Below are 44,254 nucleotides of genomic sequence, written 5' to 3' on the forward strand. Positions count from 1 at the left end.
CCCCCCCCCCCCCCCCCCCCCCCCCCCCCCCCCCCCGCCCCCGTACGGGTGGCTGTGCGTCAGTCCTGGTGGACGATGTTCGTGCCCGGGCCGCCGGACAGGAAGTCCGTGTCGGGGCCGCCGTAGAGCTGGTCGTCGCCGCTGTTCCCGTACAGGGTGTCGGCGCCGCTGTTGCCGTAGAGGACGTCGTCGCCCTTGCCGCCGTACAGGTAGTCGTCGCCCTTCCCGCCGTAGAGGTGGTCGTTGTCGTCGCCCCCGTACAGGTCCTGGCGGCCGTCGCCGCCGTACAGGTAGTCGTTGCCCGCGCCGCCGTCGGCGGAGGTGCCGCTGCCGTCGGCGTAGATCGTGTCGTTGCCGTTGTTGCCCTGCGCGATGGCGCCCGCGGAGGTGTGGATGACGTCGTTGCCGTCGTCGCCGCGCACCACCGAGTACCTGCCGGCGGTGAGCTGGTCGTCGCCGGTGCCGCCGTTGATGTCGTTGCCCTGCACCGAGCCGGTCTCGGTGTAGGTGTCCTTGCCCGCGCCCAGGTCGATCCCGGCGAAGTAGTACGTCTGGCCGGTGGTGTTGTCGTACGCGGCGGTGTCGTCCTCGTCGCCGAGGTCGACGTTCAGGGCCGCGTACGGGTCCTGGCTGTCCAGGGTGGTGACGGTGCAGGAGACCTTGGTGTGGTCGGTGCCGCTGGGATACGTGCAGCCGTCGCCCGCGGTGATCGTGACGTCGTCGTCGATCACGTAGGTGATCTCGGTGGAGCCCGCGGCCTGGGTGGCGGTGATCGTCACCTTGTTGACCTGGCCCGCGGCGGCCGTGTAGTCGATCGCGTGGTCGGACGGGCTGAAGGCGGCGGTGGCCGGCGCCGCCGCGCTCGCCGGCCCGGCGGCGAGGAACGTGGCGGCCAGGCCGCTACCGAGTGTGAGCGTCAGCGCCGACGCGGTACGCAGCGCCCGGCGGCCGGAGAAAGGGGAGGACATCGCACAACCTCACTGGTGGGTATCGGTGGCTTACGGGTGCTTGTGACTCACCGAGTTCGCGGTTGGTTGTATGCGGCCTGCTCGTGAATGCGGCGCCGGGTGCGGTGCGCGGGGCTGCGGAGACCCGGTGAACTGGGGTGTTGTGCGGGGCATTTACCGGTCGGCGCATTGTGTTAAGGCGTAATTGGGCGGGAATTCATCGGCGGCGGCGGGCTGTGCGGATGAATTCGGGTGTGGACATGGGCGATCGGCGGACGTGTTCGGCGGGGGCGGGGTGCGGGAAAAGGCGCGCGCGGGCAACTCGGCTCATCCGGCGGCGTGGTGACTTTCGGTCACTGTTACGCGTCGTCGCGGGGAGCCGTGGTGGCCGTCAGGGACGTCGTGTTGGCGGTGTTCGCGGCGTTCGCGACCTCCGCCGCCTGGCGGCGCCGGCCCTCGGCGACCGCGGCGGCGACGAACGACGCGACCAGCGGCCGCTGGTCGAGCTGCGACCAGGCGACGACGAGCCGGCTCGGGGGCGCGTCGACCACCGGCACGCACACCAGCCCCGGGTAGACCGGGCCGACGAGCGAGCGCGGCAGCACCGCGATGGTCCGGCCGAGCAGGATCATCTGGACCAGCTGCGGCACATCCGCGATCTCCGGCCCGGCGGCGGAGCGGTCGGGCTCGCCGGGCACCGCCGGCCACGGCACCCCCTTCCAGCGCGGCAGCGGCTCGCCCGCGAGGTCGGCCCCCCGCACCTCGGCGCGCCCGGCCAGCCGGTGGCCGCGGGGCAGCAGCGCGACCCGCCCCTCCACGTACAGCGTCTCGCTGGCGAGCCCGGTCAGGTCGTCGAACGGCGCGTACAGCAGGGCCAGGTCCGCCCGGCCGTCGCGTACGTGGTCGGCGCGGTCGGTGGCGCCGCCGAACACGACCTCCACCCGGCGCGCGTCGGGCTGCTCGGCGTACCCGGCGAGGATGCCGGAGAGCAGGTTGGCGTCGCCGCCGGGCTTGATCACCAGCCGCAGCCGGGTGCGGGCGTCGCCCGCGCGGCGGGCGGCCTCGGCCGCGGCGCCGACCGCGGTGAGCGCGTGGCGGCCGTGCCGCAGCAGCGCCTCGCCCGCCGGGGTCAGCGCCACGTGGCGGCTGGAGCGGACCAGCAACTGCACGCCGAGCCGCGCCTCGACCCGCCGGACCGCCTTCGACAGCGCCGGCTGCGCGATGGACAGGCGGGCCGCGGCCCGGCCGAAGTGCAGTTCCTCGGCGACCGCGACGACGTACTCGAGTTCTCGTGTCTCCAGCTCGACCATGCCTCCAGGTTATCGCCGAAGAACCGATCGATCTTGGACTTCCGCCGCCGGCCGGAGTTCGATGGACCACATGATCCAGCACACGATGATCGTCTCGTTCAACGACCCCGTACCCGACGCCGACCTGGACCAGTTCCTGGCGGACATGGAAGAGCTGATGCGTGCCTCCGGGCAGCTGAAGGGTTTCGCGGCCCGGCACAACATCCGCGTACCCGCCGACGACCACAGTCCGGTCTTCGCGGCCACCGCGATCGTGCGGTTCGAGCTCGCCGACGTCGAAGCGCTCAACGCCGCCTTCCAGGCGCCGGGGCTGGAGGACCTGATCGGGCGCTGGCAGGCGCGCTACCCGTACCGGGTCGTCTGGGCCAACCACGAGCCGCTGGACTGACGGCGGGCGGCCGTCCTCGGCAGGCGGGGACGGCAGGCCGCGGGGGCCGTGGCGCGATCGGCGTCGCGGCCCCCGCGGTGTCCGCCCGGGCCGGGGTCCTGCCGGTCCGGGAGCATCGCGGGGCGCGGGGTTCGTACGGGCGGGGAGCCGTACGGCCCGGCGTCCTACGGCCCGGCGTCGTACGGGTCCGGGCCGGGACGCGGGGAGGCGCGGTGCGGCCCGGGCCCGTACGGGCGCCGGTTCCTACCGGGTCGGGACCCCGGCGAGCACTTCGGCCGCCGCCACGCCGGACGCCGCGGTGGCGCCGTGGGTGAAGACCCGGACCGCGCCCGCGCCGGAGTCGTCCGGCAGCCCCATCTCGACGACGACGGCGTCCGGGCGCGCGGCGGTGAGGTCCGCCAGCGCCCGGCCCATCCACTTGTTGCGCGCGGCGTCCCGGACGACGACGACCAGCGGGCGGCCGACGGCGGGGGCGAGGGCGTGCTCGTCGAGGACCTCGGGCCGGTCGGCGAGCTGCTGCGGGTGGACCCGGACGAAGGTGGTTCCGGGCAGCCGTTCGCGCAGCGGCACGGCGACGCCCCAGGGGGTCTCCTTGCCGATCGCGAGGTTGGTGGCCGGCACCAGCTCCACCACGTGCGGCGCGGCGGGCAGCGGCAGCGCGCCCTGCGCCGGGCCGGCGACCCGGACGGCGCGGCGGGCGGCGGCGTAGCCGATGTCGCGGCTGACCGGGTCGACCGGCACGGACCGGGACAGCCCGCTCGACCAGCCGGCGAACTCCCGTACCCGGCCGGAGGCTTCGGCGAGCCGGTCGGCGGCCAGGGCGCCGGTGCGGACCGCGTCGGCGAGCGCGCCGGCGAGCAGCTCGAAGGTGTCCTCGCCGGCGTGCTCGCCGCCCACGCAGATGGCGTCGGCCCCGGCGGCGATCGCGCGTACGGTCGCGCCGTCGATGCCGTACCGGTCGGTGACCGCGCCCATCTCGATCGCGTCGGTGACGATCAGGCCGTCGAAGCCGAGCTCCTTGCGCAGCAGGTCTTCCAGGATGCGCCGGCTGAGGGTCGCCGGGACGTGCGGATCGTACGCGGGCACCAGCAGGTGGCCGCTCATGACCGCGCGCACGCCCGCGTCGATCGCGGCGCGGAAGGGCGGCAGCGCCTGGGCGGCGATGGTGTCCGGGTCCGCTTCGTAGCTCGGCAGGCCGTGGTGGGAGTCGACGGCGACGTCGCCGTGGCCGGGGAAGTGCTTGGCACACGCGGCCACCCCGCCGGACTGGAGGCCGCGCACCCAGGCGGCGGCGTGCCGGGCCACCCGGTCGGGCTCGACGCCGAAGGACCGGACGCCGATGATCGGGTTGTCCGGGTTGGAGTTGACGTCCACGCTGGGCGCGTAGTCCAAGGTCACCCCGGCGGCGTGCAGTTCGCGGGCGAGGTCCCGGGAGACGGCCTCGGTCAGCTCCGTGTCGTCGACGGCGCCGAGGGCGAAGCTGCCCGGCCGGGTGGAGCCGGTGGCGGACTCGATCCGGGTGACGTCGCCGGCCTCCTCGTCGATCGCGATGATCAACGACGGGTTCGCGGCGCGCAGTTGGGCGGTCAGCCGGGCGACCTGCTCGGGCGAGGCGATGTTGCGGGAGAAGAGCACGACCGACGACAGGCCGTCAGCGATGGCCCGCAGCACCCAGTCGGGCGCCTCCGTGCCGACGAACCCCGGCTGGAGGACGGAGAGCGCGAGCGCTCGCAACTCGTTGCTCTGCTTGCTGGTGGACACCAACTTGCTGGCGGGCATCAACGGGGCCTTTCGCGTGGGGCCGACGCACCGACCGCATCCGGCGGGTGATTGGTACAGACCAACGGATACTGGCTCAGCCGTTCGGGGGTGTCAAGGAGATGGCCGTGCGCCGCCCGTCCTCACTTCGGGTGCGGGGGTGATCGCGGAACGCGACCAAAGTGCGAGGTGGGGCGCGGATATTCACCAAGCGGCCGGTTGACAGCTCCAGTTGGTCTAGTCCAACTTAGGAGGGCGCGAGTTCAGCGAGCGGCACCCGTTGCACAAGTGACGACGGATGCGCGGGTCGACTGGCGAAGCACCGGCCCACCCCGGCATCCGTGCTGCCCTGTCCCGCTGGACCCGCACAGTCGAAAGGCCCACGTGTGCACCCCCCATCGCGCGGCGGACCGCTCAGGAACTTCCACCCTTGGAGCGACTGTTTTGATGGCGCCTCAGAGCCCGTTCCGGGCATCATCGGAGAACCCGTACTACAGCTCGGACGGCGAGATCTACAGCGCCGCCGTGCCGCTGCGCGACATCCGCAAGACGCAGAAGCTGCGCGTGCTGTCCGACGAGGACTTCGCCTTCTGGCAGAAGTACGGCTACGTGGTGGTCGAGCAGGCGATCCCCGCGGCCGCCGCGCAGGAACTGCTCGACTTCGCCTGGGACTTCCAGGGCCTGGACCCGAAGCGGCCCGAGACCTGGTACGAGGAGCGGGAGTTCCGCTCCGACCTCGACCGTGAGCTGCACATCTACGGCTTCGTCGAGGCCTACCAGCACCAGCTGATCTGGAACAGCCGCCAGGCGCAGCGGGTCTACGACGCGTTCGTGGACGTCTGGGACTGCGAGGAGCTGTGGGTCACCCTGGACCGGCTCAACCTCAACCCGCCGAACATCAAGAACCGCGACCGCGCGCTCATCGCGCCCACCGAGCGCGGCTTCGACATCCGACTGCACTGGGACATCGACAGCACCCTCGAGGTGCTGCCGCAGCGCGTGCAGGGCATCATCGCGCTCGCCGACACCGGGCCCGACCAGGGCGGCTTCCAGTGCTGCCCGGAGCTCTTCCACAGGTTCGACCAATGGAAGACGACGCAGCCGGAGGACCGCGACCCGATCCGGCCCGACATCGACACCGACCAGTACCCGGTCATCCGGCCGGAGCTGCGCGCCGGCGACCTGCTGATCTGGAACGGCGCGCTGGCGCACGGCGTGGCGCCCAACACCTCGGCCGACGGCGTCCGCGCCGCGCAGTACCTGTCGATGATGCCCGCGCTGGAGAGCCACGAGGAGCTGCGCCGCTCCCGGATCGAGTCCTGGCGCACCCTCAGCACGCCGGAGTGGAACGCGACGCTCGTCGGCGACGCCGACAAGCACGAGTCGCTGCGCTACGGCCCGGCCGAACTCACCGAGCTGGGCGAGAAGCTGCTCGGGCTGCGGTCCTGGCACCCGAAGGGCACCGCGGCTGGTGACGTGGCCGGTGCCGTGGCCGGTGCCGCGACCAATGGTGCGACCGGTGGCGCCGAGGACCGGGCCGACCACGCCGCCGCGGTGGCGGCCGGGGAGTCCGGAGAGTAGCGATGCGCCGAATCTGCCTTGCGCTGCCCACCAACAGATCCTGCCTGCCGGCGATCTCCGCACTGCACGACGAAGCGGTGTACGCCGTCACCCACTTCGACGTCGAAGTGCATGTGCTGGTCCTCGACTCCTGCGGGCCGCTGGAGTTCGGGCAGCACGCGGCAGCCGTCCGCGCGCTGCCCGCGACAGCCGGTGTCGTCACCCACCACCTCGGGGAGGCGGAGCAGCGGGAGTTCCTGCGGCAGGTGATCGCCGCCTCGGACGCGGACAAGCCCGAGGTGCTGCTCGACCTGATGCTCCCGGCGGCGCTGTCCTACGGCGCCTGCACCAACCGCGCGTTCCTCGTCGCGGCGGCGCTCGGCTGCACCTCGGTGCACCGGCGGGACTCCGACAGCAGGTACCAGGTCGTCGCCGGAACGGCCGGGCCGCACGGGGCGATCACCGAGCCCGGCGCGGACGGCGGGCGGTCGCTGACGGCGTACCCGATCCACCACGAACTGCTCACCCTCGGCCGGAGCGCCGCCGACGCGGCCGGCTCCGTCACCACCGTGGACCTCGACCCGCGGCACGCCGGCAAGCCGGTGTCGATGGTGGGTGCCTCCTTCGTCGGCGAGATGTCCGTGGACATCGCGGAGATGCGCGCGATCGACGCCGACGCCTACCGCGAAGTCGTCGGCCTGTGGGCGCCCTTCGACTGGAGCGCGGAGCAGAAGGCGGAGTTCGCCGACGACTCCTTCCGGGGCGCGGGCACCGAGCAGTTCACCGCCGACCACTCGCTGCTCACCCATGTCGATCCCATGCGCGTGGACATGTGCAACATCGCCTTCCACGGCGTGCAGGAGGCGGTGCCGCTGCTCCCGGCGACCGACACCATCGGCAGCGACTACTTCCTCATCCACCTGGTGCACGACGCGACGCTGCCCGGTGTGCTGCACAACCGGAACATCGTCAACTTCTACACCCCCGAGCGCCGGACCGGCCCCGGGTTCACCGCCTACCAGACCCGGTTCGCGAAGTTCTTCCTGTCGATGCTCTACCTGAACTTCGTCTACGACCGGATGGAGCGGGCCGGCGAGGCACTCCTCGACGACCGGCACCAGGTCAGGACCGAGGCGGTCGTCGAACTGCTGTGGGAGAGCAGCCGGCTGGACCAGACCGAGAACGTCCGGCGGCTCGAGGTGCTGGACCGCGCCTACCGCCGGCTCGGCGGCAGGTACGCGGAGTTCGCGGACGTGCTGGCCGCCGGCCGGGCCCGGCTGCTCGACGAGGCCAGGCGCGACATCGAGGAGTTCGCGGTGCTCACCGAGGTCTGGCCGGCGCTGGTGCGCGGCGCGAGAACCACCGGACCGGCCCTGCTCCAGCGGCAGCCGGACTGACGTCGGTGATCTACGACGAGACGCTGCTCGCCGCACTGGCGGCGGCCGACGAGGACCGGATCGTCTTCGACCTGAGCGGCATCGAGGACCGCTACGCGTCCCTGCTGGCCGAACTGCCCGGCGTCGCCGTGCGGTTCGCCCTCAAGGCGTGCCCGGTGGACGAGGTGCTGGACTGCCTGGCCCGCAAGGGCAGCGGGGTGGACGCCGCGAGCGTGCCGGAGATCGAGCAGGCGCTGCGCGCGGGCGTGCCCCCGGAACGCATCCACTACGGCAACACGATCAAGTCCGACCCGGACATCGCGCGGGCCCACCGGCTCGGCATCCGGGACTTCGCGACCGACAGCCCGCAGGACGTCGCCGCGCTCGCCCGGCATGCGCCGGGCGCCCGGGTCTTCTGCCGGCTGGCGACCGACGGCGGCGGCGCGCTGTGGGGGCTGAGCCGGAAGTTCGGCTGCTCGGCGCGCGACGCGGTGGCCGTGCTGGAGCAGGCCCGCGCCGCGGGCCTGGTGCCGGCCGGGCTGTCCGTGCACGTCGGGTCCCAGCAGATGACCGCCGGGGCGTGGCGCCGGGCGTTCGACCAACTCACCGAGGTCATCGCCGAGCTGGCCGGGAACGGGATACGGCTGCGGTACATCGACATCGGCGGCGGCCTGCCCGCGCTGGGCTATCTCGACGAGCGCGGCGAGGTGCTCGACCCGCCGCTGGACAAGATGTTCGCGGTGATCCGGGAGGGCATGCAGCGCTGCCGGGACGTGGGCGGCCCGCTGGAGTTCGTGGTCGAGCCCGGCCGCTACCTCGTGGCCGACCACGGCGCGGTCCGGGCGCACGTGGTGCGGATGTCGCTGCGGCACACCGCGGCGGGCGAGCCGCACCACTGGCTCTACCTGAGCTGCGGGAAGTTCAACGGCCTGTACGAGATGGACGCGCTGCAGTACCGGCTGGTCTTCCCCGGCCGGCGAGGCGGCCCGTACGTCCAGGCGACCGTCGCGGGCCCCACCTGCGACAGCGACGACGCGTACCCGGGCGGCCACCGGCCGGTCCAGGTACCCGCGGGGATCGCGTCGGGCGACCCGGTGTGGGTGCTGTCCAGCGGCGCCTACGCGGTCAGCTACATGACGCAGGGCTTCAACGGCTTCGGCCCGCTGCCGTGGACGTGCGTACGGCGGGCGGAGGACGGGCGCCCGGCGGAAGGCGCGGTGCGGGGTGCGGGTGTGGAGCCGGCGGCAGGGCCGGGTGCGGGGGCAGGGGCGGAGCCGGGTGCAGGGACGGGCGGCGGATGAGCGGCGACGCGGCCGGCGTGCGGGTCCGGCGGATCGCCGCGGGGGACTGGGACGCGATCGTGGACCTGGAGGCCGGCACGTACGCGGCCGCGGGCCTGTCCGAGGGGCGGGCGGCGCTGGAGTCCAAGGCGCGGGTCTCCCCGGACACGTGCTTCGCCCTGGAGTGGGCGGCGGGCGGGCCGGGGCAGCGGGGCCCGTCGGGCGGGCCGCGGCAGCCGGGCGGGCCGGGGCCGCGGCTGGCCGGCTACCTGCTGGCGCTGCCCTACCCGGAGGGCGCCTACCCGGGCCTCGCCGACCGCGAGAGCGCCGCGCACGCCTCGCGCCACCTGCACTTGCACGACATGGTGATCGCCGAGCACGCCCGCGGCCGCGGCCTCGGCCGGCGGCTGCTCGGCCGGCTCACCGCGGCCGCCCCCGCCCAGGGCTACGACCGGATCTCGCTGATCGCGGTCGCCGGCAGCCACACCTTCTGGTCCGCCAACGGCTTCGCCGCCCGCCCCGGCGCGGTGGACGTCCACGGCTACGGCCCGGACGCCGTGTACATGACGATGCCGCTGCCGCACCGGACACCGGCCCGAGACGAAGTGGGATGAGCCCGATGCTGCGCGTTCACGATCCGTTCCGCCGCGGCCAGACGGCCACGGCCGCACTGTTCTTCTCGCTGGGCTTCCAGTACGCGACCTGGGCGGCGCGGCTGCCCGCGATCAAGTCGCACCTGGACCTGACCGCCGCCGAGGTGGGCCTGCTGCTGATGGCCACCGGCATCGGCGCGGTGGCGACCTTCCCGGTGGTGGCCGTGCTGATGCGGCGGCTGGGCTCGCGCACCCTCGCGCTCGGCTCCGCCGCGTGCCTGGCACTGCTGCTCCTGGCGATGTCGGCGCTGCCGGACTACCCGGTGGCGCTGCTGGTCATGCTCTGCGACGGCGCCCTGGTCGGCGCGCTGAACGTGTCGATGAACGCGCAGGGCGCGGCGCTCGAGGCCGTCCACGAGCGCAACGCGATGGCGCGGTTGCACGCCGTCTTCAGCGGCGGCTCGCTCGTCGCGGCGCTGCTGGCGTCGGCGATGAACTCCCTGACGTCCACGCTGGTCGTCCACTTCGCGGTCGCCGCCGCGCTGATCCTGCTGCTGCTCGGCCTCGCCCGGGAGGGCCTGCTCACCCGGGACCAGCAGCCGGCGGAGAAGACGGAGCCGGGCGAGCAGGGGGAGCCGGGGGAGAACGGGGAACCGGGGGCGCGCCCGCGCGGACGGCGGTGGACCCTGCCCTCGCGCGTGACGCTGTGGCTGGGCGCCGCGATGGTGTTCGGCACGGTGACCGAGGGCGCCATGAACGACTGGTCCGCCCTGTACATGAAGGACGTCGCCAAGGCGTCGGCCGAACTGGCGCCCATGGGGATCGCGGTCGTGTCGGTGATGATGGTGCTCGCCCGGGTCTTCGCCGACTCCTGGCGCAGCCGCTGGGGCGACGGCCCCATCGTCCGAGGCGGTAGCGCGCTCGCGGCCGTCGGCCTCGCGCTGGCGCTGCTCAGCGGGGGAGTGGCGCCCGCGCTGATCGGCTTCGCGTGCGTGGGCCTTGGCATCGCGTCGGTCACCCCCTGCGTGTACGTGGCCGCCGCGAAGAACGGCTCGGACGCGCTCACCGTGGTGGCCACCATGGGGACCACCGGGCTGCTCGCCGGGCCGCCGCTGATCGGCTTCATCGCCAACGCCAGCGGGCTGGTCTGGGCGCTCGGCGTGGTCGCGGCGACCGCGATGCTGGTGTCCGTGTGCGCCACCCGCATCCGCTGGACCCCGGCCGCGGCCGAGCCGGAGACCATCGCCGAGGCGGGCGTACCGGCCGGCTCCGCCTGAGCGGCGGCCACCGTACGGGCACGGCGGTTCGCCGCCGTACGCCCGTTCCCGCCCGCCCCGGCGGCCCGACCTTTCACGGCGGTGCGGCTCGTCGCGCTAGCCTGATCGCGCTGCCGGCGGTCCGGTACGCGGGCGGGGAAGCGAGAGAGGGCAGGGGGCGAGCGCGGTGCAGGGTCCGGGTCGACGGGTGCCGCTGCCGCTGGCCGACGACCACGAGAGCTGGCGGACCGTGCGCGCCGAGCGCACCGTCCTCGCCGTCGCGCACAACGTCACCTCGGCGACCCGCCTGCTCGACCTGCTCGCCCTCTTCGACGGTGACCGGCGGGTCGAGACCGTCTTCACCTGCCCCGGCTCCTCGGCGCTGGACGGCGGCACCCTCGAACTGCTCCAGGACCGCGGTGCGCTCCTGGTGGGCTGGGAGGAGGCCAAGCGGCGGAAGTTCGACCTGGCCATCGCCACCAGCCGCGGCGGCGACCTCTACCACCTCCACGCCCCCCTGATCGGCACCCCGCACGGCGCCGGCTACAACAAACTCCTCGGCGGCGGCAGCGAGGCGTTCGGCCTCACCCGGGAGTGGCTGATGCACGACGGCCGCGTGGTGCCGTCCGCGATCGTGCTGTCCCACGACGAGCAGCGCGCCCGGCTCGCCGCGGGCTGCCCCGAGGCGCTGCCGCTCAGCCGGGTGGCCGGCGACCCCTGCTTCGACGAACTGGCCGCGAGCGCCCCCTTCAGGCCCGACTACCGGCACGCGCTGGGCGTCCGGCCCGGCCAGAAGCTCCTCGTGGTCTCCTCCACCTGGGGCAGGGACGCGCTGCTGGACGCCGACGACCCGGAACACGACACGCTGCGCCGGGCCCTGGCGGAGCTGCCGGCCGACGAGTACCGCGTGCTCGCCGCGATCCACCCCAACGCCTACTACGGCCACGGCGCGTGGCAACTGCACTCCTGGCTCGCCCCGCTGCTCACCTGCGGGCTGCTGCTGCCGCGCCCCGACACGCAGACGTGGAAGGCCGCGCTGGTCGCCGCGGACGCGCTGTGCGGCGACGGCGGATCGGTCACGCAGTACGGCGTGTCCCTCGGCCTGCCCACCGTCCTGGGCGCCTTCGCCGACAGCCGCAGCGCGCCCGGCTCGCCCATGGCGCGGCTCGCCCGGGCGGTGCCCAGGCTCTCCCCGCACCGCCCGCTGCCGGCCCAACTGGAGGACGCCGCCCGCCGCCAGGCCGCCGACCGCGAACTGCCCTACCTGCGCTCCCTGGTCACCTCCCGCCCGGGGCAGGCCGCCGCCCTGCTGCGCGCCCTGTTCTACGAGCGGCTCGGGCTGCCCGAACCGGCCGCACCGGCCACCACCCGCGCCGTGCCCGTCCCCACCGGCGAAGGGGCGGCCGGACACCTCGCACCACGCCACTCACCCGTCCTGCCGCCCATGTACGTCACCGTGCCCCCCGACGGCACCCCCGCCGTCGTCCGCCGCTACCACGCCGCCCTCCAACGCCCCAGCCAGGAAGCCCACCTCGCGGACGCCCACCTCGTGGCCGACATCGACGACCCCGACACGCGCTGGCCCCGCGCCGCCGACGTCCTGGTCGTGCCCGCGCGCCGCGCGGCCGCCGCGGCGCAGGCCGCCGCCCGTTTCCCGGGGTGCGCGCTGGTCGCCACGGAAGAACCCGACGGGGGATGCGTGGCGCTGCTGACCCGCAGCGGCGCCCGGGTGCGCGCGACCTGGTCCGGGCCGCGCCCCTGGTGGGCCTGCGCGGCCCTGGCGGCCTCGGTCGTCTTCGACCGGGCGCTGTGCGGCACCCGCCCACCCGCGCAGGTGCCCGTCACCATCGGCGCGGACGCGCCACCCGCGCTCCTCACCCTCACCGTGCTCTGAACCGCGCCGCGCGTCCCGGCCGTACGCCCCGCGAGGCTCCCGGCCCGCGGCACCCGTGATGCGTCAGACGCCGTCCGGCCCCTCGCCCTCTCCCCGGCTCCGCCCCGGGTCCGGGTGGTCGGCCAGGCGCTGTTCCGCCTCGGCGGCCCGGGCGCTGTTGGCCGCGCGGAACAGCTCCGCCGCCTCCGCCCAGTCCCCGCGGGCCCGCCCCGCCTCGCCCCGGGCGTGCAGCAGATCGCCCCGGGAGAGCAGCACACCCGCGCGCTGGTAGCCGTGCCGGGGACCGCCCAGGCCCCCCACCGCCGTGGCGAACGCCGCCAGCGCCTCGTCGGTCCGCCCCGCCGCCACCAGCACCTCGGCCATCCGCGCGCTCGCCTTGGCCGCGTTGAACCGGTCCGGCCGCGGCGGCGCCAGGAACTCCTGACGGGCCGTCACCAGCACCGCCTCCGCGTCGGCATACCGACCCAGCCGCCCCAGCACCGGCCCGCGGTGCAGCGCGATGAGCGCCCGGCCGCGCGGGTGGTCCACGCCCTCCAGCGCCGCCAGCGCCGCGTCGAACCGCGCGAGCGCCTGCTCCGGGCGGCCGAGCCCGTCCTCCAGCTTTCCCAGTCCCTCCAGCACGCTGGACCAGGTGCGCCGCCATCCCTCGGCCTCCCGCGCCGGCGTTTCCGGGCGCGCCAGCGCCGGGCCGACCAGCTCCAGCGCCTGCTCGAACGCGCCGCGGGCCGCCTCCGGATCACCGGGACCCGACCGGTCGAGGTGCGCGAACCCCAGGCCGTACTGCATCCGGGCCAGCATCAGCAGGTCGCCGCGCTCCAGCGACTCCAGCGCCGCCCGGCACCCCAGGTCGTACACCTCGATCCAGTCCGAGTGGAACCCGCAGCGCAGATAGAACGTCCACAGGCCCTGCGCCAGCCGGCACGTCGCGTCATAGAACCACGGGTCGCGCGCCCCGGCCTCGTAGGCGGCCCGCACCGCGGCCCGCAGGACCTCCCGGCGCCGGGTCAGCGCCTCCACCAGGACGTCCTGCGCCTCCGCCGCCAGCGGCTCGTACCGGGCGTAGGCGCCCGGCGGGTCGTGCCGGTAGCGCGGCGACAGCCCGGCGTCGGTCCGCTCCGCCAGGTCCACGTAGTACCCGACGCAGCGCCGCCGTGCCGCCTCCCGCTCGGCCGCCGGCAGGTCCGCCCGCGCCCGCTCGGCCGCGTGCGCGTGCACCAGCCCGCTGATCACCCGGTACATCCCGCCGTCGACCCGCTCGACCAGGCTGGAGTCCCGCAGGGTGCGCAGCGCCTTCGCCCGGGTACGGCCACCGAGGTCCGGCGCCATCGCCGCCACCACGTCCTCGTCGAACTCCGCCGTCGGGTGCAGCCCCAGATACCGGTACACCTCCGCCGCCTCCGGGTGCCGGCGGCACAGCTCCCGGTACCCGGCGTCGAAGATCTCCGCGCCGCTGCGCTCGTCCACGTCGAAGGCTCCCAACCTGATCCCCGGGCGGCGGTCCGACAGCGCCGTGGCGAACTCGCCGATGCCGTACGGCTGGTCGAAGCGCATCTGCGCCCCGGCGATCCGCACCAGCAGCGGGTTGCCCTCGCAGACGCTGACCGCCTTGTCGATCTCCGCCTCGTGCGACGTCGCGTACGGGGCGAGCCGGCCGGAGCTGATCAGCAGCCGCCGGCTGTACTCGGGCAGCAGCGGCCCGACCTTGAACGCCGCCGCGTGCAGGTCCGACACGAGGCTGCGCATCAGCTCCCTGCCGGTCACCACCACCACGCCCAGCGGCGAACCGGGCAGCAGGTGGCGGGCCAGCGACGCCAGCGCGACATCCTCCAGCAGCACGAACACCGGGCCTTCGGCGGTGAGCTGCTGGAACTTCGCCACCTTCGCCGCCAGTTCCGACGGCACCTCCTCCACCGGCACGTGCAGCAGCCGGAACCACGTGTCGAGCACCGCGGCCGGGTCCGGCGGCGCCCCGTCGGCGTCCCGGGCCAGCACCGCGGACAGCTGCGGACCCGTGCCGAAGGTGTCCCGGTGCCGGAGCAGCCACTGCCGGGCCAGCGTGGTGAGCCCGATGCCGCGCGGCCCGTACAGGAACAGCAGCGTCGGCCCCGCCGCATCGCGGCCCGCCTCCCACGCGGCGTCCATGCCCCGCAGTTCCGCCTCGTGGTTCTCGAAGTCCGACACGGCGGACACCGGAATCCGGGGGAGCCGGCGGGCCCGGGCGTCGCGCGTGGCCGCGAGCAACTCTCGCACCTCGGCGGCCAGCGACGTCTGCTCGGCGGCGAGCGTGCCGAGCGTCTCGCGCAGGGCCTCCTCCACCCGGTCCCGCGCCTCGGCCGGCGAACCGGCCGCGCTCGCCGCCCGGGCGTCCTCCAGGTCGCCGAGCACCCGCGCGTCACCGTCGCCGCCCCGCAGCCGGAGCAACGCGGCCAGTCGCGGCTTCACCGCGGACCAGGCGTCGCTGAGCACCTCCCCGGCGAGATTCGTCAGCAACGACGCGATCTCCGGCTCCAACACGCCCAGCCCCCTCGGCTCGCCCAGTCGTGACCGACTGCCCGTACCCCGTCACCGTACGGTGTCGGCGCCGCCCACCTCCAGACGGCCGAGCCGGCGAGATCGAGCGCCGCGCAGGACGCGCCACGCACGCGGGCGGGACAAGGCCCCGGGCCGAGCGCCCTTTCCCGGCTTACCGGTTGCGGCCCGCGACCGCCCAGGAGGCCGCGGCTATACCGCCGGCCACCGCGAACACCGCCGGCCAGGCGCCGACCTTCTTCGCCAGCGGGTGCGACCCCGCGAACGCCACCACATAGGCCCCCGTGAGGACCGCCGCCTGCGTGGCCCCGCTGCTGCGCCGCCACTCGCGCGCCGCCACCACACCGGCTGCGGCCAGCGCCGCGCCGCCCAGCTCGCGCCGCCTGGTCCAGCGGGCCACTCCATAGCCCCCGATCAGTCCGGCTGCCGCCACGGCACCCGCGTTCACCCCGGCCATCACGTCCTCCTTCGCCCCGCGCCACGCCCGCGACCCGCGCCGCGGACCCCCCTTGATCTCGACTCCCCGAGACTAACCCTCGGCCCCTCCACCCCGTCGGCGGCCCGGTGGAAACCTGTGGACAACCCGTATCCGCCCTGGTCACACACCTGGCCACCCGCCTGCCACGTGCCTGCGACCCACCCGGCCACGGACCGCGCCGCCCACTGTGCGCACCGTGCGCGAAGCGGCCGCCGCCCCCCCGCGGCAGCGCCGCCGAGGGAATGGATTTGGCGAGCGGGCGTCCACCCCGTAAAGTGGTGTTCACCGACGCGGGGTGGAGCAGCTCGGTAGCTCGCTGGGCTCATAACCCAGAGGTCGCAGGTTCAAATCCTGTCCCCGCTACGAAACGAAGGGCCCGGCACAGTGTGCCGGGCCCTTCGCGCATGCCGACATGGCCGACGCGGCCTGCGCGGCCTACCCGTCCCCGTCTCCCGTGCGCCGCCGGGTCCCGACCGGCGGGCCGGGCGGCACGTCGCGGCCCGGCTGGTAGCGGGACCCCTGCCGTATCCGGTGCACGACGACGAGGACGTCCGCCACCGCGATCAGCGCGACGAACGCGCACACCCCCGCCCAGCCCGGCTGGCCCGCGAACGCGAACCCCACCGCGGCCCCGACGCCCCAGACCAGGCCGAGCAGGGCCAGCGCCAGCCGCAGCCGCAGCGCGCTGCGCGCCTTCGTCGGCTCGTATCCGGTCCTGGTGTTCCCGAACAACCCCGGGCGCACGGAGTTTCGCGGGCCCCCGGTCGTTCCCGGCCTCCCGGTCGTCCCCGGGCCGCCGGACGCCCCCGGGGTCCCGGAGTTCCGTGAAGCGGAGGTTCTGGACATGTGCCCGCCTCCTTGAAGAGCGCTCCACCCCTTCCCTTCCAGGGTCCACCCATCGGGCCCCCGCCGGAAAACCCGCACCGGCCGGCCGGGTCTGCGCGTAAGGTGCGGCAGCATGGTGGCGACGAGGGACCGCGGAGCCGTGACCGTCAGGGCGTACGAACCCGCGGACGCCGAGGCGGTGTGCGCGCTGTTGCGCGCCGAGGAGCCCCAGCAGGTCGCCACCCCGCGCAGCGTGCACGCGCAGGCGGTGGCCATGCCCGCACGGCAGCACTGCCGGCTGCTGGTGGCGCTGCTGGACGGGCGGATCGCCGGCTGCGCGCGGACCGGGCTGTTCGCCGACGCCAAGGACGCGGGCGCGGCCTTCGTGAACATCAACGTCGCGGCCGCCGACCGCGGGCGCGGCGCCGGCCGGGCGCTGCTGGCCGCCGCCGAGACGCACCTCGACGCGGTCGGCGCGACCACCTGCTACGCGTGGGCGCACCCCGAGCCCGGGTCCGAGAACTTCGCGACCGCGCACGGCTACCGGCCCGGCCGCGAGGCGCGCTTCATGCGGCTCGACCTGGGCCCGCGCAGCCCGCTGCCGGCCCGCCCGCGGCTGCCGCGCGGCGTGCTGCTGCTGCCCGCGGTCGCCTGGGAGCGCGACCCGCGGCCGCTGTGGCGCACGGACGTGGAGTGCTTCCGCGACGAGCCGGGCGACGTGGCCGCCGACCACCTCAGCTACACCGACTGGCGCACCCTGAACTGGGACCGCCCCGACTTCGACGCCGACCTGACCACGGTCGCCGTGGTGGACGGCGAGGTCGCCGGGCTGGTCATCGCGCAGACCGACGGCGAGCGGCACTACGCCTCCGGCGGCACCGGAATCCGGCGTGCCTTCCGCGGCCGCGGCCTGGCCAAGGCCGCCAAGGCGCACTCCCTGCACCTGGCCCGCGCGAAGGGCTACCGCGAGGCCAGCACCACCAACGACGACGGCAACGCGCCCATGCTCGCGGTCAACATCTGGCTCGGGTACCAACTCATCGGATCGGAACGGCGGTACATACGTGACCTCTCCCCAGGCCGCCCCGCGTGACCTGCCCTGGTCGCAGGCGCAGTGGCTCAACCCGCCGCAGGACACGGCCACCGACGGCACCGACCTGCTGGTCACCGCCCGCGCGGGCAGCGACTTCTGGCGCACCACGAGCTACGGCTTCGTCCGCGACGACGGCCACGCCCTGCTCACCGGACTCCCGCCCGGCACCGCCGTCGAGGTCGGCTTCCGGGCCGACTTCACCGAGTTGTACGACCAGGCCGGCGCCCTGGTGCGGGTGGACGCCTCGACCTGGATCAAGGCGGGCGTCGAGGTGTCCGACGGCCACCCCCAACTCGGCGCGGTCGTCACCCACGGCACCTCCGACTGGTCGCTCGCGCCGGTGCCCGAGTGGGCGGGCCACGAGGTGACGATCCGGGTCAGCCGCTCCGGCGACGCGGTCACCGTACGGGCCCGCCGTGCGGCCGAACCCTGGCGCATGGTGCGGCTGTCCTACCTCGACCCGGCGGCCGAGGCGAGCGCCGGCCTGTTCTGCTGCAGCCCCGAACGGGACGGGCTGACCGTACGGTTCACCCGGCTGGCCACCGGCCCGGCGGACACGTCCCTGCACTGACGCGAGGCGCGCGGGCGAGGTACGTGCGTGCGGGATCGCCGCCGTACGCGGCCTCAAGGCGCGGGCCGCAGCACCGTGTCCAGGGTGCGCGACCACTGCCGGACGATCCCGGCCCGGCGCGCCGAGTCGTCGCTGAGCAGGTTCGCCAGGCCCAGGCCGCGCGCCATGTCCAAGGTGCCCTGCACGGTCTCGCGTACGCCAGGCACCGACTCGTCGGCCGCCAGGAACTCCACCGCCAGCCGGTGCGCCTCCCGCCCGATGCGGGCCTCCAGCGCGGCGACCCGGGGCCGCAGCGCCGGCTCGTCGGTGGCGGCCACCCACAGGTGCAGGGCGGCGCGGAACAGCGGCCCGGTGTGCACGTCGACGAGCATGTCCACCACCGCGTACGTACGGTCCTGGCCGTGCCCGGGCAGGGCGCGGGCGCGTTCGCGGACGGCGGCGAGCCACTCCTCGGCCATGTGCGCGATGGCCGCGGTGAACAGCTCCTCGCGGGTGCGGAAGTGGTGCTGGGCGGCGCCGCGGGTCACCCCGGCCCGCGCGCACACCACGGCCACGGTGCTGCCGGACCAGCCGCGTTCGGCCAGGCACGCGACGGCGGCGGCCAGGATGCGCTGCCGGGTGGCGCGCGCCCGGCCCTGCTTGGGTTCGCGGTCGGCGGCTGCCGGGTCGGTCACAACGCCCATGGCGGGTCCCGTCGTTCGAGGAAGGCGCGCATGCCCTCGGCGGCGTCGGCGGACGCGAAGAGCCGGCCGCTGAGGTCGGCCATCGCGTCGGTGCCGGCGGCGAGCGCCGCCAGCAGCGCCGCCGCGGTCAACTCCTTGGTCGCGGAGAGGCCCTGCGGAGCGGCGGCCCGCAACCCGGCGAGGATACCCTCCAGTTCCTCGTCCCGCGCGGTGACCAGCCCGGTCCTGATCGCCTCCGCGGTGCCGAAGCGCTCGCCGGTCAGGAAGTAGCGGGCCATGGCGCGCCGGTCGGCCGCGGCCAGCACCGGGATCGAGGCGACCGCGGGAGCCAGGCCGAGCCGGGACTCGGTGAAGGCGAAGTCGGCGGAGCCGGTCGCCACGGAGATGTCGCAGGCGGCCAGCAGCCCCAGCCCGCCGGCCCGCACATGCCCGCGCACCCGCGCCACCACCGGCTTGGGCAGGGCCGCCATCTGCCGCATCAGCGCGGCCAGTCGGGCCGGTCCCTGCCGGGCCCGGCGGTCGGCGAGGTCGGCGCCGGAGCAGAAGGTGGTGCCGGTGTGGGTGAGCAGCACCGCGCGGACCGCGCCGTCCGCACCGGCCTGCTCGAACTCCGCCGCCAGCCCGTCGAGCAGGTCGGCGGACAGGGCGTTGCGGTTGTGCGGCGAGTCGAGGGTGACGACGGCGATGCCCCGGTCGAGGTGCCGGTGGACCAGCGGCGCGGTTGCGGCCACGTGCGGACTCCTGTCGGTCGGGAGGGGGTACGGGTACGGTTCCGGCGGGTACGGCTACGGTTCCGGCGGCGACGACTGCGGGTACGACCGCGGATACGCCTGCGGTTCCGGCGCCACGGGTCCGATCACGGCGCTACGGGCCCGGGGTCAGTACGACTTGGGCAGGCCGAGCGTGTGGTGCGAGACGAAGTTCAGGATCATCTCGCGGCTGACCGGCGCGATGCGGCCCACCCGGGAGGCGGTGAGCAGCGTCGCGAGCCCGTACTCGGCCGTCAGACCGTTCCCGCCGAGGGTGTGCACGGCCTGGTCGACGGCCTTCGCCCCGGCCTCCGCGGCGGCGTACTTCGCCATGTTGGCGGCCTCGCCGGCGCCCATGTCGTCGCCGGCGTCGTACAGGTGCGCGGCCTTCTGCATCATCAACCGGGCGAGTTCCAGCTCGATGTGGGCCTGCGCGAGGGGGTGCGCGATCGCCTGGTGCGCGCCGATCGGGGCCTGCCAGACCTGCCGGGTGCGGGCGTACTCCACCGCCTGGGACAGGGCGTAGCGGCCCATCCCGATGGAGAAGGCGGCGGTCATCACGCGTTCGGGGTTGAGCCCGGCGAAGAGCTGGAGCAGCCCGGCGTCCTCGTCGCCAACCAGGGCGTCGGCGGGCAGCGCCACGTCGTCCAGGAAGAGCTGGAACTGCTTCTCGGGAGCGGCGACCTCCATGTCGATCTGCCGGAACTCGAAGCCGGGGGTGCCGCGTTCGACGATGAACAGGCAGGGCTTGAGCTTCCCGGTGCGGGCGTCCGCGGTGCGGCCGACGACCAGCGTCGCGTCGGCGATGTCCACCCCGGAGATGAACACCTTGCGGCCGGACAGCAGCCATCCGCCGGTGTCCGGGTCGCGGCGCGCGGTGGTGGAGATGCGGTGGGAGTTGGAGCCGGCGTCCGGCTCGGTGATGGCGAACGCCATCCGCCGCGAGCCGTCGGCCAGGCCGGGCAGCCAGCGCTCCTTCTGCGCCCGGGTGCCGAACCGGGCGATCACGGTGCCGCAGATCGCGGGCGAGACCACGAGCAGCAGCAGCGGGCTTCCGGCGGCGCCCAACTCCTCCAGCACGATCGCGAGTTCAGCCAGTCCCTGGCCGCCGCCGCCGTACTCCTCGGGCAGGTTCACCCCGAGGTAGCCGAGCGCGCCGGCCTCCTGCCACAGCTCCTCCGGCTGCCGGCCGGCGCGGACGGTGTCGGTGAAGTAGGTCCGTCCGTAGCGGCGGCCGAGCGCGCCGACGGCGGTGCGCAGCGCGCGCCGTTCCTCGCTCTCCAGCAGTGCCCGGTCGAAGGTGGTCGCTTCGGTGTCGCCCATGTCGCTCTTCCTCCCGTTGCGTTGGCGGTGCGTCCGGTGTGCGCGGTGCGGGGGTCCGGCGGACCTGGGGGTCACGTCTCCTGGGACGGGGTGTCGGCGTCCGCCGTGACGACGGCCAGTACGGCGCCCGGTTCGACCTGGCGGCCCACCACGGCGGTGAGTTCGGTGAGGGTGCCCGCCGCGGGCGCGGTGACCACGTGCTCCATCTTCATCGCCTCCAGCCACAGCAGCGGTTCGCCGCGGGCCACCCGGTCGCCCGGCGCGAACCGGCCCAGCCGGACCACGGTGCCGGGCATCGGCGCCCGCAGCGAGCCGGGCGCGACCTGCTCGGCCGGGTCGGGGAAGCGCGGCAGCGCGACCAGCGAGGTGCCGCCGTCCGGCCCGTCGACGAACACCTGCTCGCCGTAGCGGGCCACCTCCGACGTCCGCCGCACGCCGTCGACTTCGAGCACCACCCGGTCCGGTGCGGCGGACACCACCACGACGCCGTCGTGGCCCTCGGCCCGCAGGCCGTCGCGGGTCAGGAGGTAGCGGACCTCGTACTCGGTGCCGGAGGGCACGGCGCGGTAGCGCTTGAGCTGGGGCTGCGACGGGAGGTTGCGCCAGCTGCCGAGCCGGGCGGCGACCGGTGCCGCGCGGGCCGGGGGAGCAGGGGCGGCGGTGCGTGCGGCCGCGTCGGCGAGCGCGGCGGCCAGCGCGGCCGTCCGCTCCACCTCACCCTCCTTGCCGCCGTCGCTGTCCGCGGCTGCGGTCAGTGCGGTCAACTCCCGCTCCAGCCAGCCGGTGTCGAACCGTACGGCGGCGAAGTCGGGATGGCGCAGGACCGCCACCAGGAGCCGCCGGTTGGTGGGCGGGCCGTGGAGGCGGGCCTCGTGCAGGGCGCGGGCGAGGCGGCGGACCGCCTCGGCGCGGGTCGGCGCCCAGGCGACGGCCTTCGCGAGCATCGGGTCGTAGTGCACCCCGACGGTGTCGCCCGCGGTCACCCCCGAGTCCAGCCGCAGACCCGTCTCCCGGCCCGGCGGGAGCGCGAACCGCGCGTCCACGCCCGGCAGTTCGAGCCGGTGGACCGCGCCGGTCTGCGGCTGCCAGCCGCGCGCCGGGTCCTCCGCGTACAGCCGCGCCTCGACCGCGTGGCCGCGCGGCGCCGGCGGCTCGGGCGGCAGCGCGGCGCCCTCGGCGATCCTGATCTGCCACGCCACCAGGTCCACGCCGAAGACGCACTCGGTGACCGGGTGCTCCACCTGGAGGCGGGTGTTCATCTCCAGGAAGTACGGCCGGCCGTCCGCGCCGACCAGGAACTCCACGGTGCCCGCGCCCTCGTAGCCGATCGCGCGGGCCGCCCGGGCGGCGGCGTCGTGCAGGGCGGTGCGTACGGTCGCGGGCAGGCCGGGCGCCGGGGTCTCCTCGACCACCTTCTGATGCCGCCGCTGCACCGAGCAGTCCCGCTCACCCAGCACCCACACGGTGCCGTGCGCGTCGGCCAGCACCTGCGCCTCGATGTGCCGCGCGCCTTCCGCGTACGGCTCGACGAACACCTCGCCGTCGCCGAAGGCCGCCGCGGCCTCCGCCCGGGCCGCCGCCAACTCGTCTTCGAGAGCGGCGAGTTCACGGACGACCCGCATACCGCGGCCGCCTCCGCCCGCGGCGGCCTTCACCAGCACCGGCAGGTCGGCCGGGCCGACCCGGGCCGGGTCGAGCGCGGCGAACAGCGGCACCCCGGCCGCCGCCATCAGCTCCTTCGCCCGCGTCTTGGAGCCCATCGCGGCCACGGCCCGCGGCGCCGGGCCGATCCAGGTCAGCCCCGCCTCCTGCACGGCCGCCGCGAACGGCGCGCTCTCGGACAGGAATCCGTACCCCGGGTGCACCGCGTCCGCGCCCGCCGCCAGCGCCGCGGCGACCACCGCCTCCCCGCGCAGGTAGGTGTCCGCGGCCGCGTCGCCCGGCAGCCGCACCGCGCGGTCCGCCTCCCGTACGTGGGCGGCGCCCGCGTCCGGGTCGGAGTGCACCGCCACGGTGCCGATGCCCAGGGTGCGGCAGGTGCGCAGCACCCGGCGGGCGATCTCCCCGCGGTTGGCCACCAGGACGGTGCGGACGGGCGCCCGCTCGGCCGGGTGGACGGGTCCGCCTCCGGCCGGGTGGACGGGCTCGGGTTCGGCCGGGTGGACGTGCCTGCCTTCGGCCGGGTGTGCGGCCTGTTCGGTCACCGGGTCCAACTCCCCACGATCCTGGCGCCGTTGAGCACCTTCGACATCGCTCACCTCTCACATCCGGAAGACGCCGAAGCCGCCCCGCGCGCCCTCGACCGGGGCGTTGTGGATGGCGGACAGGCACAGGGCCAGCACGGTGCGGGTGTCCCGCGGGTCGATCACGCCGTCGTCGTACAGCCGCCCGGACAGGAACATCGGCAGCGACTCGGCCTCGATCTGCTGCTCGACCATGGCCCGCAGCGCCGCGTCGGCCTCCTCGTCGTACGGCCGGCCCTTCGCGGCGGCGGACTGGCGGGCGACGATCGACAGCACCCCGGCGAGCTGCGCGGGCCCCATCACCGCGGACTTCGCGCTGGGCCAGGAGAAGAGGAAGCGCGGGTCGTAGGCGCGGCCGCACATGCCGTAGTGGCCGGCGCCGTAACTCGCGCCCATCAGCACCGAGATGTGCGGCACCCGGGAGTTCGAGACGGCGTTGATCATCATCGCGCCGTGCTTGATGATGCCGCCCTCCTCGTACGCGCGGCCGACCATGTAGCCGGTGGTGTTGTGCAGGAACAGCAGCGGGATGTCCCGCTGGTTGGCCAACTGGATGAACTGCGCGGCCTTCTGGGACTCCGCGCTGAACAGCACGCCCTGGGCGTTGGCGAGGATGCCGACCGGGTAGCCGTGCACCCGCGCCCAACCGGTCGCCAGGCTCGGCCCGTACAGCGGCTTGAACTCGTCGAAGTCCGAGCCGTCCACCACCCGGGCGATCACCTCGCGCGGGTCGAACGGGGTGCGCAGGTCGCCCGGCACGATGCCGAGCAGCTCCTCCTCGTCGAACAGCGGCGGGCGCGGGTCCGGTTGCGGATCGGGGCCCTGCTTGCGCCAGTTGAGGCGGGCGACCACCCGGCGGGCGGTGCGCAGCGCGTCCGGCTCGTCCAACGCGAAGTAGTCGGCGAGGCCGGAGACCCGCGCGTGCATGTCGGCGCCGCCCAGCGACTCGTCGTCGCTCTCCTCGCCGGTCGCCATCTTCACCAGCGGCGGCCCGCCGAGGAACACCTTCGCGCGCTCCTTGACCATGATCACGTGGTCGGACATGCCCGGGACGTATGCCCCGCCGGCCGTGGAGTTGCCGAACACCACCGCGACGGTGGGGATGCCGGCCGCCGACAGCCGGGTCAGGTCGCGGAAGAGGGCGCCGCCGGGGATGAAGATCTCCTTCTGGCTGGGCAGGTCCGCGCCGCCGGACTCCACCAGGCTGATCAGCGGGAGCCGGTTGGCGAGCGCGATCTCGTCGGCCCGCAGCGCCTTGCGCAGCGTCCACGGGTTGCTCGAACCGCCGCGTACGGTCGGGTCGTTGGCGCTCACCAGGCACTCCACGCCCTCGACCACGCCGATCCCGGTCACCAGCGACGCGCCGGTGGTGTAGTCGCTGCCCCAGCCGGCCAGCGGCGACAGCTCCAGGAACGGCGTGTCCGGGTCGAGCAGCAGCTCGATCCGCTCGCGCGCGGTCAACTTGCCACGGCGCCGGTGCCGTTCGACGTACTTCGGGCCGCCCCCGGCCAGCGCCTCCTGGTGGGCGGCCTCGACCTCCGCCAGCCGCTCCAGCATCGCCGCGCGCCGCTCGTCGTACTCCGCGCCCTGCACGGCGCCCCGTACCGCGTTCATGCCGCACCGCCGTCCGCCGCCGGCGCCCGCCCCGCGCCGGGCGGCCCCGCGAACGCCTGCGCCACCGACAGCCACCGGTCCGCGTCCGGGCCCTGCGCCCGCACCGCCGTGTCGTCGCGGTGCCGCCGCCGGACCGCCAGCAGGCAGAAGTCCAGGGCGGGGCCGGTCACCCGCTGCGCCGCGTCCGGCGGCCCGTACGTCCACAACCCGCCGTCCGGCGCGGCCAGTTCGACCCGGAACTCCTCCGCCGGCGGCGCCATCCCGCGCACCGCGAAGGCGTAGTCCCGCGCGCGCACCGCGATCCGCGCCACATGCCGCAGCCGCGCGGTCGGCGCCCGCCGCACCCCGAACGTGTCGGCGACGTCCTCGCCGTGCGCCCAGGTCTCCATCAGCCGGCCCGTCGCCACCGACGCGGTGCTCATCGGCGGCCCGTACCAGGGAAAGCGCGCTCCCGGCGGCGCCGCGCCCAGCGCCTCCAGCAGCGCGTCCCGGCCCGCCCGCCAGCGCGCCAGCAACCGCGCGTACGGCTCGGCCGCGCCCGCCGCCGCGCCCTTGTCCACCGACGCGGCCAACTCCGCGAGGTCGCCGCCGAGTTCCGCGGTGAACCCGTCCGGGTCCCGCACCGCAAGCAGCGCCCGCCCGTCCGTCCACGCCAGGTGCGCGACCTGGTGCGCCACCGTCCACCCGGCAGCAGGCGTCCCCGCCGCCCACCCCTCCGCCCCGAGCGGCGCGACCAGCGCGTCCAGCGCCTCGCCCTCCGCCCGCAGGTCCTCCAACACGGCCTGTACCGCCCGCACTTCGACCACGGCCACCCCTCGCAGACCCCGCCCCGGACCGGACATGTGACAGCTCCCCCGAGCGTGCCAGCCCCCCATAAAACATTCAAGCACGCATGCATGTTTTTCGACCCGGACCGCGGGATGCCGCGCGCACCCCGTGCAAGTTCGCGCAAGGCTGTGTGGCGGCCGGGCGAACGGGAGCAGGACAGCGGTGCAGCTGTGCGCGGAGGCCTTCGCCGCGGCTTGGCAGCGCGCGGTTCCGCATGCCGACTACAAGATCGGCTGAGGCGGGCACAGTCGCAGTGGTGTCCCCGTCTTCCAGCGCCCCGTCCTCCAGCGTCCAGGGCGCACGCCACGCGCTTGGCCGGCGTCTGCGGGAGATCCGGAAGGAGCCATGACACCCTCAGCGGCAGGCGCCGACAGCGGACGGGGCCGGGGAGGGGTGGTCGTGGGGGTGCGGGGGGTGCTGTTCGATGTGGACGGGACGTTGTTCGACTACGCGGAGGCCGAGGCCGCCGGGCTCCGGGCGCATCTCGGGGCGGAGCCGGTGGCGGGGGTGGGGTCGGCGGGGGAGGCGCTGGTGCGGTGGCGGGAGCTGATGGCCGAGGAGTACGGGCGGTTCCTGGCCGGGGAAGTGGGGTTCGCCGAGCAGCAGCGGGCGCGGGTGCGGCGGTTCCTGGGGCGGCCGGGGCTGTCCGACGAGGAGGCCTCGGCGTGGTTCGGGCGGTACGCGGTGCGGCGGGACCTGGCCGGGGCGGCCTTCGCGGACGCCGAACCGGTGCTGCGGCGGCTCGCCGCGGACCACCGGCTCGGGGTGGTCTCGAACGCGGGCGCCGAGGGTCAGCGCCACAAGCTCGCCGCGGTCGGCCTGCTGCCCTACCTGCGCGGGGCGTTCGTCTGCTGTGACGAGTACGGCGCCGCCAAGCCCGCGGCCGGGATCTTCCACGCCGGCTGCGCCGCCCTGGGCCTGCCGCCCGGGCAGGTCGCGTACGTCGGCGACGACTACACCGCGGACGCGCTGGGCGCGCGCGACGCGGGCCTGCGGTCGTACTGGCTGTGCCGCGGCGAGCAGCGGCCGGGCGCCGCCGGGCCCGCCTCCGGCGTCCACGTCCTGCGCACCCTGCACGCCCTGCCGGCGGCGCTGGCCGCGCTCGCTGCGCCGGCCGACCCGCACCCCCGCAGGGGCGAAAAGGGCGCGATCCGGGGGCGGGGGAGCGGGTAGAGTCCGCGGTCTGATGAGCGCGACACTTGTAGCGAAGAACCTCGCGGCCGGGCACGGCGACCGGGCACTGTTCAGCGGCCTCGACCTGGTGGTCGCCGGAGGCGACGTGGTGGGGCTGGTGGGGGCCAACGGCGCCGGCAAGTCCACGCTGCTGCGGCTGCTCGCCGGACTCGGCACCCCCGAGGAGGGCTCGGTGCGGCGCTCGCCCGCCACCGCGAACATCGGGTACCTGCCGCAGGAACCCGACCGCAGGGAGGGCGAGACCGTACGGGCGTTCCTGGCCCGCCGCACCGGCGTCGCGGCCGCGCAGGCCGCGCTGGATGCCGCCACCCAGGCGCTGGTGGACGAGGCGCCCGGCGCCGACGACGCCTACGCCGAGAGCCTGGACCGCTGGCTGGACCTCGGCGGCGCCGACCTGGACGAGCGGGCCGAGGAGGCCGCGGGCTCCCTCGGCCTCGGGGTGGACCTCGACACGCAGATGCGGGCGCTGTCCGGCGGCCAGGCCGCCCGCGCCGGGCTCGCCTCGCTCCTGCTCAGCCGCTACGACGTCTTCCTCCTCGACGAGCCCACCAACGACCTGGACCTGGCCGGCCTGGAACGCCTGGAGAAGTTCGTCACCGGCCTGCGCGCCGGCACCGTCCTGGTCAGCCACGACCGCGAGTTCCTGGCCCGCACCGTCAACCGCGTCGTCGAACTCGACCTCGCCCAGCAGCAGGTGGCCAGTTACGGCGGCGGCTACGCGGCCTACCTGGAGGAGCGGGAGACCGCCCGCCGCCACGCCCGCGAGGAGTACGACGAGTACGCCGACACGAAGGCGGGCCTGGAGGCCCGGGCCCGGATGCAGCGCGGCTGGATGGACAAGGGCCTGCGCAACGCCGTCCGCAAGCAGCCCGACAACGACAAGATCGCCCGCAAGGCGCGCACCGAGGGCAGCGAGAAGCAGGCCGCCAAGGCCCGCCAGACCGACCGGATGATCGAGCGGCTGGAGGTCGTGGAGGAGCCCCGCAAGGAGTGGGAGCTGCGGATGGAGATCGCCGCCGCGCCCCGTTCCGGCGCCGTGGTCGCCACCCTGCGGCAGGCCCGGGTCCGGCGCGGCGACTTCACCTTCGGGCCGGTCGACCTCCAGATCGACTGGGCGGACCGGGTGGCGATCACCGGCGCCAACGGCGCGGGCAAGTCCACCCTGCTCGCCGCCCTCCTCGGGCGGCTCCCGCTGGACGAGGGCCACGCCTCGCTCGGCCCGGGCGTGGTGGTCGGCGAGATCGACCAGGCCCGCGGGCTCTTCCGCGGCGACGCCACCCTGCTCGACGCCTTCCGGGTGCCCGCGCCCGACCTCGAGCCCGCCGAGATCCGCACCCTGCTCGCCAAGTTCGGCCTCAAGGCCGCGCACGTGCTGCGCCCGGCCGCCACGCTCTCCCCGGGCGAGCGCACCCGCGCCGCCCTCGCCCTGCTCCAGGCCCGCGGCGTGAACCTCCTGGTCCTCGACGAGCCCACCAACCACCTCGACCTGCCCGCGATCGAGCAGTTGGAGTCCGCGCTCGCCTCCTACGAGGGCACGCTCCTGCTCGTCACCCACGACCGCCGCATGCTGGAGGCGGTGCACACCACCCGCCGGATCGAGGTCGACGGCGGCCGCGTCACGGAGGCCTGACCCCCGGCCCGCCGACCGGACGCAAGCGGCGGGCGGAGACCGGGGCGGGTCACCAACTCGGCATCACCGCCGCGGGGTAGCGCGAACCGGCCGCGCCGTGCGGCAGGATCTGCCGGATCTCGGCCAGGTCGGCCGCGGTCAGCTCGACCGCGGCCGCCGCGGTGTTCTCCGCCACCCGGCGCGGGCTGCGGGTGCCCGGGATCGGCACGATGTCCGGGCCCTGCGCCAGCAGCCAGGCCAGCGCGAGCTGCGTCACCGTGGCGCCCTTGCGCTCCGCGAGGGCGCCCAGCGCCCGGACCGCGGCCGCGTTGCGCTCGTAGTTGCCCGGCTGCCAGCGGTCGTCCCAGCTGCGCATGTCGTCCGCCGGGTAGTCCGCGGCCGGCTTCCACGCGCTGGTGAGGAACCCGCGGCCCAGCGGCGAGTACGGCACGAAGCCGATGCCCAGCTCGCGCACCACCGGCAGTACGTCGGCCTCCACGGCCCGCTCGAAGAGCGAGTACTCCGTCTGGAGGACCGACACCGGGTGCTCCGCGTGCGCGCGCCGGATGGTCTCCGGGCCCGCCTCGCTGAGCCCGAGGAAGCGCACCTTGCCTTCGGCGATCAGCTCGCCGACCGTGCCGGCCACGTCCTCGATGGGGACGTCCGGGTCGACCCGGTGCTGGTAGAGCACGTCGATGCGGTCCGTGCCGAGGTGGCGCAGGCTGTTCTCGGCGACCTCGCGGATGTGCTCGGGCCGGCTGTCCAGCGCGGTGCCGTACCGCTGCGGGTCGCTGAGGTCGAAGCCGAACTTGGTGGCGAGCACCACCTCGTCGCGGAAGTCCCGCACCGCGTCGCCGAGCAGGCGCTCGTTGGAGCCGTCGCCGGTGTTGTACAGCTCGGCGGTGTCGAAGAGGGTGACGCCGAGCTCCCACGCCCGGCGGATGGTCGCGGCGCCGTCCGCCTCGTCGCCGCCCGGGCCGTACGCCATCGTCATGCCCATGGTGCCGAGCCCGATCGCGCCGACCTGAAGGCCCTGCGTGCCGAGCCGGCGCTGAGGCAGCCGTCCGCTGCCGGAGCTGCCGGAGCTGCCGGAGCTGTCGGAGTTGCCGGGGGAGCCGGGGGAGCCCGCCGGGTTGCCCGTGCCGTTCATCTGGTCCTGGCCGCGCACGTCGCCCGTGCCGGCCTTGTCGCTGTGTGCCATACCTCCACGCTAGGAAGACACCCGCTGCGCCGCATGGGGCACTGATCGCATATTCTTGCCTGATCCTCTCAAGCAGGGGCGCTCGTACGACGGCGCAGGAGCCCGGCATGGACCAACTCGCGGCGGCGATCGCCCGCCACAGCGCATGCGGCTACGGCAGCGCAGGCAGTGGCGGCAGTCCGGACGGCGTCGGCAGCGGGGGCGACACGCAGGTGCCGCGCCTGACCCTCGTCGCCCTCGACGAGCCCGTACCCCCGGCGGACCTGCTCTACGAGCCGATGATCTGCTTCATCGCCGAAGGCGCCAAGCACTCCGCCGCCGGCGAGCGCAGCTGGCGCACCCGGCGCGGCGAGATGTTCCTCAACGCCCTGGTGCTGCCGGTCACGGTCGTCTTCGAACGCCTCCCGTACCGCGCCGCGGTGATGCGGCTGGATGGCGGCGTGCTCGCGGACCTGCTGCTGGAACTGGACGGCGCCGGCGGGCCGCCGCCCCCGCCGGTGCCCGCCGCCTTCGAGGGGCAGGTCTCCGCGCCGATGACCCCGCAGGTCGTGGACGCGGTCACCCGCTGGGTGCGACTGCTGGACACCCCCGGCGACATCCGCGCGCTCGCCCCCAGGGTCGAGGCGGAGATCCTCTACCGGCTGCTCGGCAGCCCGCTCGGCCCGATGCTGCGCCGGCTGGCCACGGCCGGCACCGCCGCCGCCAGGGTGCGCGCGGCTGCCGCGTGGATCAGCGCGCACTTCCGCGAACCGCTCACCGTGGAGGCGGTCGCCGCCGTCGCGCACATGAGCCCCGCCACGCTGCACCGGCACTTCAAGGCGGCCACCGGCATGGGGCCGCTGCGCTTCCAGAAGGACCTGCGGCTCCAGGAGGCCCGCCGCCGTCTGGTGTCCGGCGACGCCACCGCGGCCATGGTCGCCGAGGCGGTCGGCTACGCCAGCGCCACCCAGTTCAGCCGCGAGTACCGCCGCCGCTACGGCCTGCCGCCCGCGCGTGACGCGGTCCGGCTGCGCGCCCGCATGGCCGCGCCCGTCCCGCCCCGCACCGGCACCTGACGGGCACCTGACGGCCCAGGACGGCCCCGGACATGGTCACGTGGTCCGGGTCGCCTCGCAGGCGACCCGGACCACGTGGTCTACGGTGCGGCGGACCGCGGTGGGTTCAGACGGTCAGCTGACGTTGACCGCCGTGTCGTCCAGCAGGAAGGACGTGGCGAGCGAGGAGTCCTCGGTGCCGGTGAACTTCAGCGTGAAGGTCTTGCCGATCTGCGAGGACACGTCGATCGTCTTCAGCACGTAGCCGCTGGAGGCGTTGACGTTGGAGTACGTGGCGAGGGTGGTGGAACCGGCCGCGACGGTGAACTTGTCGTAGGCGGTCGAGCCGCTCTCGTCGGTGCTGATGTAGACGTAGAAGCTCAGGCTCGCGCTGGTGCAGGTCGACGGGATGGTCACCGACTGGGAGAGCGTGTCGGTGTGGGTGGAGCCGTAGCCGTCGAACCACGCCTTGTACGAGCCGCTGTGCGCCGGGGCGTCGGAGCTGCTGTCGATGACGCCGGAGGACGCGGTCCACCCGGTGGCGCCGGACTCGAAGCCCGGGTTGGTCAGGAGCTGCGTGGCGGTGCAGCCGGTGCCGCCGCCGGAGGTGCTGACCGTCCAGGTGAAGGAGGTCGAGCCGGTGGCGCCGGTGCCGTCGGTGGCGGTGACCGTCACGGACGAGGTGCCCGCGGTGGTCGGGGTGCCCGAGATCAGGCCGGAGGAGCTGATCGACAGGCCGGCCGGCAGGCCGGACGCGCTGTAGCTGAGGGTCTGGCCGGAGGCGGAGTCGCTGCCGCTGATCTGGAGGCTCACCGCGGTGCCGGTCTTGGTGCTCTGGCTGCCCGGGTTGGTGACCGTCACGGTGTTGCCGCCGGTGGAGGTGCCGTTGGTGAAGGCGGCCGTGCCCTTGGGCGTGCCGAGGCCGGTCGGGCCGTCGTAGCCGGTGCCCGCGGTGCACAGGTAGCTGCCGCTGCAGCTGCCGTTGGAGCCGCTGGTCACGTCGTTGAGCGAGCTGGTGTGGGCGTAGGGGTAGGACGCCGGGGTGGTGCCGGAGGCCGGGGTGCCGGCCAGCGCGTAGACCGAGGCGATGATCGGCGACGAGGCGCTGGTGCCGCCGTAGACCTGCCAGCCGCTGGCGCCGTAGGAGTCGTAGACGGCCAGGCCGGTGGCCGGGTCGGCGACCGCGGAGACGTCGGCGATGGTGCGCTTGGAGCAGCCGGTGTCGGTCTGCCAGGTGGGCTTGGCGTCGTAGGACGAGCAGCCGGAGCCGGTGCCCTCGCTGCTGGAGGTGTTCCAGACCGTCTCGCTCCAGCCGCGGGTGGTGCCGCTGGCGCGGCTGAGCGCGGTGCCGCCGACGGCGGTGACGTACTTCGACGCCGCCGGGTACTCCGCGCCGTAGCCCTCGTCACCGGAGCTGACGGTGATCGCGACGCCGGGGTGGTTGAAGTACGAGGTGTCGTACGACGTGTCCGAGGAGGACTCGCTGCCGCCGTAGCTGTTGGAGACGTACTTCGCGCCCAGCGACACCGCGGTGTTCACGGCGGTGCCCAGGTTGGTCATGCTCGCGCTGGTCGCCTCGACGAGCAGGATGTTGCACTGCGGGCAGACCGCGCTGACCATGTCGAGGTCGAGCGAGATCTCGCCGGCCCAGCCGGAGTCGGCGGTCGGCAGCGAGGTGGTGCTGCCGCTCTGGTTGACCTTCTTGAAGCAGCCGTTGGCCGTGGTGCACGACGCCAGCCCGTACTGCGAGCGGTAGGTGGCGAGGTCCGCCTCGGCGTTGGGGTCGTCGTAGGCGTCGACGATCGCCACGGTCTGGCCGGAGCCGCCGCTCGGCAGCGCGTAGGCGCTGGCCAGGTCGGTGGGGCCGTAGCCGGACGGGGTGGCGTTCGGCGTGATGCCGAGGTGGTGCGCGACGTCGGTACGGGCCAGCCCCATGCACGACATCTGGCCGTCGGCCGGCGACGCGCACAGGTGCTGGACGTCCTTGCCCGCGGAGGGGCCGGTGGCGGCGGTGCCGTTGCTGTTCGCGGCGGCGGCCGTGGTGGTGGCGGGCGCCGCGGTGGCGGCGGTGGCGGCGTACATGCCGCCGGTCACGAGCGCGCCCGCGGCGAGGGCCGCGACGGCCGTGCGCCGGAAGGCCCGTCTGAACGGGCCGGTACTGAGCTGCAAGGAACTGCCCTCCATGGGGGGTGTATCGGGCGGACGAGGGCGGCCAGGGCGGATATGTCAAGAGCATGACAACGAACGCCGCGGCGTCGCCTCGACTTCAACGTGGCGCACGTTCACTGGTGGGGCGGAGGTGCGGGGGGTGCGTGGAACTCCGGCGGCCCGAGGGCCCTGGGCGGGGCGAGTGACGCGTGTAGAACTCGTGGAACACATGGAGCATGTGTCAACTCGCGTTCACTGACACCCCGTTGAGTGGTGACCAGATGAAGGTAGTGAGGACTATCGTCAAGGAACTACCGGGTGTTGGTAAAGGATTGCTCTTGACTTGACCCCGGGGTGCCACGGGACCGGCACCCGGAGCCACCGGATCGCTTCCGCGGGACGATCTTTGGCGTATACGGTCGGGACCCATGGAGACGGAGGACGGACCGGTCGGCGACCTGGTCGCGCTGGGGCTGGCGCGCTACGAGGCCCGCGTCTACCTCGCCCTGGTCCGCCGCGAGTCCTACACCGCCGCGGAGGTCGCCCGCGAGGCCGACGTGCCCCGGCAGCGGGTCTACGACGTGCTCGACGCGCTGGTCAGGCGGCGGCTGGCGACCACCAGGCCCGGCCGGGTCGCCACCTTCTCCGCGGTCGCGCCCGAACTCGCCGTCGCCCGGCTGATGGCCCACCAGCGCGAGACGCTGGAACGGCTGGACCGGATGTCCTCCGCGCTCACCTCAGCGCTGCTGCCGGTGTGGACCGAGGGGCGCACCCAGACGGTGCCGATGGACTACGTGGAGATCCTGCGCGACCCGAAGTCCATCGCGGAGGCGTTCGCCGACATCCAGGCGCAGGCCCGGCACGAGCTGCTGAGCTTCTGCAAGCCGCCGTTCGTCTCCTCCCCGACCAACGCCACCGGCATCAAGGTCGTACGGCGGATGCGCCGCTCCGGCGGCACGGTCCGGGCGATCTACACCAACGAAGCGCTGGACGACCGCGAAGTGCTGGAGAACGTGCGGAGGTTCGGCGCCGCGGGCGAGGAGAGCCGGTTCGCGGCCGAGCTGCCGCTGAAGCTGGTGGTGGCCGACGCGTCGTTGGTGCTGTGCGACATGCCCGACCCGGTGGCCGGCACCGACGCGACCACCGCGCTCTACATCGAGCACCCCGCGCTCGCCGCGTGCCTGCGGATGGCCTTTCTCACGGTGTGGGAGAGCGCGCGGTCCGCGGCGACCGACCCGGACTGACCGACCCCGTCCGACCGCCCCGTCCGACCGCCCCGCCCGACCGCCCCGCGCGGCGCCACGCACCCGGCGGCCGGGCGCCAACGCCGGACGCGCCCAGGTCCGGGAGCTACAGTGACGGCGTGGCCGTGTTCCTGCTGGGCGTGGGTGCCGCCTGCTGCCTGGGTCTGGGATTCGTGTTGCAGCAGCGCGCGGCCGCCCGTGCCCCGCGGTCGGACATCCTGACCTTCCGGCTGCTGCTCGACCTGATCCGGATGCCCGACTGGCTGATGGGCGTCGGCTTCATGGTCGCCGGGCAGGTGCTCAGCGCCGTCGCGCTCACCCATGGCGAGGTCTCGCTCGTCGAGCCGCTCACCGCGACCAACCTGCTCTTCGCGATGGCGCTGTCGCGCTGGCTGACCCGGCAGCCCCTGGGGTGGAGCGGCTGGGGCGGGGTGGCGCTGCTCGCCCTCGGGGTGACCGCCTTCATCGTCGCCGGGCAGCCGCACGGCGGCGGGCACGTCGCGAGCGCGCTGCGGCACTGGCTGGTCTTCGGGATCGTGGCCGGGCTGGCGGTGCTGGTCACCCTCTACGCCAAGGGGTTGCAGCCGTCCTCGGAGGCCACCTTCCTCGCGCTCGCCGCCGGACTGATCTACGGGTTGCAGGACGCGCTCACCCGGATCTGCGGGTCCATCGCGGAGGACGACGGGGTCGCGCAGCTCCTGGTGAGCTGGCAGCCCTACGGTGTGCTCGTCATCGGGATCACCGGGATACTGCTGGTCCAGTCCGCGTTCGAGGCGGCGCCGCTGCGGATGTCGCTGCCCGCGCTCACCGCGGCGCAGCCGCTGGCCGGGATCGCGTGCGGGATCGGGTTCCTCGGGGACCAGATCCGGGTCACGCCGCTGGCGCTCGCCTTCCAGGCGGCTGGGCTGGCGGCGGTGGTCGTCGGGGTGCTGCTGCTCGGGCGGCACCCGGCGATGCCGCAGGGGCCGCAGCGACGCGAGCGCCGAGGCGCAACGCGGGTCGCGTAGCGGGCCGCCCGCCCGCCCCCGCGCGCCGGGTTTCCGGCGGCGGGCCGGTTGGTGGGGCGGTCGCGCCGTACGGGCTCGGGCCGGTATTCGGGCTCACCGGTGGTGTCGGCTGGGCGCGCAGTTCCCCGCGCCCCTGGGGTGCCGTTTGGTCAGGGGGTCCAGGTGAAGGTGGGGGTGCGGCCGGTGAGGAAGGCGGTGGCGCCCTCGTCGGTGTCGGGGGTGGTGGCGGCCTGGTGGGCCCAGTAGGCGGCGCGTTCGGGGGTGGGCGGGCCGGCGGCGAACTCCTTGGCCGCGGTCTGGGTGAGCCGGGAGCGGGTGGTCAGGGTGGCGGCGAAGGCGCGGACGCGGGCGTCGAGGTGGTCGGCGTCGGGCAGCACCTCGTCGACCAGGCCGGTGCGCAGCGCCCGCTCGTCGTCGATCAGCTCGGCGGAGAACAGCAGGTACTTCGCGGTGGCGGGACCGGCGACGGCGACCAGGCGCCGGGTGGAGGAGGCGGCGTAGACGATGCCGAGCCGGGCCGGCGTCACCCCGAAGCGCGCCCCCCGCGCGGCGAACCGCAGGTCGCAGGCGACCGCCAGCTGGCAGCCGCCGCCGACGCAGAAGCCGCGGACCGCGGCCACCGTGGGCTTCGGGAAGGCGGCGAGGGCCTCCTCGGCGGTGAGCGCGGCCTCCTGCACCGCCTGCCGCCCCTCGGCGTCGGTCAGCTCGCCGATGTCGGCGCCCGCGCTGAACGCCTCGCCCTCGCCGGTGAGCACCAGCACCCGTACGCCGGGGTCGGCGGCGAGCCCGGCCAGCACCCGGGGCAGCGCCAGCCACATGCCGAGCGTCATGGCGTTGCGCCGGGCGGGGTTGCTGATCGCGACGGTGGCGACGCCGTCCTCGGTGCTCACCAGCAGGCCGGGGCCGAACCGGGACATCATTCGCTCCTTCGATCGGTGCACATGCACCGACCAGGTGCAGCCGGTCGATCCTAACCACGCGTGTCGCCCCGGCCTCGACCGCCCCAACCACGCACCCGGCGGTCGGAAGGGGCGCCCCCGGCGATCCCCGCCGGTCCGACCCGGTCGGGAAACGCGCAAAGTCGCGGATTTGCGGTCTCCCGCATGTGCGGGTCGCAAGGGCGCGGACACTCGACGGGTGAGGTCGATTCTCCCGGTCCCCCCGGTGCGCCCGTTTTCCCCGGCGCGCGCGGCGGGCATGTCGGCAGGCCCTGTCGGACGAGGTCACGCGAAAGCGATGGTGGGTGCGGTCATGGAGGTCCGCGGGAGTGTCCCGCTCGGTCAGGCCCCGATCCCTGCTCCGGTGCCGGTGCCCCGGCCGTACGAGGGGGTCTGGCGGTTCACCGCCCCCACGGTCGACGCCTCGGTGCCGGAGGTGCGGCACGGCGTACGCGCGCTGGTGCGGGAACAGGGCGTCCCCATCGACGACGACATGCTCTTCGGCCTGCTGCTGATCGTCTCCGAGCTGGTCACCAACGCGGTCAAGCACGCCGCGGTGCTCTCCGCGGAGTTCGCGGTGGAGCTCGCGGTGGGGCCGGAGTGGATCAGGATCGCGGTGGAGGACAACCACCCGTACCGGCCGAAGGCGCTGGAGGCCGACCACGGGCGCACCGGCGGGCGCGGCCTGGTGCTGGTCAAGACGATCACCGACGAGGCGGGCGGCTCCTGCGACATCGCCAAGACGCCGACCGGCGGGAAGGTGGTCTGGGCCGCGCTCCCGCTGCGCGCGCCCCGGTACTGACCGCCACGGCAGCCGCAGGGCCGCAGGCCGGGCGGTGCAGGAACGGTACGGCAAGGGCGCGGCCGGGGACTCCCGGCCGCGCCCTTCCACGCGTCGCGGCGCCGCGCGGGGCGCCGTACGGCGGCTCTACCAGCCCGCGGCCCCGGTCACCTCGCGGACGGCCGGCAGCGCCGCGTCCAGCACCGTCTGGAACCACGCCGAGAACGGGCCCTCCGTACGCAGCTTCGCCAGCTCCTCCGGGGTGACGAAGACGGTCTCGCCGATCTCCGCCGGGTCCGGTCGCAGCGGGGCGCGGACCACGCCGACGTAGAGGTGGTTGTACTCCTGCTCGACCAGGCCCGAGGCCGGGTCCGGGTGGTTGTAGCGGACGGTGCCCGCCTCGCGCATGAGCACGGGGGCGACGCCCAGCTCCTCGGCGGTGCGCCGGGCCGCGGCCACGAACGGCTGCTCGTCGGGGTAGGGGTGCCCGCAGCAGGTGTTGGACCACACGCCGGGGGAGTGGTACTTGCTCAGGGCCCGGCGCTGGAGCAGCAGCCGGCCCTCGTCGTCGAAGAGGAAGACCGAGAACGCCCGGTGCAGCCGGCCGGGTGCGAGGTGTGCCGACAGCTTCTCCGCCGTGCCGATGGTGACGCCGTCCTCGTCGACGAGTTCGAGCATGATCGGTTCTTCGACCCCGGTCGGGGCCGCCACGGGGGAGGGGGAGCCGGGTCGGGCGGTGGCAGGACTGGTGGGCATTTCCATCCTTCGCGTTCGACGACGAGTTCTTAGTCTGCCGCACGTCCGGCGCGCCGCCGCGCGCGCACCGCCCTGGCCGTACCGGCGTGCGGAAGGCCCGCGGGGGTCAGCCGGCGGTGGCGGGCGCCGCTGCCCGCCGGCGGGAGGCCGTCACGCTGAGGTGGAGGGCCGTCACCGGCACATGCCTGGTTCGTGCGCGGCGTGCCCGGCCGGTTCGAGCTGGAAGGTGCAGTGCGCCACGTCGAAGTGCGCGCCGAGGCAGCCCTGGAGGTCGTGCAGCATCTTCTCGTACCCCACCGCGTCCAGGACGTCCTGGCTGACCACCACGTGCGCGGACAGCACCGGCAGGCCCGAGGTGATGGTCCAGGCGTGCAGGTCGTGCAGCCCCTCGACGCCCGCCAGCCCCTCGATGTGGCGGCGCACCTGCCGCATGTCCACCCCGCGCGGCGCCGCCTCCAGCAGCACGTCCAGCGCCTCCCGCATCAGCTGCCAGGTGCGCGGCACGATCAGCACGCCGATCAGCAGCGAGGCCACCGCGTCGGCCTGCCGCCAGCCGCTGACCAGGTAGACCGCGGCGGCGGCCACCACCGCGAGCGACCCGAACGCGTCGGAGAGCACCTCCAGGAAGGCGGCGCGCACGTTGAGGCTCTCCTTCTGCCCGGCCATCAGCACCACCAGCGACACCGAGTTCGCCACCAGGCCGATCACACCGAAGACGATGGTCGGCCCGCCGTCGATGCCGTGCGGGGTGATCAGGCGGCGGATGCCCTCGTAGAAGATGAAGACGCCGACGGCGAGCAGCAGCAGGGCGTTGAGCCCGGCGGCCAGGATCTCCGCGCGGGCGTAGCCGAAGGTGCGGCGCTCGCTCGGCGGACGGGCCGCGACATGGACGGCGAGCAGCGCCATCGCCAGGCCGACCGCGTCGGTGGCCATGTGGCCCGCGTCGGCGAGCAGCGCGAGCGAGCCGGTGAGCAGGCTGCCGGCCACCTCGGTGGCCAGGACCAGCAGCGTGATCGACAGCGCGATCCGCAGCCGGCCGCGGTGCGCCCCGCCCGCGGTCGCCAGGCCGTGGCTGTGCCCGTGCCCGTGCCCATGACCGTGCCCGCGGCCCTGGGCCTGGCCGTCGCCGCCTGCGGCCCCCTGGCCCGGTCCGTGGTGGTGGCCGATCCCTGCCCCCATCGGCGGGGCCCCCTTCCGCATCGCCCGGTGTCCGCTGAACGCCCGCTCGCGTGGTCCGGCGGCCAGTCAACACCGGTTACCCACCGTGGGCAAGCCGATACTGGAGACCGTTGTCATGTGCGGTGACCTGCGGTGGTGAGGTGACCCTCAGCTGTCGCGGAGGGTCACCCGAAAGGGTGGCGGAAGGCGGGTCCGCCCCAATGTTGTGGCAGGCGACCGGAATCGAGGATGATGATCACACCGGACGGGCCAAGTTCAGGCGAACACGCAGTGAACGACTGCCGACCCGCATCCGATAACCTCGCCGTCGTGTTTCCGGCCCGCAGCCGCCCGCCGCGGCCACGTCGGTGCGCCTTCGTACGTATTCAGGGAGTGGGTTCCTCTGCCGACCGCAATTCTCACCGGCCCGCCCGCCGCCGGGACGCCGTCGCCGCTCGCGGACGACCTGCGGGCCCTGGGATTCCAGGTGGTCGAGGCCGACGGGCCGCAGGCCGTGGCCGCGCACGTCGCCGACGCGCCGCCCGCCGAGCGCGTCGCGGTCGTCGACCGCCGCTTCCGCGGCCACCGCCACGCCCTGCGCCTGGCGCTGACCGACCCCCGCTTCGACGCCGGCGCCGTGCCCGGCGCGCTCGCCGTGCAGGCCGCCGCCCGGCCCGCGCTGACCCGGGCGCTCGGCGCGCTGGCCGGCGAGGGCGCCGCAGGCCGCTCCGCAGCGCCCGGCGGCGCCACCGCCACCGTCGCCTCCGGCGCCGTCCTCGCCGACGCGCTCGCCGAGGAGCTCGGCCGCCAGGGCGCCGAACCGTACCGGCCCGAACTGGGCGTGCTGGTCGCCAGGGTGGCCCGCACCCCGCAGGAGCAGGCCGCCGCGGCCGACGCCGTCGCCGACGTCGACGAGGAAGCGGTCCGGCTGCGCAGCGCGGTCAAGTCCCGCGACGGCTTCTTCACCACCCACTTCATCAGCCCGTACTCCCGCTACATCGCGCGCTGGTGCGCCCGGCGCGGCCTGACCCCCAACCAGGTCACCACCGCCTCGCTGCTGGTCGCGCTGATCGCCGCCGGGTGCGCGGCCACCGGCACCCGCGCCGGCTACGTCGCCGCGGGCGTGCTGCTGCTCGCCTCGTTCGTCCTGGACTGCACCGACGGCCAGCTCGCCCGCTACTCGCTCCAGTACTCCACCCTCGGCGCCTGGCTCGACGCGACCTTCGACCGCGCCAAGGAGTACGCCTACTACGCGGGCCTGGCGCTGGGCGCGGCCCGCGGCGGCCACGACGACGTGTGGGCCCTCGCGCTGGGCGCGATGGTGCTCCAGACCTGCCGGCACGTCGTGGACTTCGCCTTCAACGAGGCCAACCACGACGCCGCCGCCAACACCAGCCCCACCGCCGCCCTGTCCGGGCGGCTGGACAGCGTCGGCTGGACGGTGTGGGTGCGCCGGATGATCGTGCTGCCGATCGGCGAGCGCTGGTTCCTCATCGCGGTCCTCACCGCCGCCACCACCCCCCGGATCACCTTCGTGGTGCTGCTGATCGGCTGCGGCCTGGCCGCCTGCTACACCACCGCCGGCCGGGTGCTGCGCTCCCTGACCAGGAAGGCCCAGCGCACCGACCGCGCCGCCCGGGCGCTCGCCGACCTCGCCGACAGCGGCCCGCTCGCCGAAGCGGTGGCGCGCGCCACCGCGCCGCTCGCGCGCCGGCTGCCCGCCGTCGCGCCGCCGCTGCTCGCCGCGATCGGCGCCGGCGCCCTGACCGCGACCGCGGCGCTGGCCGCACGCGGCTCCTGGTGGGTCGTCGCGGCCGCCGCGCTCTACGTCGTGACCAGCGGGATATCCGTCGCCCGCCCGCTGAAGGGCGCGCTGGACTGGCTGGTCCCGCCGTTCTTCCGGGCCGGCGAGTACGGCGCCGTGCTGGCACTGGCGGCCGTCTCCGAGGTGAACGGGGCGTTGCCCGCCGCCTTCGGGCTGGTAGCCGCGGTCGCCTACCATCACTACGACACGGTGTACCGCATCCGCGGCGGCACCGGGGCCCCGCCCCGCGCACTGGTGCGGGCGGCGGGCGGCCACGAGGGCCGGGCGCTGCTGGTGGCCGTGCTGTCGGCGGCCCTGGTCGCGGGCGCGCACCGGCACGGCTTCACCGTCGCGCTGACGGTGCTCGCCGCCGTACTCGCGCTGCTGGTCCTCACCGAGAGCATCCGCTTCTGGGTGTCCTCGGGGGCACCCGCCGTACACGACGAGTCAGGAGAACCCGCATGATCGGCCTGGTGCTGGCGGCAGGCGCAGGACGGCGCCTGCGGCCGTACACGGACACGCTGCCGAAGGCGCTGGTGCCGGTCGGGCCGGACGGCGCGGCGGACGGCCCCACCGTGCTCGACCTCACGCTGGGCAACTTCGCGGCGGTCGGCCTCACCCGCGCCGCGGTGGTCGTCGGCTACCGCAAGGAGGCGGTGTACGCCCGCAAGGAGGCCCTGGAGGCCCGATACGGCGTCGAGCTGACCCTCATCGACAACGACAAGGCCGAGGAGTGGAACAACGCCTACTCCCTGTGGTGCGCGCGCGACGTGCTCCACGAGGGAGTGATTCTGGCCAACGGCGACACCGTCCACCCGGTCTCCGTCGAACAGACCCTGCTGGCCGCCCGCGGTGACGGCCGCCGGGTCATCCTCGCGCTGGACACCGTCAAGAAACTCGCCGACGAGGAGATGAAGGTCGTCGCCGAGCCCGGCCGCGGGGTGCGCCGGATCACCAAGCTGATGGACCCGGCCGAGGCCACCGGCGAGTACATCGGCGTCACCCTCATCGAGGCCGACGCCGCCGCCGACCTCGCCGACGCGCTCAAGGCCACCTACGAGCGCGACCCCGACCTGTACTACGAGGACGGCTACCAGGAAATGGTCCACCGCGGCCACACCCTGGACGTGGCGCCGGTCGGCGACATCCCCTGGGTCGAGATCGACAACCACGCCGACCTCGCCCGCGGACGGGAGATCGCGTGCCAGTACTGACCCGGCTGATCCCCTCGCCGGTCGTCGTCGACATCCGCGGCGGCGCCCTCGCCGACCTCTCCCAGCTCCTGGCCGACGAGCGGATCTCGCCGTCCGGCAAGATCGCCATAGCCGTCAGCGACGGCTCCGGCACCCGCCTGAGCGAGCGGCTGGCCCCCGAACTGCCGGGCGCCGCCTGGTTCCCGGTGGCCGGCGGCACCATCGACGCCGCCGTCAAGCTCGCCGACGCCATGCGCGGCGAGCGCTACGACGCGGTGGTCGCGCTGGGCGGCGGGAAGATCATCGACGCCGCGAAGTACGCCGCGGCCCGGGTCGGGCTGCCGCTGGTCGCGGTCGCCACCAACCTCTCGCACGACGGCATCTGCTCGCCGGTCTCCACCCTCGACAACGACAACGGCCGCGGCTCGTACGGCGTGCCCGGCCCGATCGCGGTCGTCATCGACCTGGACGTCATCCGCGAGGCCCCGGACCGCTACCTGCGGGCCGGCATCGGCGACGCGGTCTCCAACCTCTCCGCCCTCGCCGACTGGGAGCTGTCGCACCGCGAGACCGGCGAGCGGATCGACGGCCTGGCCGCCGCCATGGCGCGCGGCGCGGGCGAGGCGGTGCTGCGCCACCCCGGCACCGTCGCCGACGACGCCTTCCTCGTCACCCTCGCCGAGGGCCTGGTGCTCACCGGCATCGCCATGTCCATCAGCGGCGACTCCCGGCCCTCCTCCGGCGCCTGCCACGAGATCAGCCACGCCTTCGACCTGCTCCACCCGCAGCGCGCCGCCGCGCACGGCGAGCAGGTCGGCATCGGCGCCGCCTTCGCGACCTACCTGCGCGGCGCCCGCGAGCAGTCCGCGCTGATCGCCGCCACCCTGCGCCGGCACGGACTGCCGGTGCTGTCCGAGGAGATCGGCTTCTCCGCGCAGGAGTTCGTCGAGGCGGTGCGCTACGCACCGCGGACCCGCCCCGGGCGCTACACGATTCTGGAACACCTCGACCTGTCCGCCACCGACATCAGGGACGCGTACGCCGACTATGCCAAAACCATCAGTAGCTGAGCTGCGCCCCGTCGTTCACCCGGCGGGCGTCAAGGACCGGCGCAGCGGCGAGCACTGGGCCGGCCGGCTGTACATGCGCGAGGTGTCGCTGCGCATCGACCGCCACCTGGTGAACACCCGCGTCACGCCCAACCAGCTGACCTATCTGATGACCGTGTGCGGCGCGCTCGCCGCACCGGCCCTGCTGGTGCCCGGCATAGCCGGCGCCGTGCTCGGCGTGGTCGCCGTCCAGCTCTACCTGCTGCTGGACTGCGTCGACGGCGAGATCGCCCGCTGGAAGAAGCAGTACTCGCTGGCCGGCGTCTACCTCGACCGGGTGGGCGCCTACCTGACGGACGCGGCCGTGCTGGTCGGCTTCGGCATGCGCGCCGCCGACATCTTCGGCAGCGGCCGGATCGACTGGCTGTGGGCGTTCCTCGGCACCCTGGCCGCGCTCGGCGCGGTGCTGATCAAGGCCGAGACCGACCTGGTCGGCGTGGCCCGGCACCAGACCGGGCGGCCGCCGGTCCAGGAGTCGGCCTCCGAGCTGCGCTCGTCCGGGATGGCGCTGGCCCGCCGCGCCGCGTCCGCGCTCCAGTTCCACCGCCTGGTGCTCGGCATCGAGGCGTCGCTGCTCATCCTGGTGCTGGCCGTGATCGACCAGGTCCGCGGCGACCTGTTCTTCACCCGGCTCGGCGTGGCGGTGCTGGCCGCCATCGCCCTGCTCCAGACCCTGCTCCACCTCGTCTCCGTCCTCGCGTCGAGCAGGCTGAAGTGACCGCCCCGTTGACGGTCGGCGCCGTCATCATCACCATGGGTACCCGCCCGGCCGAGCTCCAGGACCTGCTGGACTCCGTCGCCAAGCAGCAGGGCGCCCCGGTGGAGGTGGCGCTCGTCGGCAACGGCTCGCCGCTGCCGGTGATGGAGCGCGAGCACCTGCGCACCGCCGAGCTGCCGGAGAACCTCGGCATCCCCGGCGGCCGCAACGTCGGCGTCGAGCTGTTCGGCCCCGGCGGTCGCGACGTGGACATCGTGATGTACCTCGACGACGACGGCCTGCTGCCCGGCGACGACACCGCCGAGCTGGTCCGCAGGGCCTTCGAGCAGGACCCCGAGCTGGGCATCATCAGCTTCCGGATCGCCGACCCGCAGACCGGTGAGACCCAGCGCCGGCACGTGCCGCGGCTGCGCGCGTCCGACCCGATGCGCAACTCCCGGGTCACCACCTTCCTCGGCGGTGCCAGCGCGGTGCGCACCGAGGTGCTCCGGCAGGTCGGCGGGCTGCCCGAGCAGTTCTTCTACGCGCACGAGGAGACGGATCTGGCCTGGCGGGCGCTGGACGCCGGCTGGATGATCGACTACCGCTCCGACCTGGTGCTGCTGCACCCGGCCACCTCGCCGGCCCGGCACGCGGTCTACCACCGGCTGGTGGCCAGAAACCGCGTGTGGCTGGCCCGGCGCAACTTGCCCTGGCCCCTGGTGCCGGTGTATCTCGGCGTATGGATGGCGCTCACCTTGGTGCGCAGGCCGTCGGGCAGCGCGCTGCGCGCGTGGTTCGGCGGCTTCCGGGAGGGTTGGGCCACTTCGTGCGGTCCGCGGCGCCCGATGCGCTGGCGTACGGTGTGGCGGTTGACCCGGCTGGGCCGACCCCCGATCATCTGACAAGCTCGGATCTGAGAGCATCAGGCGCAGTCGGGAACCCCCTGCACCCGGCGCGCATCTTGAGGACGAAAGTGTCAACTGTGAGTGATACAACGCACAATGGCGCGGTCGCCGTCGGCGCCTCGCCGGTGCCCTCGGCCTTCGACGACGGCCTCAGCGCCGCCGAACTCGCCGCCAA

At 74.6% G+C, this 44,254-nt stretch carries 37 protein-coding genes and 1 tRNA gene; 21 read left to right on the top strand and 17 right to left on the bottom strand.

From position 1 onward, the window contains the following. Positions 1 to 59: 59 nt before the first annotated feature. Both AC3EVP_RS34745 and AC3EVP_RS34750 read right to left on the bottom strand, forming a co-directional pair. The gene (locus AC3EVP_RS34745; RefSeq protein ID WP_435137202.1) at positions 60 to 968 is read right to left on the bottom strand and encodes a calcium-binding protein; all 909 of its coding nucleotides are present in this window, start codon (positions 966 to 968) and stop codon (positions 60 to 62) included. Between the two features lie 338 nt (positions 969 to 1,306). Further along, entirely contained in the window at positions 1,307 to 2,257 is a 951-nt protein-coding gene (locus AC3EVP_RS34750; RefSeq protein WP_435137205.1) for a LysR family transcriptional regulator, read from the bottom strand. Positions 2,258 to 2,327: 70 nt separating this feature from the next. Between AC3EVP_RS34750 and AC3EVP_RS34755 the strand changes: the two genes are divergently transcribed. After that, positions 2,328 to 2,645 carry a hypothetical protein gene (locus tag AC3EVP_RS34755; RefSeq protein WP_335978601.1) on the top strand — a complete coding sequence of 106 codons (318 nt, stop codon included), beginning with the start codon at positions 2,328 to 2,330 and terminating at the stop codon, positions 2,643 to 2,645. A gap of 243 nt (positions 2,646 to 2,888) precedes the next feature. On the opposite strand, the gene AC3EVP_RS34760 is transcribed toward AC3EVP_RS34755, so the two are convergent. Then, positions 2,889 to 4,406: a glycoside hydrolase family 3 protein gene (locus AC3EVP_RS34760; protein WP_435137277.1), complete on the bottom strand. Its 1,518-nt coding sequence runs from the start codon at positions 4,404 to 4,406 to the stop codon at positions 2,889 to 2,891. Positions 4,407 to 4,850: 444 nt separating this feature from the next. Here AC3EVP_RS34760 and AC3EVP_RS34765 point away from each other — a divergent pair, with 444 nt between their 5' ends. The 6 genes from AC3EVP_RS34765 to AC3EVP_RS34790 all read left to right on the top strand — a co-directional run bounded on the left by AC3EVP_RS34765 (position 4,851) and on the right by AC3EVP_RS34790 (position 12,362). After that, positions 4,851 to 5,984, top strand: coding sequence for a phytanoyl-CoA dioxygenase family protein (locus AC3EVP_RS34765; protein WP_435137208.1), 1,134 nt, complete (start codon positions 4,851 to 4,853; stop codon positions 5,982 to 5,984). Between the two features lie 2 nt (positions 5,985 to 5,986). Continuing rightward, positions 5,987 to 7,360, top strand: a complete 1,374-nt coding sequence (locus AC3EVP_RS34770) for a DUF6271 family protein (RefSeq protein ID WP_435137211.1) — start codon at positions 5,987 to 5,989, stop codon at positions 7,358 to 7,360. Between the two features lie 8 nt (positions 7,361 to 7,368). Then, positions 7,369 to 8,640: a type III PLP-dependent enzyme gene (locus tag AC3EVP_RS34775; protein WP_435137280.1), complete on the top strand. Its 1,272-nt coding sequence runs from the start codon at positions 7,369 to 7,371 to the stop codon at positions 8,638 to 8,640. After that, positions 8,637 to 9,233 (top strand): GNAT family N-acetyltransferase, encoded by a 597-nt coding sequence (locus AC3EVP_RS34780; protein ID WP_435137214.1) that lies wholly within the window; start codon positions 8,637 to 8,639, stop codon positions 9,231 to 9,233. The genes AC3EVP_RS34775 and AC3EVP_RS34780 overlap by 4 nt, the downstream gene beginning before the upstream one ends. A 5-nt stretch (positions 9,234 to 9,238) precedes the next feature. Next, positions 9,239 to 10,489 (top strand): MFS transporter, encoded by a 1,251-nt coding sequence (locus tag AC3EVP_RS34785; protein WP_435137217.1) that lies wholly within the window; start codon positions 9,239 to 9,241, stop codon positions 10,487 to 10,489. Between the two features lie 187 nt (positions 10,490 to 10,676). After that, on the top strand, positions 10,677 to 12,362 hold the full coding sequence (locus tag AC3EVP_RS34790) for a hypothetical protein (RefSeq protein ID WP_435137220.1): 1,686 nt from the start codon (positions 10,677 to 10,679) through the stop codon (positions 12,360 to 12,362). Between the two features lie 63 nt (positions 12,363 to 12,425). Here the strand turns inward: AC3EVP_RS34790 and AC3EVP_RS34795 are convergent, their stop codons facing one another. After that, positions 12,426 to 14,876, bottom strand: coding sequence for a hypothetical protein (locus tag AC3EVP_RS34795; RefSeq protein ID WP_435137223.1), 2,451 nt, complete (start codon positions 14,874 to 14,876; stop codon positions 12,426 to 12,428). Positions 14,877 to 15,045: 169 nt separating this feature from the next. Then, complete coding sequence (locus AC3EVP_RS34800) at positions 15,046 to 15,348, bottom strand: hypothetical protein (RefSeq protein WP_335978589.1); 303 nt, start codon at positions 15,346 to 15,348, stop codon at positions 15,046 to 15,048. A 310-nt stretch (positions 15,349 to 15,658) separates the two neighbouring features. Between AC3EVP_RS34800 and AC3EVP_RS34805 the strand changes: the two genes are divergently transcribed. Next, positions 15,659 to 15,732: transfer RNA gene (locus AC3EVP_RS34805), tRNA-Met, on the top strand. Positions 15,733 to 15,804: 72 nt separating this feature from the next. Here the strand turns inward: AC3EVP_RS34805 and AC3EVP_RS34810 are convergent. Beyond that, on the bottom strand, positions 15,805 to 16,113 hold the full coding sequence (locus AC3EVP_RS34810; RefSeq protein WP_435137226.1) for a DUF6343 family protein: 309 nt from the start codon (positions 16,111 to 16,113) through the stop codon (positions 15,805 to 15,807). Positions 16,114 to 16,327: 214 nt separating this feature from the next. On the opposite strand from AC3EVP_RS34810, the gene AC3EVP_RS34815 reads away from it, so the two are divergent. Together AC3EVP_RS34815 and AC3EVP_RS34820 are read left to right on the top strand one after the other, a co-directional pair. Then, positions 16,328 to 17,287: a GNAT family N-acetyltransferase gene (locus AC3EVP_RS34815; protein WP_335978585.1), complete on the top strand. Its 960-nt coding sequence runs from the start codon at positions 16,328 to 16,330 to the stop codon at positions 17,285 to 17,287. After that, positions 17,259 to 17,858 carry a DUF1349 domain-containing protein gene (locus AC3EVP_RS34820; protein ID WP_435137230.1) on the top strand — a complete coding sequence of 200 codons (600 nt, stop codon included), beginning with the start codon at positions 17,259 to 17,261 and terminating at the stop codon, positions 17,856 to 17,858. The genes AC3EVP_RS34815 and AC3EVP_RS34820 overlap by 29 nt, the downstream gene beginning before the upstream one ends. 53 nt (positions 17,859 to 17,911) lie before the next feature. Here AC3EVP_RS34820 and AC3EVP_RS34825 read toward each other — a convergent pair whose 3' ends face one another. From AC3EVP_RS34825 to AC3EVP_RS34850, 6 genes are all read right to left on the bottom strand, one after another. Continuing rightward, entirely contained in the window at positions 17,912 to 18,541 is a 630-nt protein-coding gene (locus AC3EVP_RS34825; protein ID WP_435137233.1) for a TetR/AcrR family transcriptional regulator, read from the bottom strand. After that, positions 18,529 to 19,272 carry an enoyl-CoA hydratase family protein gene (locus AC3EVP_RS34830; protein ID WP_435137236.1) on the bottom strand — a complete coding sequence of 248 codons (744 nt, stop codon included), beginning with the start codon at positions 19,270 to 19,272 and terminating at the stop codon, positions 18,529 to 18,531. The genes AC3EVP_RS34825 and AC3EVP_RS34830 overlap by 13 nt, the downstream gene beginning before the upstream one ends. A 147-nt stretch (positions 19,273 to 19,419) precedes the next feature. Continuing rightward, complete coding sequence (locus AC3EVP_RS34835; RefSeq protein ID WP_435137239.1) at positions 19,420 to 20,613, bottom strand: acyl-CoA dehydrogenase family protein; 1,194 nt, start codon at positions 20,611 to 20,613, stop codon at positions 19,420 to 19,422. Positions 20,614 to 20,684: 71 nt separating this feature from the next. Next, positions 20,685 to 22,694 carry an acetyl/propionyl/methylcrotonyl-CoA carboxylase subunit alpha gene (locus AC3EVP_RS34840; RefSeq protein WP_435137283.1) on the bottom strand — a complete coding sequence of 670 codons (2,010 nt, stop codon included), beginning with the start codon at positions 22,692 to 22,694 and terminating at the stop codon, positions 20,685 to 20,687. 180 nt (positions 22,695 to 22,874) lie between these two features. After that, a complete protein-coding gene (locus tag AC3EVP_RS34845) occupies positions 22,875 to 24,470 on the bottom strand; it encodes an acyl-CoA carboxylase subunit beta (RefSeq protein WP_435137242.1) in 1,596 nt (531 codons plus the stop codon). Further along, positions 24,467 to 25,276, bottom strand: coding sequence for a TIGR03084 family metal-binding protein (locus tag AC3EVP_RS34850; protein WP_435137245.1), 810 nt, complete (start codon positions 25,274 to 25,276; stop codon positions 24,467 to 24,469). The genes AC3EVP_RS34845 and AC3EVP_RS34850 overlap by 4 nt, the downstream gene beginning before the upstream one ends. Positions 25,277 to 25,643: 367 nt before the next feature. On the opposite strand from AC3EVP_RS34850, the gene AC3EVP_RS34855 reads away from it, so the two are divergent. Then, on the top strand, positions 25,644 to 26,471 hold the full coding sequence (locus tag AC3EVP_RS34855) for an HAD family hydrolase (protein ID WP_435137248.1): 828 nt from the start codon (positions 25,644 to 25,646) through the stop codon (positions 26,469 to 26,471). Between the two features lie 13 nt (positions 26,472 to 26,484). Continuing rightward, positions 26,485 to 28,122, top strand: coding sequence for an ABC-F family ATP-binding cassette domain-containing protein (locus AC3EVP_RS34860; protein WP_335978576.1), 1,638 nt, complete (start codon positions 26,485 to 26,487; stop codon positions 28,120 to 28,122). A gap of 49 nt (positions 28,123 to 28,171) precedes the next feature. Here AC3EVP_RS34860 and AC3EVP_RS34865 read toward each other — a convergent pair whose 3' ends face one another. Beyond that, positions 28,172 to 29,302 carry an aldo/keto reductase gene (locus AC3EVP_RS34865; RefSeq protein WP_435137252.1) on the bottom strand — a complete coding sequence of 377 codons (1,131 nt, stop codon included), beginning with the start codon at positions 29,300 to 29,302 and terminating at the stop codon, positions 28,172 to 28,174. A 107-nt stretch (positions 29,303 to 29,409) separates the two neighbouring features. Here AC3EVP_RS34865 and AC3EVP_RS34870 point away from each other — a divergent pair, with 107 nt between their 5' ends. Then, positions 29,410 to 30,357 carry an AraC family transcriptional regulator gene (locus tag AC3EVP_RS34870; RefSeq protein ID WP_435137255.1) on the top strand — a complete coding sequence of 316 codons (948 nt, stop codon included), beginning with the start codon at positions 29,410 to 29,412 and terminating at the stop codon, positions 30,355 to 30,357. A gap of 114 nt (positions 30,358 to 30,471) precedes the next feature. Here AC3EVP_RS34870 and AC3EVP_RS34875 read toward each other — a convergent pair whose 3' ends face one another. Next, positions 30,472 to 32,520: a putative Ig domain-containing protein gene (locus tag AC3EVP_RS34875; RefSeq protein WP_435137258.1), complete on the bottom strand. Its 2,049-nt coding sequence runs from the start codon at positions 32,518 to 32,520 to the stop codon at positions 30,472 to 30,474. A gap of 392 nt (positions 32,521 to 32,912) precedes the next feature. Here AC3EVP_RS34875 and AC3EVP_RS34880 point away from each other — a divergent pair, with 392 nt between their 5' ends. Together AC3EVP_RS34880 and AC3EVP_RS34885 are read left to right on the top strand one after the other, a co-directional pair. Next, positions 32,913 to 33,728 carry a TrmB family transcriptional regulator gene (locus AC3EVP_RS34880; protein ID WP_435137261.1) on the top strand — a complete coding sequence of 272 codons (816 nt, stop codon included), beginning with the start codon at positions 32,913 to 32,915 and terminating at the stop codon, positions 33,726 to 33,728. Positions 33,729 to 33,847: 119 nt separating this feature from the next. After that, complete coding sequence (locus AC3EVP_RS34885; protein WP_335978569.1) at positions 33,848 to 34,735, top strand: DMT family transporter; 888 nt, start codon at positions 33,848 to 33,850, stop codon at positions 34,733 to 34,735. A gap of 149 nt (positions 34,736 to 34,884) precedes the next feature. Here AC3EVP_RS34885 and AC3EVP_RS34890 read toward each other — a convergent pair whose 3' ends face one another. Continuing rightward, positions 34,885 to 35,652, bottom strand: coding sequence for an enoyl-CoA hydratase/isomerase family protein (locus AC3EVP_RS34890; protein WP_435137265.1), 768 nt, complete (start codon positions 35,650 to 35,652; stop codon positions 34,885 to 34,887). A 334-nt stretch (positions 35,653 to 35,986) separates the two neighbouring features. On the opposite strand from AC3EVP_RS34890, the gene AC3EVP_RS34895 reads away from it, so the two are divergent. Further along, complete coding sequence (locus AC3EVP_RS34895) at positions 35,987 to 36,475, top strand: ATP-binding protein (protein WP_335978566.1); 489 nt, start codon at positions 35,987 to 35,989, stop codon at positions 36,473 to 36,475. A gap of 126 nt (positions 36,476 to 36,601) precedes the next feature. On the opposite strand, the gene idi is transcribed toward AC3EVP_RS34895, so the two are convergent. After that, positions 36,602 to 37,210, bottom strand: coding sequence for an isopentenyl-diphosphate Delta-isomerase (gene idi / locus AC3EVP_RS34900; protein ID WP_435137269.1), 609 nt, complete (start codon positions 37,208 to 37,210; stop codon positions 36,602 to 36,604). A 171-nt stretch (positions 37,211 to 37,381) separates the two neighbouring features. Next, positions 37,382 to 38,389: a cation diffusion facilitator family transporter gene (locus AC3EVP_RS34905; protein WP_435137272.1), complete on the bottom strand. Its 1,008-nt coding sequence runs from the start codon at positions 38,387 to 38,389 to the stop codon at positions 37,382 to 37,384. Positions 38,390 to 38,771: 382 nt separating this feature from the next. Here AC3EVP_RS34905 and AC3EVP_RS34910 point away from each other — a divergent pair, with 382 nt between their 5' ends. From AC3EVP_RS34910 to AC3EVP_RS34930, 5 genes are read left to right on the top strand one after another with little or no spacing between them, the layout of a single operon-like run. Continuing rightward, positions 38,772 to 40,637, top strand: a complete 1,866-nt coding sequence (locus AC3EVP_RS34910; protein ID WP_435137286.1) for a DUF5941 domain-containing protein — start codon at positions 38,772 to 38,774, stop codon at positions 40,635 to 40,637. Continuing rightward, on the top strand, positions 40,634 to 41,386 hold the full coding sequence (locus AC3EVP_RS34915) for a phosphocholine cytidylyltransferase family protein (RefSeq protein WP_335978561.1): 753 nt from the start codon (positions 40,634 to 40,636) through the stop codon (positions 41,384 to 41,386). The genes AC3EVP_RS34910 and AC3EVP_RS34915 overlap by 4 nt, the downstream gene beginning before the upstream one ends. Next, positions 41,374 to 42,435 (top strand): iron-containing alcohol dehydrogenase family protein, encoded by a 1,062-nt coding sequence (locus AC3EVP_RS34920; RefSeq protein WP_335978559.1) that lies wholly within the window; start codon positions 41,374 to 41,376, stop codon positions 42,433 to 42,435. The genes AC3EVP_RS34915 and AC3EVP_RS34920 overlap by 13 nt, the downstream gene beginning before the upstream one ends. Next, positions 42,413 to 43,192 carry a CDP-alcohol phosphatidyltransferase family protein gene (locus AC3EVP_RS34925; RefSeq protein WP_335978556.1) on the top strand — a complete coding sequence of 260 codons (780 nt, stop codon included), beginning with the start codon at positions 42,413 to 42,415 and terminating at the stop codon, positions 43,190 to 43,192. Before AC3EVP_RS34920 ends, AC3EVP_RS34925 begins: the two co-directional genes overlap by 23 nt. Before the next feature lie 8 nt (positions 43,193 to 43,200). After that, on the top strand, positions 43,201 to 44,076 hold the full coding sequence (locus AC3EVP_RS34930) for a glycosyltransferase family 2 protein (RefSeq protein ID WP_335978819.1): 876 nt from the start codon (positions 43,201 to 43,203) through the stop codon (positions 44,074 to 44,076). The last annotated feature ends 178 nt before the right edge of the window (positions 44,077 to 44,254 follow it).

This window comes from Actinacidiphila sp. bgisy144 (genome assembly GCF_057708105.1).

Bases quoted from the DNA above. Each gene is read 5' to 3' on its own strand.
- AC3EVP_RS34825 (WP_435137233.1), bottom strand. From the start codon at position 18,541: ATGGGCGTTGTGACCGACCCGGCAGCCGCCGACCGCGAACCCAAGCAG.
- AC3EVP_RS34860 (WP_335978576.1), top strand. From the start codon at position 26,485: ATGAGCGCGACACTTGTAGCGAAGAACCTCGCGGCCGGGCACGGCGAC.
- AC3EVP_RS34865 (WP_435137252.1), bottom strand. From the start codon at position 29,302: ATGGCACACAGCGACAAGGCCGGCACGGGCGACGTGCGCGGCCAGGAC.
- AC3EVP_RS34890 (WP_435137265.1), bottom strand. From the start codon at position 35,652: ATGTCCCGGTTCGGCCCCGGCCTGCTGGTGAGCACCGAGGACGGCGTC.
- idi (WP_435137269.1), bottom strand. From the start codon at position 37,210: ATGCCCACCAGTCCTGCCACCGCCCGACCCGGCTCCCCCTCCCCCGTG.
- AC3EVP_RS34835 (WP_435137239.1), bottom strand. From the start codon at position 20,613: ATGGGCGACACCGAAGCGACCACCTTCGACCGGGCACTGCTGGAGAGC.
- AC3EVP_RS34770 (WP_435137211.1), top strand. From the start codon at position 5,987: ATGCGCCGAATCTGCCTTGCGCTGCCCACCAACAGATCCTGCCTGCCG.
- AC3EVP_RS34800 (WP_335978589.1), bottom strand. From the start codon at position 15,348: ATGGCCGGGGTGAACGCGGGTGCCGTGGCGGCAGCCGGACTGATCGGG.
- AC3EVP_RS34855 (WP_435137248.1), top strand. From the start codon at position 25,644: ATGACACCCTCAGCGGCAGGCGCCGACAGCGGACGGGGCCGGGGAGGG.
- AC3EVP_RS34780 (WP_435137214.1), top strand. From the start codon at position 8,637: ATGAGCGGCGACGCGGCCGGCGTGCGGGTCCGGCGGATCGCCGCGGGG.
- AC3EVP_RS34870 (WP_435137255.1), top strand. From the start codon at position 29,410: ATGGACCAACTCGCGGCGGCGATCGCCCGCCACAGCGCATGCGGCTAC.
- AC3EVP_RS34745 (WP_435137202.1), bottom strand. From the start codon at position 968: ATGTCCTCCCCTTTCTCCGGCCGCCGGGCGCTGCGTACCGCGTCGGCG.
- AC3EVP_RS34815 (WP_335978585.1), top strand. From the start codon at position 16,328: ATGGTGGCGACGAGGGACCGCGGAGCCGTGACCGTCAGGGCGTACGAA.
- AC3EVP_RS34755 (WP_335978601.1), top strand. From the start codon at position 2,328: ATGATCCAGCACACGATGATCGTCTCGTTCAACGACCCCGTACCCGAC.
- AC3EVP_RS34880 (WP_435137261.1), top strand. From the start codon at position 32,913: ATGGAGACGGAGGACGGACCGGTCGGCGACCTGGTCGCGCTGGGGCTG.
- AC3EVP_RS34905 (WP_435137272.1), bottom strand. From the start codon at position 38,389: ATGGGGGCAGGGATCGGCCACCACCACGGACCGGGCCAGGGGGCCGCA.
- AC3EVP_RS34845 (WP_435137242.1), bottom strand. From the start codon at position 24,470: ATGAACGCGGTACGGGGCGCCGTGCAGGGCGCGGAGTACGACGAGCGG.
- AC3EVP_RS34750 (WP_435137205.1), bottom strand. From the start codon at position 2,257: ATGGTCGAGCTGGAGACACGAGAACTCGAGTACGTCGTCGCGGTCGCC.
- AC3EVP_RS34915 (WP_335978561.1), top strand. From the start codon at position 40,634: ATGATCGGCCTGGTGCTGGCGGCAGGCGCAGGACGGCGCCTGCGGCCG.
- AC3EVP_RS34895 (WP_335978566.1), top strand. From the start codon at position 35,987: ATGGAGGTCCGCGGGAGTGTCCCGCTCGGTCAGGCCCCGATCCCTGCT.
- AC3EVP_RS34785 (WP_435137217.1), top strand. From the start codon at position 9,239: ATGCTGCGCGTTCACGATCCGTTCCGCCGCGGCCAGACGGCCACGGCC.
- AC3EVP_RS34875 (WP_435137258.1), bottom strand. From the start codon at position 32,520: ATGGAGGGCAGTTCCTTGCAGCTCAGTACCGGCCCGTTCAGACGGGCC.
- AC3EVP_RS34925 (WP_335978556.1), top strand. From the start codon at position 42,413: ATGCCAAAACCATCAGTAGCTGAGCTGCGCCCCGTCGTTCACCCGGCG.
- AC3EVP_RS34765 (WP_435137208.1), top strand. From the start codon at position 4,851: ATGGCGCCTCAGAGCCCGTTCCGGGCATCATCGGAGAACCCGTACTAC.